The sequence below is a fragment of the Chitinophaga sp. MM2321 genome (assembly GCF_964033635.1).
Classification (GTDB): domain Bacteria; phylum Bacteroidota; class Bacteroidia; order Chitinophagales; family Chitinophagaceae; genus Chitinophaga.
The window spans coordinates 519,043-576,713 of sequence record NZ_OZ035533.1 but is presented as its reverse complement, the minus strand read 5'-3'; the positions used below and the strand labels follow the sequence as shown (position 1 = coordinate 576,713).

At 46.0% G+C, this 57,671-nt stretch carries 38 protein-coding genes (2 of these 38 only partly in view); 13 read left to right on the top strand and 25 right to left on the bottom strand.

The genetic code is table 11. The features are described from left to right. Positions 1 to 1,084, bottom strand: the beginning of a protein-coding gene (locus tag ABQ275_RS02195) for a SusC/RagA family TonB-linked outer membrane protein (RefSeq protein WP_349316632.1). The gene continues 2,264 nt to the left of window position 1, outside the view; 1,084 of the gene's 3,348 nt are visible here — the first part of the coding sequence; the start codon lies at positions 1,082 to 1,084; the stop codon falls past the left edge of the window. 186 nt (positions 1,085 to 1,270) lie between these two features. On the opposite strand from ABQ275_RS02195, the gene ABQ275_RS02190 reads away from it, so the two are divergent. Beyond that, entirely contained in the window at positions 1,271 to 1,978 is a 708-nt protein-coding gene (locus ABQ275_RS02190) for a FadR/GntR family transcriptional regulator (protein WP_349316631.1), read from the top strand. A gap of 14 nt (positions 1,979 to 1,992) precedes the next feature. Here the strand turns inward: ABQ275_RS02190 and ABQ275_RS02185 are convergent, their stop codons facing one another. Both ABQ275_RS02185 and ABQ275_RS02180 read right to left on the bottom strand, forming a co-directional pair. After that, positions 1,993 to 3,354, bottom strand: a complete 1,362-nt coding sequence (locus ABQ275_RS02185) for an FAD-dependent oxidoreductase (RefSeq protein ID WP_349316630.1) — start codon at positions 3,352 to 3,354, stop codon at positions 1,993 to 1,995. A gap of 66 nt (positions 3,355 to 3,420) precedes the next feature. Then, entirely contained in the window at positions 3,421 to 6,318 is a 2,898-nt protein-coding gene (locus ABQ275_RS02180; RefSeq protein WP_349316629.1) for a triple tyrosine motif-containing protein, read from the bottom strand. A gap of 254 nt (positions 6,319 to 6,572) precedes the next feature. Between ABQ275_RS02180 and ABQ275_RS02175 the strand changes: the two genes are divergently transcribed. From ABQ275_RS02175 to ABQ275_RS02155, 5 genes are read left to right on the top strand one after another with little or no spacing between them, the layout of a single operon-like run. Further along, positions 6,573 to 9,788, top strand: a complete 3,216-nt coding sequence (locus tag ABQ275_RS02175) for a TonB-dependent receptor (RefSeq protein ID WP_349316628.1) — start codon at positions 6,573 to 6,575, stop codon at positions 9,786 to 9,788. A gap of 22 nt (positions 9,789 to 9,810) precedes the next feature. Next, positions 9,811 to 11,310 carry a RagB/SusD family nutrient uptake outer membrane protein gene (locus ABQ275_RS02170; RefSeq protein ID WP_349316627.1) on the top strand — a complete coding sequence of 500 codons (1,500 nt, stop codon included), beginning with the start codon at positions 9,811 to 9,813 and terminating at the stop codon, positions 11,308 to 11,310. 27 nt (positions 11,311 to 11,337) lie between these two features. Beyond that, complete coding sequence (locus ABQ275_RS02165) at positions 11,338 to 12,429, top strand: hypothetical protein (protein ID WP_349316626.1); 1,092 nt, start codon at positions 11,338 to 11,340, stop codon at positions 12,427 to 12,429. A 16-nt stretch (positions 12,430 to 12,445) separates the two neighbouring features. Beyond that, positions 12,446 to 13,330 (top strand): hypothetical protein, encoded by an 885-nt coding sequence (locus tag ABQ275_RS02160; RefSeq protein ID WP_349316625.1) that lies wholly within the window; start codon positions 12,446 to 12,448, stop codon positions 13,328 to 13,330. Positions 13,331 to 13,334: 4 nt separating this feature from the next. Beyond that, positions 13,335 to 14,369 (top strand): family 16 glycosylhydrolase, encoded by a 1,035-nt coding sequence (locus ABQ275_RS02155; RefSeq protein ID WP_349316624.1) that lies wholly within the window; start codon positions 13,335 to 13,337, stop codon positions 14,367 to 14,369. A gap of 74 nt (positions 14,370 to 14,443) precedes the next feature. Here the strand turns inward: ABQ275_RS02155 and ABQ275_RS02150 are convergent, their stop codons facing one another. The 7 genes from ABQ275_RS02150 to ABQ275_RS02120 form a co-directional block, all read right to left on the bottom strand. Next, on the bottom strand, positions 14,444 to 16,264 hold the full coding sequence (locus ABQ275_RS02150; RefSeq protein ID WP_349316623.1) for a SusD/RagB family nutrient-binding outer membrane lipoprotein: 1,821 nt from the start codon (positions 16,262 to 16,264) through the stop codon (positions 14,444 to 14,446). Positions 16,265 to 16,285: 21 nt separating this feature from the next. Then, positions 16,286 to 19,975, bottom strand: a complete 3,690-nt coding sequence (locus tag ABQ275_RS02145; RefSeq protein WP_349316622.1) for a SusC/RagA family TonB-linked outer membrane protein — start codon at positions 19,973 to 19,975, stop codon at positions 16,286 to 16,288. 110 nt (positions 19,976 to 20,085) lie between these two features. Beyond that, positions 20,086 to 21,273 (bottom strand): FecR family protein, encoded by a 1,188-nt coding sequence (locus tag ABQ275_RS02140; protein WP_349316621.1) that lies wholly within the window; start codon positions 21,271 to 21,273, stop codon positions 20,086 to 20,088. Positions 21,274 to 21,358: 85 nt separating this feature from the next. Next, entirely contained in the window at positions 21,359 to 21,946 is a 588-nt protein-coding gene (locus tag ABQ275_RS02135; protein ID WP_349316620.1) for an RNA polymerase sigma-70 factor, read from the bottom strand. Positions 21,947 to 22,297: 351 nt separating this feature from the next. Beyond that, entirely contained in the window at positions 22,298 to 23,545 is a 1,248-nt protein-coding gene (locus ABQ275_RS02130; RefSeq protein WP_349316619.1) for a DEAD/DEAH box helicase, read from the bottom strand. 328 nt (positions 23,546 to 23,873) lie between these two features. After that, the gene (locus tag ABQ275_RS02125) at positions 23,874 to 24,275 is read right to left on the bottom strand and encodes a c-type cytochrome (RefSeq protein ID WP_349316618.1); all 402 of its coding nucleotides are present in this window, start codon (positions 24,273 to 24,275) and stop codon (positions 23,874 to 23,876) included. Positions 24,276 to 24,406: 131 nt separating this feature from the next. Further along, the gene (locus ABQ275_RS02120) at positions 24,407 to 26,776 is read right to left on the bottom strand and encodes an ABC transporter permease (RefSeq protein ID WP_349316617.1); all 2,370 of its coding nucleotides are present in this window, start codon (positions 26,774 to 26,776) and stop codon (positions 24,407 to 24,409) included. A 350-nt stretch (positions 26,777 to 27,126) separates the two neighbouring features. Here ABQ275_RS02120 and ABQ275_RS02115 point away from each other — a divergent pair, with 350 nt between their 5' ends. Beyond that, the gene (locus ABQ275_RS02115) at positions 27,127 to 31,059 is read left to right on the top strand and encodes a Pls/PosA family non-ribosomal peptide synthetase (protein WP_349316616.1); all 3,933 of its coding nucleotides are present in this window, start codon (positions 27,127 to 27,129) and stop codon (positions 31,057 to 31,059) included. An 18-nt stretch (positions 31,060 to 31,077) separates the two neighbouring features. Further along, positions 31,078 to 31,608, top strand: coding sequence for a GNAT family N-acetyltransferase (locus ABQ275_RS02110; RefSeq protein ID WP_349316615.1), 531 nt, complete (start codon positions 31,078 to 31,080; stop codon positions 31,606 to 31,608). A gap of 24 nt (positions 31,609 to 31,632) precedes the next feature. On the opposite strand, the gene ABQ275_RS02105 is transcribed toward ABQ275_RS02110, so the two are convergent. The 7 genes from ABQ275_RS02105 to ABQ275_RS02075 all read right to left on the bottom strand — a co-directional run bounded on the left by ABQ275_RS02105 (position 31,633) and on the right by ABQ275_RS02075 (position 41,250). Further along, on the bottom strand, positions 31,633 to 32,895 hold the full coding sequence (locus ABQ275_RS02105; RefSeq protein WP_349316614.1) for a DUF2264 domain-containing protein: 1,263 nt from the start codon (positions 32,893 to 32,895) through the stop codon (positions 31,633 to 31,635). Between the two features lie 27 nt (positions 32,896 to 32,922). After that, the gene (locus ABQ275_RS02100) at positions 32,923 to 34,119 is read right to left on the bottom strand and encodes a glucuronyl hydrolase (RefSeq protein ID WP_349316613.1); all 1,197 of its coding nucleotides are present in this window, start codon (positions 34,117 to 34,119) and stop codon (positions 32,923 to 32,925) included. Between the two features lie 25 nt (positions 34,120 to 34,144). Next, positions 34,145 to 35,197 (bottom strand): LacI family DNA-binding transcriptional regulator, encoded by a 1,053-nt coding sequence (locus tag ABQ275_RS02095; RefSeq protein WP_349316612.1) that lies wholly within the window; start codon positions 35,195 to 35,197, stop codon positions 34,145 to 34,147. Positions 35,198 to 35,226: 29 nt separating this feature from the next. Beyond that, entirely contained in the window at positions 35,227 to 35,988 is a 762-nt protein-coding gene (locus ABQ275_RS02090) for an SDR family NAD(P)-dependent oxidoreductase (RefSeq protein ID WP_349316611.1), read from the bottom strand. 57 nt (positions 35,989 to 36,045) lie between these two features. Continuing rightward, positions 36,046 to 38,274, bottom strand: a complete 2,229-nt coding sequence (locus tag ABQ275_RS02085) for a glycoside hydrolase family 88 protein (RefSeq protein WP_349316610.1) — start codon at positions 38,272 to 38,274, stop codon at positions 36,046 to 36,048. Positions 38,275 to 38,303: 29 nt separating this feature from the next. Further along, positions 38,304 to 39,146 carry a 5-dehydro-4-deoxy-D-glucuronate isomerase gene (gene kduI / locus ABQ275_RS02080; protein ID WP_349316609.1) on the bottom strand — a complete coding sequence of 281 codons (843 nt, stop codon included), beginning with the start codon at positions 39,144 to 39,146 and terminating at the stop codon, positions 38,304 to 38,306. Positions 39,147 to 39,285: 139 nt separating this feature from the next. Beyond that, positions 39,286 to 41,250: a heparinase II/III family protein gene (locus ABQ275_RS02075; protein ID WP_349316608.1), complete on the bottom strand. Its 1,965-nt coding sequence runs from the start codon at positions 41,248 to 41,250 to the stop codon at positions 39,286 to 39,288. Positions 41,251 to 41,530: 280 nt separating this feature from the next. On the opposite strand from ABQ275_RS02075, the gene ABQ275_RS02070 reads away from it, so the two are divergent. Next, positions 41,531 to 43,177, top strand: coding sequence for an altronate dehydratase family protein (locus ABQ275_RS02070; RefSeq protein WP_349316607.1), 1,647 nt, complete (start codon positions 41,531 to 41,533; stop codon positions 43,175 to 43,177). 152 nt (positions 43,178 to 43,329) lie between these two features. On the opposite strand, the gene ABQ275_RS02065 is transcribed toward ABQ275_RS02070, so the two are convergent. Genes ABQ275_RS02065 through ABQ275_RS02045 form a run of 5 tightly spaced genes read right to left on the bottom strand, consistent with a single transcriptional unit; the run spans position 43,330 to position 49,231 of the window. Then, positions 43,330 to 44,616 carry an MFS transporter gene (locus ABQ275_RS02065; RefSeq protein ID WP_349316606.1) on the bottom strand — a complete coding sequence of 429 codons (1,287 nt, stop codon included), beginning with the start codon at positions 44,614 to 44,616 and terminating at the stop codon, positions 43,330 to 43,332. Between the two features lie 55 nt (positions 44,617 to 44,671). Then, a complete protein-coding gene (locus ABQ275_RS02060; RefSeq protein ID WP_349316605.1) occupies positions 44,672 to 45,334 on the bottom strand; it encodes a bifunctional 4-hydroxy-2-oxoglutarate aldolase/2-dehydro-3-deoxy-phosphogluconate aldolase in 663 nt (220 codons plus the stop codon). A gap of 3 nt (positions 45,335 to 45,337) precedes the next feature. Beyond that, the gene (locus tag ABQ275_RS02055; RefSeq protein WP_349316604.1) at positions 45,338 to 46,333 is read right to left on the bottom strand and encodes a sugar kinase; all 996 of its coding nucleotides are present in this window, start codon (positions 46,331 to 46,333) and stop codon (positions 45,338 to 45,340) included. Then, positions 46,334 to 47,728, bottom strand: a complete 1,395-nt coding sequence (gene uxaC / locus ABQ275_RS02050) for a glucuronate isomerase (protein WP_349316603.1) — start codon at positions 47,726 to 47,728, stop codon at positions 46,334 to 46,336. Between the two features lie 9 nt (positions 47,729 to 47,737). Then, entirely contained in the window at positions 47,738 to 49,231 is a 1,494-nt protein-coding gene (locus ABQ275_RS02045) for a tagaturonate reductase (RefSeq protein WP_349316602.1), read from the bottom strand. A gap of 270 nt (positions 49,232 to 49,501) precedes the next feature. Here ABQ275_RS02045 and mnmA point away from each other — a divergent pair, with 270 nt between their 5' ends. Continuing rightward, the gene (gene mnmA / locus ABQ275_RS02040; protein WP_349316601.1) at positions 49,502 to 50,608 is read left to right on the top strand and encodes a tRNA 2-thiouridine(34) synthase MnmA; all 1,107 of its coding nucleotides are present in this window, start codon (positions 49,502 to 49,504) and stop codon (positions 50,606 to 50,608) included. Positions 50,609 to 50,688: 80 nt separating this feature from the next. Next, complete coding sequence (locus ABQ275_RS02035; RefSeq protein WP_349316600.1) at positions 50,689 to 51,240, top strand: GNAT family protein; 552 nt, start codon at positions 50,689 to 50,691, stop codon at positions 51,238 to 51,240. 30 nt (positions 51,241 to 51,270) lie between these two features. Here ABQ275_RS02035 and ABQ275_RS02030 read toward each other — a convergent pair whose 3' ends face one another. The 3 genes from ABQ275_RS02030 to ABQ275_RS02020 all read right to left on the bottom strand — a co-directional run bounded on the left by ABQ275_RS02030 (position 51,271) and on the right by ABQ275_RS02020 (position 56,954). Beyond that, complete coding sequence (locus ABQ275_RS02030) at positions 51,271 to 52,428, bottom strand: RsmB/NOP family class I SAM-dependent RNA methyltransferase (protein ID WP_349316599.1); 1,158 nt, start codon at positions 52,426 to 52,428, stop codon at positions 51,271 to 51,273. A gap of 96 nt (positions 52,429 to 52,524) precedes the next feature. Next, positions 52,525 to 54,096 (bottom strand): 2-oxoglutarate dehydrogenase complex dihydrolipoyllysine-residue succinyltransferase, encoded by a 1,572-nt coding sequence (gene odhB / locus ABQ275_RS02025; protein ID WP_349316598.1) that lies wholly within the window; start codon positions 54,094 to 54,096, stop codon positions 52,525 to 52,527. A 98-nt stretch (positions 54,097 to 54,194) separates the two neighbouring features. Continuing rightward, positions 54,195 to 56,954: a 2-oxoglutarate dehydrogenase E1 component gene (locus tag ABQ275_RS02020; RefSeq protein ID WP_349316597.1), complete on the bottom strand. Its 2,760-nt coding sequence runs from the start codon at positions 56,952 to 56,954 to the stop codon at positions 54,195 to 54,197. A gap of 252 nt (positions 56,955 to 57,206) precedes the next feature. Here ABQ275_RS02020 and rpsT point away from each other — a divergent pair, with 252 nt between their 5' ends. Together rpsT and ABQ275_RS02010 are read left to right on the top strand one after the other, a co-directional pair. Continuing rightward, on the top strand, positions 57,207 to 57,461 hold the full coding sequence (gene rpsT, locus ABQ275_RS02015) for a 30S ribosomal protein S20 (protein WP_349316596.1): 255 nt from the start codon (positions 57,207 to 57,209) through the stop codon (positions 57,459 to 57,461). Between the two features lie 87 nt (positions 57,462 to 57,548). Next, positions 57,549 to 57,671: the 5' portion of a M14 family metallopeptidase gene (locus tag ABQ275_RS02010; RefSeq protein ID WP_349316595.1), read on the top strand. 1,608 nt of this gene lie beyond the right edge of the window; the window shows 123 of its 1,731 coding nt (coding positions 1-123); it begins with the start codon at positions 57,549 to 57,551; its stop codon lies beyond the right edge, outside the window.

The window sequence follows — 57,671 nt, the reverse complement described above, 5'->3', positions numbered from 1 at the left end:
CCATGGCGCTGATATAATGGTTCTGTGTATGTGTGTTTCTGAAGATGATATCGTTTACCTCTCCCCCATGATCTTTGAAAACGATGATACCACTGGGGTTGGAGGCAGGATCAGGGCCGTAAGGATCACTAACGGTATCCCATCCCATTGTTAACAGGTTAGTCATAGCCGGTCCGTAAGGGCGGATATCAAAAGAGGCCTGATCAGAAGCGATGTTTAAGCCAAAGCCCCTTGTGTTGTTGGCGGTGGTACGGCTGATACCGGAATTTAAGTTGCCCAGGCGGTTATAATAAATGTAATCTCTTGCGCCCATGTATGCATAATCGGCCCGGCTTTTATTATATCCGCTGACAAACCTGTAATTTATTTCACCCTTACCTGCTTTTCCCTGTTTGGTAGTAATGAGGATAACGCCGTTGTTGGCCCTTGCACCATATATAGCAGTAGAAGCCGCATCTTTCAAAAGTTCAATGGAAGCAATGTCTCCTGTTGCAATATCATTAAAGGGTCTGATGATCCCATCTACTACCACCAGCGGTGCGCCGGGGCTATTGATAGAAGCGCCGCCTCTCAACAGGATCACCGGGGCGGCTCCTGGCTGGCCGGTACTGTTTACCACCTGTAAACCGGATACTGTTCCCTGTAGTGCGCTCCCTACGTTAGCCCGGGGAGCGTTGGCTAATACCTGGTTGTCGAGTTTGGCGATGGCACTGGTAATATTTCTCCTGTTTTGTGTTCCATATCCTACCACTACTACTTCGCCCATTTTCTGTACGTCTGCTTCCAGTTTGATATTGATTTCCGGTTTATCCGTTACAGGTATTTCCTGCGAGAGGTAGCCGGTATAGCGGACCACCAATGTCTCACCGGGATTCACCTGTAGGGAATAGCTACCATCAGGCAATACCTGTGTACCCCTGTTGGTACCTTTTACACCGATGCTGGCTCCTGGTAGAGGTGCCTGATCTTCCTGGGCGACAACACGGCCGGAGATCTTTCTTGTCTGTGCCATCACAGTGGCTACATGACATAAGCCTATAAGAAGTAGAAGGCCTATTTTCTGGTTGATAAATAATTGCTTCATAACGGATGTTTATGCTTTTCTAACGTATTATGTATTACATAATGCATAGTAAATGTAAGGAAGAATTAGATATTTCCAAAAATATTTTTATCTTTTTCTTTTGTAAAATCCTGTTTACATTTGACCGCAGCGGATGGCATGCCAGCTAAATCCATTTTTTAAAGAATTAATTAAGTACGACATAACATGAGTGCCCTGGAAATAAAACAAAGTTTGCAAACGATTGATACAAGTTCACTGGTAGATAAAGTAGAACGCAAACTCATTGAACTACTGATCAGCAAAGACTTTAAAGTAGGCGACCCCATTCCAAAAGAAGTGGAATTATCAGATATTCTGGGTGTGAGCAGAACGGTGGTAAGAGAAGCTCTCAGCAGGCTTAAAACGGTGGGGCTGATAGAAACAAAAAAGAAACGCGGTGCGGTACTGACCAACCCAAACCTCACGTCCCTGCTGGAAAAGAGCATGTATCCCGAGATCATGGACAAAACCACCCTGCGGGATATATTTGAACTCAGACTGGCGCTGGAAATAGGAATGGCCGACTTTATCATGGAGCGGGTCACCAAAAAAGATATCGCCGAACTGAAATCAATCGTTGCCAATGAACCAACAATAGCTGATCAACACCTCTTCCAGATAGAACAGGAGATCAGGTTTCATGGCAAACTATATGAAATAAGCGGCAACGGAATGCTGAAAAGATTTCAGCAGATGCTACTCCCCGTCTTTGATTACGTGCACCACAGCGGCCTGTTGAAGAAAATGCCGAAGTCGAGGAAGTTCGTATCACACAAAGGCATTGTGGATATTATTGAAAACGGTTCCGCAGAGATGCTGCGCAATGCTATGCGCAATCACCTGGAAAACCATTTTGCCCGGATATTTGAGTGAGCTGTTTGTCATCACTACTTAATAGCACCAAATAAATCATTGAATGCTTCTGTCATGGAAGGGTGCGTATAAATCGCATCACGTAAGGTAGTATATGGTACATCCGCCTGCATAGCCAACTGCACAAGATTGATCATTTCAACGGAAGCTGCGCAGAAAAGTGTACACCCCAGTATCCTGCCGGTATCCGCTGCTACCACGGCTTTCAGCAGTCCTTCTGTTTCCTGCAATATCCTTGCCCTCGGAATAGCCGCAGCGGGAAGTCGCGCTACTTTAACCGCCAGCCCTTTTTCACGGGCTTCCTTTTCACGCAATCCTACATGCGACAATGGCGGCGTAATAAATGTGGTAGATGACACATATTTTCTGTCAGCCACCGAACGTTGACTACTACCAGATAGCTGATCCTTTATAATGCGAAAATCATCCAGTGAAATGTAAGTGAACTGCGGCCCTCCGTTGATATCACCCACCGCCCATATATGCGACACATTGGTACGGAGAAAAGCATCTGTTTTAATAAATCCGCGTGCATCTGTTTCAATACCCGCAGCAGCAAGATTCAATCCGTCTGTTGCAGGTACCCTGCCCGTAGCCAGCAGTATGGCGTTGGCATCCAGCTTCACGGTATTTCCCGCTGCATTCCGGCAGATCACTGTTGATATGCCCACATCTCCCGTAGTAATAATTTCTTCGGTCATCATGCCGGATAAAATCCTGATCCCCTTATTCTCCAATACAGTTATCACTGCCTCCCGGATATCATCATCTTCACCCGGCAGAAAAACAGGACCATTGTTCAATACCGTAACAGCCGATCCGAATTGTGCATACATAGACGCATACTCCAACCCGATAAAACCTGCACCAATTATAACCAGCTTCTCCGGCAACTCCTTCCGATCCTGTAAAGAAGTGCTGGTATAAACAATTCTCGATCTCTCCAATCCCTTTATGGATGGCACATTTGGCGTAGTACCTGTATTAATAAATATCTTCGCTGGCGTAAACAATATTTCTTCTTTGGTATCATGCAGTACCACCTTTACTTCCTGCGCCGATACAAACGATGCTTTCCCCGTATATACGTGCGCGTTAGGCGTATCATTCACCATGGAAAAATTCTTCTTACGCAAAAAGGCGGTCAGCTCATCCTTTGTAGCAATAGCATTTGTATACGGTACTTTCCGCTCTGCACTCACCACCAGCGATTTGGTAGGAATACAGGCTATATTAATACAGGTACCGCCGTACATTTTTTCCGATTGCTCCACCAGGGCCACCTTCATTCCCTGCCTGCCCATATAGGCAGCTAATGTTTTGCCTCCCTTACCGAAGCCAATAACGAGTGCATCTACTTTCTGTGATTGGGCCATTGGAGTTGAATTTTTTGAAGATTATAATGATAGTAATTTAAGCTTTTTTATTATGGTATCTGGCGCTTACACCTCATTCAAAAAATCAGTAATAGATTGTTCTGTAGGGAGCTCCAGCTTCTTCCGGAGCCGGTAACGCCGGATTTCCACCCCACGCGGGGATATAGCCATCAACTGCGCTATTTCCTTAGTGGATAATTTCAATTGCAGGTAAGCGCACACTTTTAAATCGCTATTGGAGAGCGCAGGAAATTTACCCTTTAATTTCTTCAGGAAATTATTATTTATCTCATCAAAATGCGAAGCAAATTGTTCCCAGTTGGCATTATTCTTTTCTACATCATTCAAGAGTAGCAAGGCATTTTTTATCTCCGGATTATTACCATTCTTTTTATACACATTCGCTAAAATATCCTTCACTTTCACCAGGGCGTCACCTCTTTCCACCAGGTGCATGGATGCATCAGCGAGGGCATTATTTTTGAAATGGATTTCCGTCGCCAGCTTTTCGTTTTGCAGCTTAATAATTTCCTTCTCATTTTTTTCCAGCTCCAGCTGATGAATATATTTCAGTCGGTTTTGTTCATCATCAAACTTTAACTGCTGCCGCCGCAGATTTCTTTCCTGCCAACGGTGCAGCAAATACAGCACCGCCAAGAACAGCAGGCCGTAAGCAATATATGCCCATATGGTTTTATACCATGCCGGTTTTACAACAAAGCTATACGTAATGGTGTCCGACTCATGCCCCAGGTTATCATGCGCTTTCACTTTGAAAGTATAGGACCCATCCGGTAAATTGGTATAATCCTTTTCAGATTTAGACGACCAGGCAGACCACCTGTTCTCGAAGCCTTCCAGCTGATAGCTGTATTCAATATTATTCTGCAACCCATAAGAAGGGGAACTGTATTCAAAATGGAAAGAATTGTACTGCTTGGGCAGTCCCGCAATTTCCGTATCATCCTGCCGGTACACTGCGCCGGATTTCTGATGAAAGTAGCCGCCGAAAATAATACTGTCCGATTTCCCAAATGCCTTTACCTGTCCCAGCAACACCTTCACCACTGGTTTATTGCCGGTATACTTTTCGAAGTTAAGATGTATAACCCCTTTCTCCGACCCGATAAAAATATTCTCTTTGTTAAAAGGATAAATATTTTCAAAACCCAACAGGATCTTGCCGTTTAATTCAGGAATATAGGTAATGGAAAATGGTTTATCACCCGCAGGCGTATTGAAATTGACCACGCCTACTTTTTTGCCGCTGCAAAACCAGATGTTACCGTCTGCATCTTCATTCAGGTAGCGGATTTCCATATCGCCGAAGACCGGCGTCAGAAAGGCGGATGGCACAAAGCGGCTGATGGCGGCATCAAATTCATACACACCTTTTCCGGTACAAAAAACCACCCTGTTCTTTATTTTAAACACATAATTACTCAACGCGGAAGGTAGCCCCGCGCTGTCTGTAAATAATTGCGAGGTCAATCTTTTATTATCGGGAGATAACTGTAACCGATATACGCCGCGATATGGATGCGATGCCCAGATATTATTATTGTTATCAATTTCCAGGAAACGGATAGACTCTTGTATCCCCTCGATCTCTCCTTTATCAATAAATTTATCCTGGTTAAATTCCAGCATCTTCAAACCATTGTAAGTACCCACTAAAATATTTTTAGCAGGAAAGACCGATGAAATGGGCTTAAACAACCACGCCCCCGTACCATACGACAACGGCACACCTGTATTATTCTCTATCACTGCGCTGCCTACATGCTGTCCCATTAAGATCCGCCGGTTCACTTCATCAAACCGCCACACTTCTCCTTTACTGTTCCTGATACGCGTAAAATTGCCCTTTGAAAAACTGAGATCGCCTGTTGTACCGGAAAGCGGTACGTAGTAAGCGCCTTCAGAGGTGGCAATATATAACTGGTTGTTATTAATCCTGGTGGAGTAACCCGACAACTCATTCGTTTTATTCGGGCTGATATATTTAATTGCAGCATTGTAGGCGATAAAGCTGATACCATTATTCAGCCCCGCCCACAAATTCTTATCCTTATCTAAAAAAACGCTCAGTACATTATTATTCAACAATCCTTCCGTCCGGGAGATCTGCTGCACAATACGTCCGTGGAAATCCATTACCAGGCATCCTTCTGTAGTGGTACCGATCACAAATTCACCCTCGTTCATCCGGGCAGATACAATCACACCACTATTGCTCAAAGCATTATTCTTATCCAGTTGCATTTTTTTGAGGGTGTCATTATGCAAAAGGTACATGCCATCGTACTGGGTGTTGATCAACAGACTATCTCCATCCAGCCCGATGATCCCCGAGATCAGTGCCTCAATGGGTTTTGCGGTAATATTGACGGGAACCCATTCATGATTTTTAAATTGCAGCAGGCCATTGTTCTTGTCCTGGGCAAAAAGTTTATCACCCACTTTTTTCATGTACATCCAATCGTCCGGGTACACTTTGATACTGTTATTCTTATACTCCAGGATACGGTCTGACGCCTGGAAGAATACCGATTCTTTAAAGATTTCGATCCGCCAGATATCCGCCAACTTATTCTGTGACCTGGGAATCAGGTTCTTTAAGGAAGTGTAAGTGAGGTTACCATTGATACCCGGCGCAAAAAAACCGATTTCGTCCTGCCCACCTGCATAGATCCTGTCATCCTCATCTGTGGCGAGCGCCCGCACAATTGTTTTATTAGGCAGCGGGTATACTTTCCAATGGCTGCCATCATAGGTAAGCATACCTTCATTGTTGGCAAAGTACATAATACCCCGGCTATCCTGCTTTATATCCCAGGTTTGGGTACCTGCCAGGAAGTCACTTTTGCTGTAATTTATTATTTGAGGCAGTCCGATTGTATTCTGTCCCGACACCTCCAAAGCGCAGGAGAAAAACAAGATAACTAGCCAACAGATTCTCATGGGATAACAGCTGTTTTTGGTGGTGATGTAGTAATGATGTAGTTAATATTTATTAGTAATCAATTGATTAGATAATTATGATGCAGTAGAGATGTAGTCTTCTTTCTTGCCTCGTGTAATAGATACCGTAATTTTAGACCGCAACCAATTTCAGCATAATTTATTAAATATTACTGACACATCAACCATTACCGGCCAGAAAAATAAGGCCAGGACGTTCCCGAATGAAATATTCTCAAAATTAAAAATCACGTATGAAAAAAGTCGTTTCCAGCATACTTGTGCTGCTACTGTTATTATTCACTACTGTGTCTTGGGCGCAAAACAAATCGGTTACCGGCAGGGTGACTGATGAAAAGGGAGACCCTATTCCCGGCGCTTCCGTTTTTGCCAGGGTTACCAGAACTGCCGTGGCAGCCAATGTAAATGGTGAGTTCCGTATCGCCATTGGTCCCGGAGAAAAAATGCTGGTGATCACCGCCATTGGTTATACACAACAGGATGTACTGATTACAGATGGTCCGCTTACCGTTGCTTTGCAACCCTCCTCCAAAGAGTTGGGCGAAATAGTGGTGGTTGGATATGGTACCCAAAAGATCACTAAAGTATCCGGCGCTATCTCCATGGTGAAAGGAGCAGATATTACCAACCTACACCCGGCAAGACCGGAAGAAGCCCTTCAGGGAAGAGCTTCCGGCGTCAGCATTATTCAAAGCGGCTCTCCCGGTGCTAAACCAACGGTATTGATCAGGGGTATTCCTTCCTTTAAAGGAACAGACCCGCTGGTGGTGATAGATGGGGTGCAGCAATCACTGGATGACCTGAATGCTCTTAATGCCGCCGATATTGAATCCATGAATGTGTTGAAAGATGCTGCTACCACTGCCATCTTTGGTGTAAAGGGCGGTAATGGTGTTATTGTAGTAACGACCAAGAGCGGCAGAAAAGGCATGAAAAATGAAATATCCGTCAATGCTAACTATGGCATCCAGGAAGTGCTGAAAACGATTGGTGTATTGAATGCTTCAGAATACGCCGGCATGATCAATGAAGGAAGCGTTGCTGCCGGTGGTAATATCATCTTCCCCGATCTCTCAAAAATGGGTGTTGGCACCGACTGGCAGAAAGAAATATTTCACCAGGCGCCCGTACAGAATTATAACATCAGCTCCAGAGGCGGCAGCGATAAAGTAACCTATTTCCTTTCAGCTGGCTACATGGGACAGGATGGGATCGTAGGCGGTGGCAGTAAATCCAACTTCAACAGGATTAACGGTACGGCCAATCTCTCTGTTGATCTGTCTCCCAAATTGAAATTCATCCTCAACACCAGCTATGCTAATCTCAGGAGTAAAGGAATACAGGAAAACTCCTTTAACTCTATCATAGGAAGTGCGCTGAACTTTGATCCTACGGTATCCGTATTAAATATGGTTCCTAATACGACCGGAAAATATGGTTTCAGTAATCTTCTCTTATCAGAAATATTTAACCCGCTGACCAAACTGGATAATACCTATAATACTTCCAATGGTAATAAACTGTATGGTAAAGCAGAGTTGCAATATGAAGTGATAAAAGACCTGAAACTAACCGGCCGGTTTGGTTATACCAATTGGGATCAGACGGGTAGAAGCTTTACCCCGCTGGTGTTCTACGGCCCCCTGAATGTGGAAAACACCATGAATGCAGATGGTTCTACGGTCGTGATTAAAAATGGACTGGGCGGTATTTCTTCCAGCGCACATAACAGCGTGAATCAATATAAGAACAGTGCATTCAGTTTTGCCGCTGAAACATTTGCCAACTACAACTTCAACATACACCAGGATCATAATTTTGAAACGGTGGCCGGTTTTTCTATGTCAAAATCTACCAGTAACGGTATTAATGGCACCGCACAGGATGTGCCTTACAACTCCTGGACCTTTGCCGATCTGACAGCAGCTACCGGTACCAACAGCGCGGCGGTAACGTATTTCCGCGATACCGTTATTAATGGTGTGGCTACACAGGTACGTGATCCACGCGGCGATGTAGCGGCTAATCTCAATGCCAGGGGGATGGGAAGTTATCATTCTGCGCGGAGAAACCTCTCTTACTTTGGCAGAATAAACTACGATTACAGGGAGAAATACCTGGCATCCTTTACCGCCCGGCGCGATGGTTCCTATGCATTCGGACCTGATAATAAATTTGCCACCTTCCTCTCCGGCTCCGCAGGCTGGATAGCTTCCAATGAAGCTTTCTTCCGGTCCGATCTCATTAGTTACCTGAAGATCAGAGGTAGCTATGGTACAGTAGGAAATGAAAACGTAGATCCGCAATTCGTTAGTATTGTTACCGGCGGTCCCAATTACGGGGATGCTAACAATAACGGCTATACGTTTGGTAATACCTTTATACCTGGTTCTACAGTGGGCTCTTACGCCAATCCGGGACTAGCCTGGGAAAGGCAGCAGCAATCCAATATAGGATTTGACATCTCCTTCTTCAACAATAAACTCTCCCTGACAGCAGATTATTACGAGAAGAAGGTAAACGGGATCCTGTTTGTTCCTTCTGTATCCCTGTACCTCGGCGCGGCACAGGTGCCGAGTACTAATATCGGTTCCACAAAAAGCAGTGGTGCAGACATGACATTAAGTTATGCAGATAAAATTGGCAGCGACTTTACGTTCAATACCGCTGTTACTTTTACTTCTTCCAAAAACCTGGTTACAGGTACCAATACAGACAATACCGCTACTATTGCCGGTGGCAGTTATTTCAATGGTCAGGCGCAAACCGTTACCAGGTTTGAGAAAGGCGGCATACCCGGTTACTTCTACGGATTTAAAACCGATGGCTTATTCCAGTCCACCGCAGATATTGCCAAAGCACCCCTGCAAAGCGGCGCGCAACCCGGCGATATAAAATTTGTAGATATAAATGGTGATGGTGTTATCAACGATCAGGATAAAACAAAAATCGGTAATCCTTTCCCGAAATTTACCATGGGCTGGAATTTATCATTAGGCTACAAAAATTTCGATCTCAATATATTCACCTATGCCTCTGTAGGCAACGATGTATACCGGGCGTATGAAAGGAACATGAACTATACCAATAAGTTCAGGGATATACTGGACAGATGGACCGGACCAAACAGCACCAACGACGCCAGGCATCCGAGATATTCTTTTACCGATGGTAACAGTAATATCAGGGTATCCGACAGGTATGTGGAAGATGGTTCCTTTATCAAAATCAAAAATATACAGTTAGGCTATACAATTCCCACTACTATTTTCCAACGGGCAGGATTCAAACAGGTACGCATATACGTACAGGCCAAGAACGCCTATACGTTTACCAGATATTCCGGTTACGATCCTGAAATAGCAGGCGGCATCATGGATACAGGTGTTGACCGCGGCGCATATCCACAGGCCAGAACATGGTCATGCGGTATTGATTTCAAATTGTAGTGCTTACCTAAAAATGACGAAAATGAAAAATATCATACAGCTATCAGGCTTCCTTCTTTTCCTTGTAATGATCACCTCCTGTAAGAAGTGGGTAGATTACGATCCTCATGATGATTATAAAGTAACGGATCTGGACTATTTAAAATCAGATGCCGATTACAAAAGCATGGCGGTGAGCGTCTACTCCCCCATCCAGTGGCTGAATCAGGCAGTACCCATCGGCGACATCGCCTCAGATAACGCGGTGGCTGGTGGCGAAAATGCGTCTGATGTATTGGGGCTTCAACAGATTGATGATTACACCCTCACCCCCAACAATGATTATCTCACAGAAATATGGACCTCTGCTTACGAAGGTATCAACAGGGCCAATTATTTAGATCAGTATAAAGCAACAAACCCCGGTGGTGCTACTGTAGATTTTCCTGGTAAAGATGCGCTCTACGGAGAAGTATATTTCCTGAGAGCTTATTATTATTTTACCCTGGTAAGATTTTTTGGAGATGTACCGCTTTTTGTAGAGAAACGACTTTCCATTGCTGATTCCAGATCGCTGCAAAGATCTCCCAAAGCAGATGTATATAATCAGATAGAAACAGATTTAAACAACGCCATCGCAGTATTACCACCCACCAATCCACAGGCAGGCCGTATTACAAAATACGCCGCACAGGCCCTGCTAGGGAAGGTATTACTGTATGAAAATAAATTTGATGCCGCAGCAGCCATGTTGGAAAATGTAGCAACCGGCCCATTCTCACTGGTGCAAAACTTCGGTGACATCTTTTTACAGGGCGGCGAAAACGGGTCCGAATCTGTTTTTGAAATCCAATATTCCAACCTGTCACCTTACTACAACTGGGGCGGTGCTACCCGCGGACAAGGCAACTACGCTGTACAACAATGCGGTATCCGTGGTTTAAATGGCAGCAGTCCTTATGCACCCGGATGGAGTACCAACCTGCCTACACAGGACCTGGCAAAAGCATATGCTACCGGCGATCAGCGGAAAGCTGTTACCGTACTGGATATTGAAGCATACAAAGCAGCCAATCCCGGATTCAATATCTCTTACCAGGTTGCACCTTATAAAAATACTGGTCTTTATAATCAGAAATATCTGCCCCGCAAAGGTGAAACTTCAGGTCAGACAGAACTGAACTACCTGAATAACTTCAGAACCATCCGCTTTGCAGATGTACTGTTGATGGCCGCTGAAGCCTATAACAGGTCCACTGCACCGAATGACGGTAAAGCACAAACGTATTTAAATAAAGTACGCCGCCGTGCTTTCAATGACCAGTTGCATGATGTAACGCTCACCGGTGCTGCCTTAAAACAGGCTATATGGGATGAGCGCCGGCTGGAACTGGCCATGGAAGGAGATCGCTTTTTTGACCTTGTAAGAACAGGCAGGGCAGCCACCGTGATTACAGGTTTCAAAGCCGGAAAAAACGAGTTGTTCCCACTTCCGCAAAGGGAAATTGAGGTTTCACAATTACCGCAGAATCCAGGTTATTAACAGCCAGTCAACCGAAAAAAAAATAGCATGAAAAGACTTTCTCATATAGCACCCTTACTACTGATGCTTGTAGTTATCGCGGGTTGCACACGAAAAGCAGATGATGACATCTCCTTTTTGAAAACAGCCACGGCACCCACCGATGAAGCGGTGAACTTTAAAATCACCAACGATAACTCAGGATTGGTAACTATTACACCCCATAGTGCCGGCGCCAGTGCCTACGATATTTATTTCGGAGATGCTACCACCGAACCCGCACACATTATGCCCGGACAAAGCGCCACACATATCTATAAAGAAGGCGTATATCCGGTAAAGGTAGTAGCTACAGGTATCAGCGGTTTACAAACGGATACCACCAAACAGTTAAGCCTTTTATTCAGGGCGCCGGAAGCAGTAACAATCAACGCTACCACCGAGCAGCATGTGATCACGGTATCTGCCACCGCGCAATATGCTACCGGCGGATTCAAAGTATATTTTGGAGAAGACGCGGATGAAGTTCCGGTTACTATTGCAGCAGGTGCTTCCGCTATGCATACATATGCAACAGCCGGCGCTTACACCGTGAAAGTAGAAGCACTGAGCGGTGGCGCAGCCACTACCACCGCTACCCAGGCTATTACCATTTATGATCCGCTGGCCTTACCCATGACGTTTGAACTACCCACCGTGAATTATGCCTGGGGTGATTTTGGCGGAAGTGCTACCAGCGTTATCCCCAACCCCGCACGTACCGGTATTAACACCAGTGCTACTGTTGGTAAAATAGTAAAGAATGCGCCGGAAACATGGGCCGGTAATTATATTGTACTCAGTGCACCATTAGATTTTACAGTCAACAAAAAATTCAAGGTGAAAGTATATGCGTACAGGGTAGGCATGAGGGTATTGCTGCAACTGGAAAGAAGCGGCGACAACACTTTCCAGGAAAACCTGGAAGCCGTTACCACGGTAGCTAATACCTGGGAAGAGCTCACGTTTGATTTTTCAGGTAAGATAACAGACAACAGCAAACAACTGCAAAATGTGCTGTTCTTCCTGGACAATGGCACACAGGGCGATGGCACTAACAATTACACCCTGTTATTTGATGACATCGTATTAACTAACTAATTCAGAAAGCTACTATATGACAACACAAATAAAATTCTTTACCCGGCTTTTTGTTGCCACACTGCTTTTATTAAGCAGCTGTCAGAAAGATGATTATAAATTCGGGGAGCTGACAACGCCGTCAAAGCCGGTACTAACGGTAACGGTTGTAGGTCAGGATGCCACGCATCCAATGGGCGACGGCTCCGGAGCAGTACTGCTGGCCGTTGCATCAGATCACGCTTTCAATTACAAAGTAGATTTTGGGGATGGGCTGCCCGCGGTAATAGCTACTTCCAGCGAGTTTCAATATATCTATAAACACACGGGCAACAAAGCATTTACCATTACGGTCATTGCTTCCGGCAAAGCAGGAAATTCCAGCAGCAATGCTGCTGACGTAGAAGTGTACCGGGCATTTGAACCCAATCCTGAACTGGTAACGATGCTCACCAACAACAGCAGCAAAAAATGGAGAGTAGATAAAGATGCCGCTGGTAATTTAGGCGTATCGGATGTAGCCGTATTCACGCCTGCCTGGTGGGCTGCCGGCCCCAATGAAAAAGCAGGTTTAGGTATTTATGATGATGAATATACCTTTACAGCCAGCGGTAATGTATTCACACATAAAACAAACAATGACTTGTTTGGGAAAAAAGAATATCTCACAGATTTTGACCCTACCCTCACCGGTACCGATGATTATACATTAACCGGTCCGAAGGCGAGTGATTATACAGAGACATTTGGTTATGACGGCAGTCCTACGGAAGAATACATTACATTCTCCAATAAAGGCCATGTAGGTATGTACCTGGGCGTGCATAAATACCAGGTATTGGAAAGAACCGATACCCATATGACCTTACGTTGTGTGCAGGCTCCGGGAGCATGGTATGTAAAATTAATAGCAATCCAATAAGTATATGAAATATATGACAGGAATCATGATGGCACTACTTATTAGTATTGCCGGTTGCGGAAAAAACGATAGTAAACCGGTCGTGCCGGTTGCCCCCACCCACCTGGTAGTGAAAGCGGTGGTAAATACGGATAGCAGCGGCGTAGTAGCCTTTACTGCGGTGGCTGAAAATGCCGTTACGTATGATTACGATTTTGGAAATGGTACCTATCAAACGGTAGCAAACGGCATCGTTAATTATCAGTATACGGTTCCTGGTAAGAATACTTACACCGTAACCGTTACGGCCAAAAGTGCAGATAATCTTACTACTAAAGAATCTATCCAGGTGGAAGTAAGTATCGCTACCTCTCTTTACTGGTCGGATGAATTCAATACAGACGGCGCGCCTGATCCCGCCAAATGGGGGTATGATATTGGCAACGGTAGCAATGGCTGGGGCAATGCTGAATCGCAGTATTATACCAACCGGACGGAGAATGTAGTCATCGCTAACGGGGTATTAAAGATCAAAGCGATCAAAGAAAACTTTAGTGGCAGCGCCTACACTTCTGCAAGGATACTCACCAAAGACAAATTTGCCTTTAAGTATGGTAAAATAGAAGTCAGTGCAAAACTACCGGAAGGTCTTGGTACCTGGCCTGCTATCTGGATGCTGGGCAGTAATGTCAGCACTGTGGACTGGCCTGCCTGCGGAGAAATAGATATTATGGAACATAAAGGAAGTGAACCCAACAAGATCTACGGCACCTTGCACTATCCCGGTCATTCCGGTGGAAATGCCGTTGGTGGCACAGTACAGGTGTCTAATGAAACAACGGCTTTTCATAAATATGCAATGGACTGGTCACCATCGTTGATCAGGTTTTATGTAGATGATCAATTGTACTACTCGTTTACCAATACAAGTAGCCTACCTTTTAATCACGACTTTTTCATCATCCTGAACTTTGCCATGGGCGGCGCATTTGGAGGAGCTATAGATCCTGCATTTACAAATGCCACCATGGAAGTGGATTATGTAAGAGTATACAGGTAGCATTAAAAAAGAAAAGGGGCAAACGATGCGGTTTGCCCCTTTTTCAATTCAACATGTATGACTACTCGCGACTGCTATTTCATATCCCACCAGATACGGCCTTTTGTATCCAGTCTGTTTGTTCCAAAATCAGGATCTTTTGTTTGCATGGTTTGTACCGCCTGATCCAGGTTGGCATTAATTTCTGTAGATGTTACCTGCAACACAGCCCTGCGCGGGATCAACAGGTTCTGTGAACCCGTATACAATGCTTCCAGGTAAGCGATACCGGAACCATCACCGATCTTGTTTCCACCAGCCGGATTATAACTCTCGAACTGCGGATAGCCGGTGCGTTTCCACATTGCCCATGCTTCTTCAGGTTCTGTCAGGAAATTCACCCAAGCCTGTGAATAGATGCTGGTCAGGTCTTTATAAGGATAACGTGTCAGGAAATCACCCAGATCAGTGGCAGCAGCACCAGGTGTATTCTGTGAAATACCTTTTTGTTTATAATCTTCAAAAGAAGCCGTAACACCGTCATTATACCACTGTGCAGCAGATTTACCAAGACTGTTACCACCTTTCGCCGTTATCTCTGCCAACATAAAACAGGTTTCTGCATAGTTCAGTAAAGATGTTCTCATCTTAATAGTGCTGCCATCCACCACCGTTTCATCATCATGCAAAGAAGTGTTGTCTGATTTAAATCCACCATTCTTCACAAATAATCTTGACTGGATCAGTGAAATAAAGCTGAGCGTTTTGGTAGCAGTACCGGTTCCTTCTGTAATGGTAAACTGATGCGCCTTTGATTGGCCCTGCCAACCATATGCACTGCCGGCAGAAGCGGAAAATACATGTTTACCCCAGTAGCGGGAGGTATTCACTGCAGGGTCATTCAGGGCGACAAGACTCGCAGGCGTGCCTTTGGTTTTCACGTCTACATATGGTTTGTAGTTAGTACCCCAGTCGTTCTGACGTACCATCAGCGGCAGGCGCGGATCATTGGTAGACTTCAGGAACTCTACAAACGGCAGTGCGGCCACATATACATTCTGTATGGCATCAATGTCATCCACATTATTGTTCCAGTCTTTCACATTGCTGTAACCAAAGGACTCCTCATTACTGGAAATCACCTGTCCGCCGTAGTTGCTGGCAACATCATTCAATACAGCCTGCAAATTGGCAGCATTCCTTTTTTCGTAACGCTGTGCAATTTTTATACGCAGGGTATTCGCAAATCTCATCCACTTATCTGTATTACCCGCATAAAAGAAATCCTGTTTGGAGATATTGATCTGACCCGTAGTTTTGGCTTTCAACACATTTACTGCAGCTTTCAGCTGCTTGTCAAATTCCTGGTACATATCCCAGTTGAAATCGTAACCGGGAACCGGGTATTGCTGTACTTTAAATGCCTGGGAATAAGGCATGGCGCCATAAACGTCCGCTATTTTCCAGGCATCATATGCAAGCATGATATTACAGATAGCACGCAGGTCGCTATAAGCGGTCTTTAATGACTCGCTTCCCAGGCCGTCTATTTTGTCGATGATCCGTTGATAATCCCTGCCGGTGGAGTTATAGAAATCGTTATAAGTGGCCCCTCCGCTACCCGGATCAGGAAAGGTTGTTTTTGTAGGATCGCAATAGGGAGCTTCCATTGTATTTTTATCTGTATTATCTCCCACGATATACTGCATGTAACGTAAAGTAGTACTGTACTTGTTCGTCAGCTGACTTCTCCCTGGCAGCGTATAGTTCAATGTGGCGCTGGTAAACAAAAATTCAGGACGTGTATCATTTAATTGCTCAGGGTTTGTATTGATCTCCTGCATATCCTTTTTGCAGGATTGCGCACAAGCCGCTACCATCAACAACCCTAACGCTATTTTATTTATCTTCTTCATTTTTCGTATGGCTTAAACTGGTTAGAGACTGATGTTTAATGTTATGGCATAATTGCGGGAGAATGGCACGGCGCCTGTAATAACCGGGTTAAACGGATTATTACTCTGCAATGATTCCGGATTCTGTCCGCCTGTCAGGCCATTATACAGGTAAGCAATGTTCCGGGCAGTAAAACGCAGACTGGCATTTTTCAGGTGCGCCCTGCTGATCACATTTTTCGGAATCTGATAACCCAGCGATATTTCACGCAGCATCAGCCAGGAAACTTTTGTTACTGAACCATTGTCCAGGTAAGTACCCCAACCATAGGAGTTAAGATAATAGGAACCCGCTTTCCATGATTCTACCAGCCCTTTATCATAAGCCTCTTTGAAAGTCATACCGCCAATATCTTCCTGTGTTTTAGGGCTTTTTTCGCCTGCTGCAAATATGGCATCAGGTACAGCGCCATCGTATACTTTTTGTCCGGTATAGGAATCAATACGTTCTACGCCGCCATGTTCCTGATCACGGTATTGCAATGTATTCAGCAGGTTACCGCGTTGCATACCATAGTTATAGGCTTCTGAATAAGCCAGGCCACCAAAGCGGCCATCAATCTGTGCATACAGGGTAAATTGTTTCCAGCGCAGGTTGGTATTAAAACCTCCCAGGAAATCCGGTTCCACACGCCCTATGTCTTCCCTCGGATGACTGGCATCAAAGGTTTTTTCCACCCATGAATATTCCTGGAAATCATGTTTTGTTTCGGGATCCATAGAAGTATTGCGGCTGGCTACCTGGATAATAGGCAAACCTGTTTTGGGATCATGTTCCCGGTAGCTGTTGGCTGTGAGTACGCCAAATGCACCACCTTCGTAGGCAAATACGCTGGCGCCATCATAGTTACCCATCAACTCATAATTGGTAATGCCAGGGTAGAAGGAAATAATTTTACCCCTGTTCCGGGAGAAGTTTACCGATAGATCCAGGCGCAGATCTTTTTTACGTATAGGCGTTACATTTACCAGTACTTCCAGTCCCTGGTTCTGAATATTACCGGCATTGATCCTTCTTCTCTTATAACCTGTTTCCAGCACACCGGGGATGGTCAGGATCTGGTTGAAAGTATTTGTTTTATACCAGGCCACATCAAAGTTTACCAGGTCATCCAGAATAGAGATGTTAGTACCTAACTCCAGGGAACGTTGTAATTCCGGTTTCAGGTTCATGTTGGGTAATACATCTGCGTTCTGCATGGTAGCAGTCACAACAGAGTTGCCATTCTGATCCAGTACGGTACCCTGTGTATAGCTGCCAAAGCTGGTAGCATAAGCGCCTGTACCGGTACCTACCCAGGCCAGGGAAGCCCTCAGCTTACCAAAAGAAAGCCATTCAGGCATGGTTGTTCTCCACATATCGGAAAATGCCCAGGATACATTCACAGAAGGATAGAAAACGGCGAAATTATTTGCACCGGGTACACCATCAGGATAAGTGAGGGATGACAGCCAATCCTGGCGACCGGTGAGTTCCAGGTTCAGGTAATCTTTATAGCTCAGGTTTACGATACCACCCACTGCCATTACTTTATCGTTGGGTGTTTTGAAGTTGTACTTCCGGTTATCCCTGATATCTTCCAGTGAATTGGATAATGTAAATACATTGGGAACAATCAGTCCGCCCTTTGTAGCGGCGCTGTATTCTTCCTGTCTGCCATTACCATAATATTCATTTACTACCCGCACATCCAGGTCCAGGTCTTTGGTCAGTTTACGGGCAGCATGCGCCATAAACAGGAAGTTATAACCGGAGCTGTATTGTCCGCCCAGGCCGTATGATCCACCTGCCCCATAAGCGCCTTTACCTTTTTCTTTATTTTCATAAAAGATCCGGTAGTTATTCAGATTGGCTTTGGCACTCAGGTCCAGCCAGTCATTTACCTGTGCTTTCAGCAATACGGTGGCCAGCAGGGATTTTTCAGAACGTTTGTTATTCACATTATCAAAGCGGTTGAACGCCTCTCTTACCACATTATTATATTGTGCATAGCTGTATTCTTTCATGGAGCCATCGGCATTACGGTAGCTGTCTTTCCAGTCGGCCAGGTTAGTATTCCGGGGCACTGAATAATAGGTCAGGAAGCCGAGGTTTTGTCCGGAAGTCCAGTAGTAGCGGCCTTGCCCGTATGGGTTCAATGCGTCTGTAAGGGCGTAACTGGCGCCCGCTTCCACGGAAAAAACCTTGTTGATCTTACCGGTAGTCCGGAAGTCGAAGCTATTACGGTTTACCTGGTTATTTGGTAAGGTACCATCGTTGCGCAGGTTGGAATAAGAGAAACGATAAGTTACCTGTTCGCTGCCACCACTGAGTGATACGTTGTTGTTGACATATTTTCCGTTCTGAAAAAATGTTTTCCAGTTATCAGGTTGGGAGGAATAAGGTACTTGTTTGTTAGCATCATAGATCGCAGGGTGCATGCTACCGTCCATTTTAGGGCCGAAGCTGTAAGAGGTAGCCACCTGTGTACCATCCGGTTTGAAATTGCCTTCGCGGTAAGCGATGGCGCCACTGCCGTACACATTCTGCAAGGGCAAACCGTTGTCATAAATCACCTGTGTCTGGTAAGTAGAGCTGAAGCTCACGCCAATACCCTGACCAGCCTTGCCTTTCAGGGTAGTGATCACGATAGCGCCGTTAGCGCCACGGGAACCATACAACGAAGTAGCCGCTGCCCCTTTCAGTACAGTAATCGATTCATAATCATCCGGATTCAGGTTTTTCAACTGCGAACCCTGGTCAATATCATCACCGTTCACCAGGTTATTTTCCAATACCATTCCGTCTATTACAAAAATGGGCTGGTTATTTTTGCTGAGTGATTTAGCGCCGCGGATCATAATGCTGGGAGATGATTGTACACCTGCCGCACCCATTACGTTGATGTTCACCCCAGCTACTTTACCTTGCAACGCAGTAATGGGAGATACGGTATTCGCATTCCTGACCTCTTCTACATTTACTTTGGTAGCAGCATAACCAAGTTTACGGTCTCTTTTGGCGATACCCAAAGCGGTTACCACGATGTTGCCCAGTTCATTACTGGCTATCTGCATCACGATGTTCAGGGAAGTTTGCTGGCCTACTGTAACTTCCTGGGACTGAAAGCCTACAAAGCTGAATTGTAGCACATCACCGGGTTTTGTAGCCAGTGTAAACTCACCGTTTACATTTGTGGTCGTACCTTTGTTGGTACCTTTTATGCGCACGGAAACACCTGCCAGGGGCGCCTTTGAATCGTCTCTTACTATCCCTTTGAATTGTTCCTGCGGCAACGTAGCGGCAGTCAGCGTTTTATCATCAGCTACCAGTTCCCGTTGTTTTAATACCACGGTGTTGCCAATGATAGAATAGGTAAGTGGTTGATTTTTAAAACAGATCTCCAGTGTTTTTTCCAGGGATGCGTTTTTCACATTGATAGTTACCACATCTGCTTGTTTCATCCAGGACTCATCAAAGAAAAAAGAGTAGCCTGTTTGTTTCTTTATTTCACGGAACACTTTCCCTAGCCGTGCATTTTTTTCGGACAACGTAACCTTCTGCGAATAGCTCTTGGCGCTTATCTGCAGACAGGCAGCTGTAAGAAGGATGACTGTCAACTTCATAAACAGGAGTGTTTTAGGAAGCACCCGGCGGCTGAAATACCAGGCGTCACGTAGAATTTTTTCCATACTTTAGTAGTGGTTTTGGTTGAGTAATAAGCAATTCGTTCCAACAAATTGTATGATTAGTATACCAGAACTGCCGGCCGCACTGACTCTCACCTCAGGGCGGCTTTTTGTTATGGTAATACGACGATCCTGTTTTCTTCTATTCTAAAATGTATTTTACTTTCTTCCAGTATTTCCAATACCTGTGATACATTGGTATTGCGGGATATTTCACCACCAAAACGGCGGTCCGGTACGGCGCCTTCATATACGATATCCACATCGTACCAGCGTGCTATCTGTCTCATGACGGATGCCAGGTCGGCCTGATTAAAAGAGAAGTAGCCGTTTTTCCAGGCAAGTACCGCGTCTGTGTCCACATCTTTATATACAGACAGGTGATCATTACGATCGGCTCTTACCTGCTCCCCTGGCTTCAGCAGTTGCTTCGCATTACCTTTTGTAACGAGTACGCTGCCTTCCAGGAGTGTGGTGCTGACGGTATTTTCATCGCTATAGGCATTGATATTAAAATGGGTACCGAGCACCTGTACAGCTATGCCGTTGGCATGTACAACAAAGGGTATTTTCTTTCCTTTATGCTTAACGGTGGCGATTTCGAAGTAGGCTTCGCCGGTGATTTCCACACTTCTTTCGTCGCCGGTAAAAGCAGTAGGATAACGTACAGAAGAAGCGGCATTCAGCCATATCCTGCTACCATCGGCCAGTACCAGCTGATACTGTTTACTTCTTGGTGTGGTAATAGTGTTATACAGTATTTTTTCGTTGCCGGCGCCGGAAGCGTTATAGGTAATACGCCCCTGCCGGTTGATTACTTTTGTTTGTCCCTGCACCGCCAGTATACCGTTGCCGGCGCTGTCCAGTTCAATGCGTTCACCGTTGGCCAGTATGAGGATGCCTCCTACAGTACCAGGCGCTTTATCGTAACGTTTATCCGTTTGCGTTAGTACAGGTACCGACGCTGTTTTTTTAAAGAACAGGAAGTAACTGCTGATACCCAGCAATAAAGAAATGCCGGCAGCAACTGCCATACGCACAAAACGGCGGATGTTCCTTTTCACCGGAATCCGGGGAGCAGCAGCCATCATGGCTTCAAACTTTGTATCCCAGTCACGGTTGTCCTGATCACCGGCTTCTTTCGCTTCTTCCCAGCGATCTTTCAGCACGGCTGACAGTGTTTCTATATCTTCTTCCCTACCGGCTTTCTGCAACAGTAATTCCAGCTCATCTTTTGTAATCCGATTGGCCAGATACTGTGCTACCAAGTATTCCCACGGGTTTGCATCTCTGTTATCCATAATATAATTTGCTGTGAGCAAAGCAGCCTGCTATCAATAAGACGAATAAAAAATGCCGGATAACTAAAGCAATGTGAAATTTTTTTTAAATTTTTCCCAGGAGGAGAAAAAGGACGGCCAGATCAATCTCTTTAGCGAGATGATTGCGGATAAACCGTTGAGCAAGAACGATATGGTTATTGACGGTAGCCCTGGAAATATTTAGTTGACGGGCTATCTGGTCATGTGTAAGTTCCTGTTCCCGGCTAAGGCTATATACTTTTTTACATTGGGGAGATAAGAGGGAAATAGCTTTCCGAACTTTTTCTTCATACTCCCGCGCCATGATCATTGTATCCGGTTGATCGGTAGCAGCTACCTGGATCTCTTCCCATAACAACTCATGGAAACGCTGATCTCTGGCGGCTGAACGCAGGAAATCGATGGATTTATTATGTGCAATACGGAAAAGGAAAGCATCAAAATTATTGATCTGTAAAATAAGTTCCCGGCCGGTCCATATTTTCATAAATACGTCGAGGACCAATTCTTCTGCTACCTGCTCCGATTTTATGAAGCGGGAAACATAATAGAATAACCGACCACGATACTGGTCAAATAATGCTTTAAAAGCCTTTTCGCTGCCCGCAGCTACAGCCTGCAGGTTTAGCTGTTCATTGTTTAATTGTAGCACTGGCAAAGGAGTATCAGAAATATAACAAGTAACTCACTATTCAATCATAGTGCAATTCAAATCATAATAATTACGTGCGTTGATTATCTCATAAAACTATACTAACACTTATCGTACTTAACTTTCTATTGTATGCTGGCAGATTTTGGTAAAACGTTTTAGTTTTTCCGGTCAAACGTAGAATAAAAAAATTAATCTGCCAAATATTTGCATGACTGAACTCCCCCAGGTTTAATTTAAATCCTGCACCCTGTTGCATAAAAAAACCCGCGCAATGCGCAGGTTTTAAGATCCTTTTTATAAACAACAATCCCTGTAAACCAGGTTTGATCCTGGTTGGTGGGGGTTGCCTTAAAAATCTATTTTGTCTCTTTTATCTACCCGGCCTCTTCTGTTCTTGGGTTTCGGCCTTCTGGGATCTGCCTTTGGCGCATCAGGATCAGCGTTATTGGCTTCTATCAGGGCTGCCTCTTCAAACGGATGGCTTACTGCGGGAATTTTTTGTTTGGTCAGTTTATTGATGCTGTTCAGGAACGGCCTTTCTTCTGTATCACAGAAAGACATGGCAATACCGGAAGCACCGGCGCGGCCGGTACGACCTATACGATGTACGTAGGTTTCAGACACATTCGGCAGGTCATAATTAATAACATGCTCCAGTGAATCCACATCAATACCTCTTGCGGCAATATCAGTAGCTACGAGTACGCGTAAACGGCCATTCTTAAAGTTATTCAGCGTATTCTGACGGGAAGCCTGCGATTTATCGCCGTGCAACGCATCTGCGTTGATGTTGCGTTTCTTCAGGTTCTTGGCAATCCTGTCTGCACCATGTTTGGTTTGTGTAAACACGATAGTACGCTCAATGTTTTTGTCTTTCAGAATATAATCAAGCAATGACTGCTTGTCTTTCTTTTTTACAAAATATACCGACTGTTCAATCATTTCCGCGGTAGTCGCCACGGGTGTGATAGCTACCTTCTCCGGATTATACAACAGGGAATTAGCCAGTTGCGAAATATTCGGCGGCATGGTAGCAGAAAAGAACAGGGTTTGTCTTTGCTGTGGCAGCTCTCTGATCACTTTCTTAATGTCATTGATAAAGCCCATATCCAGCATACGATCCGCTTCATCCAGCACAAATATCTCCAGGTGACTTAGGTAGATATAGCCCTGATTCATCAGATCCAGCAATCTGCCGGGAGTGGCAACCAGGATATCGGTCCCGTTGCGCAGGGCAATTGTTTGCCTGTGCTGCGGTACCCCACCATAAATAACGTCGTGCTTGAGACCCGTATACTTACCATAAGATTCGAAGCTTTCATCGATCTGCACTGCCAGTTCCCTGGTAGGTGTAAGGATCAGCGTACGAATATGTTTGAAGCCTGGTTTCTCAGGTTTGCTGTTATGCAATAACTGTAAAATGGGAATTGCGAAAGCTGCTGTTTTACCGGTACCTGTTTGTGCGCATCCCAGCAGGTCTTTCCCTTCCAATACGATGGGGATTGATTTTAATTGTATGGGAGTAGGTGTAGTGTAGCCCTCGGCTTTAATCGCTTTTAAAATGGGCTCAATTAGCCCTAATTGCTCAAATAGCATATTGTTATATCTGTTCAGTAATAAAAATTAGAACGCTTCTTCATCGTTAGCGTTGTCAATTGAGGAGAGCAGTAAAGAAAAGATTTTCCGGACTGGAGAGAAGTGAATATTTCAGTGCTTTATGCTTTTATCTCAACATACGGACGTAAAGGTACGGAAATTCCAGTCAGGAAACGGTTAAATTAAGAAAACTTCGGATGGCCAGGGATGAAACGCCCTGTTAACAAGCACCTTACAAATGTTAAACTTTGCGGATGACAAAATAAAAGGCAAAAAAATGCAGGAAAGGTCGGTTTCCTGCATTTCCTGCATCCTTGATGCCATTACCTTACTTAGCAGACGCCACCTCCGGTTTTGTCTTCGGTTCCTCGTTACCATTATGACAGGTATAACAGGATACCGACATTACTTCACTTCCTTTAAAAAACTTCTTATTGATACGTTTTGTCATTCTTATCATATCACGGGCCACCCCTTTGTGCGGGTTTTCATCACTGGGGAAATCCAGCTTCTTTGGATCATCCTTCTGTGGAGCATGACAGAAATTACATTTCACCCCCAGGGCCGCATTAAATCCCTTCATCACTGTAATCAGCTCCTCATGGCTGATGTTTTTGGGTAATACCTTCAGGTTCTTTGCCTTTTCATTTTCCTGGGGCAACGCCAGGGAACATAGGGTGCCGGCAACCAACAGGGCAGACACCACTATAAAAGATTTTTTCAGTTTCATGACCATGGGTTTAAATAAGTAAGTATGTAAAGCTTCCTGAAATGAAATTTACAAAAAAATATTACAATACTTACTATAACAAAACAACTTCAGTAAAACAATTGCCCCTCCCTATTACCACACCTTTTCAATTATTCGGTCTGCAAGCTTTTCAGGGGATTAGCCAGTGCGGCCTTCAGCGACTGGTAAGCAATGGTAAATGCTGCTATCAGGAAAGAGATACCGATACCAGCCAGGAACATACCGCCGCCAATATTTATATGGTAGGCAAAATTGCCCAGCCAATAGTTCATGACGAGATAGGCTACAGGAGCTGCAATAAAGAAAGCCAGGATGATCAGCAGGATAAATTCTTTGGCAAACAAACCTACGATATCCACCAGGGAAGCCCCCAGCACTTTGCGGATTCCCACCTCCCGGGTACGTTGCACAGCGGAAAAAGCAACCAGCCCATATAACCCTAAACAGCCAATGAGAATGGCAAGGGAAGAGAAGAGCCGGAAAGCAGTGTACACTTTTGCCTCTTGCTTATACAAACTTGCGATGTGGTCATCAAGGAACTCATACTGGAATACATCATCAGGAAAAAGCGCCGTCCACATTTTTTGAATATGCGCCATCGTCTTTTGCATTTCCTGCGGCCGTAGCCTGACACTGGCGGCAAAGAAAACATTGGGATTATACAGCAACACGCAAGGTCTGCGTAGCTTATGCTTTGATTCACTTTGAAAATCCTGCACAACACCCATAATAACAGAAGACCGTCCGCCAACAATCACCCGTTTGCCGACAGCATCTTCCGGTTGACGCATCCCAAATTTGTGAATGAGTGTTTCGTTGACAACGATATTCGGTATCGTATCATTTTTACCTAGTTTGGCCACAGCGCGGCCCGCCAGCATCTTCAATCCGAACATGGAAGTATATTGTTCATCTATAAACTTCATCTCTGTTACATCATCTTTGGTTACGCCAAACTCCGGCGCCTGGAGCGTAGTAAAAGAACTATTATAGGAAGGAGCGCCGGAAGAAAAACTAACCATAGCCACACCAGGGTCATCGATGAGCTGCTGCTTCAATACCTCCTGGTTAATTTTTTGCGGCAGGTTGAAAGTAACAACAGCTTCCTTGTCAAATCCAAGATCTCCTGCTTTCAGAAAATCCATTTGTTTCGCTACTACCAGTGTACCAACAATGAGGATCTGTGAAATGGCGAACTGTATAAACACCAGGCCCTTACGTAAGGAGAGTCCGTGGTAAACGTGTCCGGTAGTACGTTTCAGCGATTCCACGGGGCGGAAGGATGATTGTACAAAAGCCGGGTATAATCCGGCCAGCAACATGATGAGTATGCCAAGTGATACTACAAGGCCCAATACTACCGGCTGCAGCAGCTGCCGGTTACTGATCTTTACATCCAGCCAGGTCGCCACCTGTGGGATAAACAGGAAGGCACTTACCACACCAAGTAACAATGCTACAAACACAAGAAACGACGTTTCACTCAGGAACTGCCAGATCAGTTGCGGGCGGTTAGCACCCAGCACTTTTCTTACGCCTACTTCTTTTGCACGCCGCATAGACTGCGCTGTTGCCAGGTTGATAAAATTAATGCAGGCCGTAACCATAATAAACAATGCAATAATAGCCAGCCCCCAGTAAATCTTCCGGGAGGTAGTAGGACTGTTTGAATTGTTCAGATAACGTTGGTCAAAATGAATATCTTTCATCGGCTGTAACAGCAGCGACGCCTCTTTTGCAATGTCCTGCCCCCAGTTCTTTTTTATAAATGCGGGAATTTTTTTCTCCAGTTGCAGCGCAGAATAATGTGGCGGAAGAACGATGTAGGCATTCCCGCCCATAATAGCATAGAATTCTGACATCGCTCCGTGCGATTGCAGATCCTGCCGGATTGTGGCAAAAGAAACCATGAACTGAATTGGTAAATGTGTATTGCCGGGCAGGTCTTTGATCAGTCCTGTTACCTTCACATCAAATTCGTTATTCAGCCGGAAGATCTGTCCCATTGCATCTTTATCTCCAAAAAATTTCCGGGCAATACTTTCTGTCAATACAGCTGTATTGGGTTCTTGCAACGCACTCTTGGGATTGCCGGCCAGCCATTCAAAATCGAAGATGCTGGTAAATTGTTCATCAACAAAACCATACCTTTTTTCAATGTAGCTGGTATTCCCCGCCTTTACAAGACCATTGGTCTGAAAGAATGCCTGTGACACGGCTTCCAGCTCCGGAAAATCTGTACGCATAGCCGGTACTACTGCCATAGAAACACTGGGATTAAAATCCAGTGCATGCAACGTAACACGATAAGTACGGTCTGCTTTTTTATGATAGCTGTCATAGCTCAGTTCATTTCTCACAACCAGAAAAATAACCAGGCAGGCGGCTACACTTAATGTAAGCCCAAAAACATTGAGGAAGGTGTAACTAAGGTTACGCCGGATACTCCTGATGGCAATCGTGAAATAGTTACTGAGCATCGTTAATGGCTGTTTTAAAATCTTGATAAACTATCTATTTCACCTGGTCCGGACACACCGCATAGTGAGTAGTTTTCCAGTATAGTGCCAGTTAAAAATCCTTCTGATAATCAACAGATAAACAATTTATAAATTAATGCAATTGTCCGTTTTTGATACAAGGGTGTACGGTTATGGACAACGTGAATAAGAAGGGAGCGGGCAAAATAGCATCCCGCCATTTCAACGTACAATAAGCCTCTTCTGGCTAACAAAAGTCATTTTTAAGCTAATTATAAGCCCCGCCTACCATACTACCCTTTAACTTTGTCAAACCAAGCAACAATGGACCTTAAAGGGTCTACAAACATATGAATAGTTATAGTATAGTTAAAGGACCCCGGAAGCCGGATTTATTGCATGAAGAAACCCTGGCTGATATATTCAGGCATACAGCAAAGATCCATGCACATCATATCGCGCTCATTTTTCAACAGCAATCATTTACTTATGCACAGCTGGATCACTGGAGTGATGCGATAGCAGCTATGTTACAATCGCTGGGAATAGGCCCCGGCAGCGTGGTAGGTGTATGGTGGCCGCGCGGACCAGAGCTGCATGCCGCTATCCTTGGCATTGTAAAAGCAGGCGCTGCTTACGTACCATTGGATCGTGAAATGCCAGCAGAACGTGTGGAAGGTGTACTCACAGAAGTAAAAGCTGCAGCCTGTTTCAGCGAAGTGCCGCTTCAGTTGTCAGCACCCGTCATAACCGTACCACCCGTACCCGATACACAACAACAATTCCTGTTACATGCAGGCCCCGCACCGGATAATGTAGCCTACGTGCTGTACACTTCCGGCAGCACAGGAAAGCCCAAAGGCATCCCTATCAGCCACCGGCAGATCTGTCACCTTGTAAGATCAGAACAAACTGTTTTAAATATAAAAGCTACCGACAAAGTATACCAGGGCTTCTCCGTATCCTTCGATATGTGGTGTGAAGAAACCTGGCTGAGTTACTTTGCCGGCGCTACCTTGTGGGTGGCGGATGCCACTACCGCCAAAGCGATAGATGAATTGGGCGATACCCTGCACAAGGAAAAGATCACCGTGCTGCATGCCGTTCCCAGTTTACTGGCAGTAATGGAAGATAACATCCCTTCACTCCGCCTGATCAATGCCGGCGGAGAAGCCTGCACACCACAGGTACTGGCCAGATGGGGTATACCTCCCCGCCTGTTCTATAACAGTTACGGACCTACGGAGACAACGGTCAGCGCCACTTTCGCTGCACTGAAACCCGGCGATACCATCACCATCGGGCATCCGCTGCCTAACTATAACATGGCGGTAGTAGATGAAAAACTCAACATCCTCCCGCTGGGAGAACGCGGGGAATTGATCATTACCGGTCCCGGTGTTGGTAACGGCTATATCGACCGCCCTGAATTAACACAGGAAAAGTTCATCATAAAACCTGCTTCACTGGAAACATTACCGGGCAATATGATCTATCGCACCGGCGATGCCGCCATTATATTACCCGATGGTAATATCGACTTCCAGGGCCGTCTCGACGACCAGATCAAATTACGCGGTTACCGTATTGAACTGGGAGAAATAGAAAGCAGGCTGCATACACTCCCTGGCATAATAGCCGCCGCTGTTGCTGTAAAGAAAGATAATAATGAACAGGATCAACTGGTAGGTTATATAGTAAAGGAAGATGACCAACCTTTTGATGAAACCACACTTCGTACAGCACTGGCAAAAGTATTACCACCATACATGGTGCCGGGTACCATCCTCTTGCTGGATGATATGCCCCGGCTGCCCAGTGGAAAAATAAACCGTAAAGCATTGCCTGTTCCGGCAGCTTTCCTACAGGCCACCACGCATGAAGTTATCGATACCAATGCGCCCCTGCCCGACAGGGTTATGGCTATCCTGGCGAAAGTATTTCCCGACTGCAGCATCGACCTGCAACAGGATTTCTTTACGGACCTCGGCGGGCACTCCTTACTGGCTGCTGCCTTTGTATCCCGGCTTCGCCGCGAAGGCAATGTACCACAGGCTTCCCTGAAAGATGTCTACATCCATCGTCCGTTACAAACACTGATAGATGTATGGAATGTACAACCGCAAACCAGTAAAAAGAAAGACCGTGTCTTCCACAAAATCCCCTGGTGGCGGCACCTCACCTGCTGGATCGCACAATCTGTTTCCCTGCTGGTGATCTTTGGTTTATTTGCCATGCAGATATTTTTCCCATACCTGGGCTACTATTACGTAGAACAAGATACCGGTAGTCTCGGTTACGCTATCATCACGGCACTGGGTATGTTCTGCCTGCTCCCGCTGTTGTTCTCTATATTAATTATTGTTACCAAATGGCTGATCATCGGTAAAATGAAAGCCGGCGACTATCCGCTATGGGGTACCTATTATTTCAGGTGGTGGCTCGTAAAAACCATGCAGCGCCTCATGCCTTCGCAGTTCCTGAATGGTACACCACTCTACCCTGCTTTCCTCCGTATGCTCGGTGTAAAAATTGCACCGGATGCACAACTCGGCGCCGTCACCATCGGGGCGGAAGACCTGGTAACCATCGGCAGCGATGTAAGTATCAGTTCACAGGCAGTGATCGATAATGCTTTTGTAGAAGACGGACTCCTGAAACTACGCACCGTATATCTTGGCGATCATGCTTATATCGGCAGCAGTGCCATTGTTGGCGGCGATACCATCATGGAACCCTGGAGTGAATTGCAGGATCTCAGCTATCTTTCTCCCAAAAATACTATCGCCTCTGGTGAAATATGGCAGGGCAGTCCGGCAACATTGAAAGTAAAAAAGGCTATCAGCGAATTGCCGCAACCACTGCCGGTCTCAGCGGCCACCCGTAGAAAATACAGTGTTATCTTTTCACTATTTCTACTCGTGTTTCCATTTACCGTGCTGTTACCTTTGTTACCAACTATTATCATACTTAACCAGCTTGATAATGCCGCACCGGATTATAATTTTAATTACATGATCATCACGCCATCACTGGCGCTGAGCTATATCATCTTATTCACCCTGGAAACAGTATTGCTCACCAGGTTGTTGCAATGGGGTATCAAACCCGGTGTGTACCCGGTTTACAGTGCTTTTTATGTACGCAAATGGTTTGCCGATCAACTCATGTCACTATCGCTGATCGTTATACATCCCATCTTTGCTACCGTCTATATCTCCGCCCTGTTCCGCGCACTCGGTGCTAAAATAGGCGCTAACACAGAAGTATCCACCGCCAGTAGTGTTACCCATCCATTGCTGGAAATAGGTGACGGCGCTTTTATCGCTGATGCCGTAACACTGGGAGAATCCGATGTGCGGGCACAACAGCTCACCCTCGAAAAAACAGTGATCCATAACAACAGCTTTGTAGGCAACAGTGCACTGATTCCGCAAGGTTATGTGCTACCGGAAAATATGCTCATCGGTGTATTATCTACGCCGCCATCGAAAGAACAACTGGCGGAAAACAAAGCGCGCGACTGGTTCGGTTCTCCTGCCATTGCACTGCCACGCAGACAGGAAAGCCGTTTCTTTCCACCGGAGCTCACCACACATCCTTCTGCCCAACGCAAGATGGCGAGAGGATTCGTGGAGTTTGTACGCATCCTCATTCCAGAAACGGTGGTGATCTGTTGCAGTATCCTCTTTATTGCTTATGCACACGATCTTGTTACAGAAAAACCATGGTGGGAAGCGTTAATACAATTTCCTTTTTACTATCTTTTCTTCCTGGGACTACCGGCTTATTTCTTCACCGTAATGATGAAATGGATCCTTACCGGCCGGTATAAACCACTGCAAAGTCCTATGTGGACATCCAAAGTATGGCGCAGTGAAGGCACCACTTCTACCTACGAGGCATTGTCGGTACCCTTCCTGCTGGACTTCCTCAAAGGCACGCCCTGGCTGCCGGTATTGCTTCGGCTGCTGGGCGTAAAAACAGGTCGCCGTGTTTGGTTGAACACCACTGATATTACCGAATTTGATATGGTGGAGATAGGAACAGATACCGCGCTCAACGAAGACAGCGGCCCACAGACACACCTGTTTGAAGACCGGGTAATGAAAATAGGAGCGATCAAAATTGGTGCCCGTAGCAGTATTGGCGCCCGTTCCATCATTTTGTATGACAGCGAAATCGGAGACGATGTAAATCTCTCCCCACTCTCGCTCGTCATGAAAGGCGAAAAATTACAATCCGGTACGGACTGGACAGGCAGCCCTGTCAGGCCGGACTAATCCATAAAAAACTCCGCGATGCTGACCATAACGCCCATCCTCATTCGTGATCATTATGCGCTCATCGCGGCAATGATGCAGGCATTACAGGATTCTGAAAATACATTCATCCACAAAATGGCTGCCTGGGAAAGTATTGCTGCTGATTATATGCAACATGTGATCAGCACACAGGAAACCAGTGATGGAACCTGTTTGCTGGCATACAGTGACGGCATACCCGCCGGTTTTATTTTCGGTTATATCGAAGAAGCTGATGAAAGCCGGATAGAAGACTATACCGGCGATACCCTCTACATATCTGATGGCTACGTGGCGCCAGCTTTTCGCAGACAAGGAATTTATCGCCGGCTCAACGAAGCACTGGAAAAAATTTATATAGATAAAGATGTGAGAAGAATAGTGAGATATACCGCCAGCAACAACCACCGGATGCAACAGTTCCTGGCATCACAACAGTATGAATCCGTACGCATCGTATACGAAAAATGGCTTACACCAGATGGTAAAGAACAGATAAAGTTATTTACGGAAGATGACCGGAAATAGAAAGCATCTTTTTAGAAAAAATGATCAATCCAACGCATGATCTTTCATCACCCTTTCCCCCTTCCATACTTTCTGCGCAGTCCATTCCTCCGCTGGTGACGCCCAGAAAGGATGATGGGCGGGCAAGCCCAGGGCGAGGAAACCGGTACTGCACAAATACAGACTGCCTGTAGAAGTGTATACATCTGCCAACTCCGGCTGATGACCACAGAAACCGATTTGTAACCAGCCGTTTTTATCAAAAGTACCCGGCGCTTCAAAAATTCGTTTATTCACCGCCGTTAGTGCACAACGAACCTGTGCAGGAGATAATTCAGGCGGGAGTTTTTCATCCAGCGCCAACTGTGCCAGCGCCTGGAAAGCCGCATTCCTGTAAGGCATAGAGCGGCCTACCACCGGGAAGGTCCCTTCCGGCGATATTTGTCTTTCCAGTATCACTCCGTACCGCTGCATGCGTTTCAGTGCCAGCTCATAAGAAGGGGCGCTGTCCTTTTCTTTTTCCGCCAGTACCTTCAGGATGTCTACCAGCATGGGCTGGATAACAAAAGAATTGTAATAATCAAAATGAAAATGCACGCCGTCGCCATACATCCCGTCGCCCTTGTACCATTCCATGATCTTTTGCACGGCAAAGTCCACCGGCTTGCGATCCCAGCCTGCATCGAATTTCAGCAACGCAGCTTCGATGATCGCGGAAAAGAGTACCCAGTTATTGGTAAACGCTTTTATGCTGCGCAGGCTTTTTAATGCGGTAACTACCTGTTCTTTTGTTTTGGCGGACAGCGGTTGCCATAACTTTGTCGGAGCACGCAACAGGCCATGTGCCAGGAAGGCGCCATCTACCAAAGGTTGTGCATCATACTTACCGGTAAAGTTCATATAATCTGGTGATGCCGGATCCACTGCCATCGCAATGGCTTTGCGGGTTTTCACCAGCATATCCATGCGTTTACTACCTTCCGCGGTATTGTCTTCACCGAGTTCCAGCCATGGCGCCAATCCTGCCAGTGTTCTGCCAAAAGCTTCCAGGTAGGTTACCTTCGTTACCGGTTTTGAATAGGCGGGCGCAACGGCTGTAGGCATGGTTGCCTTCAGTTTTCCTTCGCTTAGGCCGCTGATAACGGGGTCGCATATACGTAGAAGAAGATCAAGATTATATGCGCGGTCATCAACCAGTTTTATTACCGGTTGATGATCCGCCATATTTTTCAACAATCCTTTGTCTGTATGCAGGGTACCGGCTATGCCTGCCATGGGTACTGCTTTTAGGAAGAAACGTCTGTCCACGCCTGAGTATTTAATTATTACTATTACCTATTTAGTCCACTCCTTATAACGCATCAATGCTTCTACAAAATAATAATCTGCATAAGTTAAAGGCACATCTACTTCGGAGTCATGTGGCAGCGAGCCTACGCTGTGCATGAGGATAAAGTCGTTGTTCTCTCCTTCTTTTGCCAGGTAAGCAGGGCTGCAAAGGTTGGTCAGCATTTTTTCCGCAGCAGCCCAATAGCGTTTGCCATCGGCGTTCTTGGTATACCTGCTCAGCTCCAGCAATGCAGACGCAGTAACAGCAGCGGCAGATACATCCCGCAATGCGTTGGGAATACCGGGTGCATTAAAATCCCAGTAAGGGATCAGGTCAGCCGGCATATTGGGATTGTTCAGGATGTAATCAGCAATATGACGCGCCTGTTGCAGGTAAGCTTTATCTTTTGTGTCGCGGTACATCAGTGTGTAACCATACAGTCCCCATGCCTGTCCGCGCGACCAGGCGGAGCTGTCTGCCGCGCCCTGATGCGTTTTCTTTGCAAGCACCGCGCCGGTAGCAGGATCATAATCTATCACATGGTAAGAACTGTAATCCGGGCGGAAATGATTTTTCATCGTCGTATTGGCATGCGTCCGCGCAATCTTCTCGAACTGCTTGTCGCCGCTCACGCGGGTAGCCCATGTCAACAGTTCCAGGTTCATCATATTATCGATGATCACCGGGAATTTCCAGGTGCCATGGTCCCATGATTTGATGCAACCTACGGTCGGGTTAAAACGGGTAACCAGTGACCGGGCGCTCGTCAGCAGAATACTTTGATATGCAGTATCGCCGGTAATGCGCAGCGCATTACCAAACGGACAATACATCATAAAGCCCAGGTCATGGGTGTGCGTATTGTATTGTTCCTTTTTTACCAGCTCCATGCGTTTGATTGCCTCTGCTTTAAAAGCGGGGTCCTTCGTGTATTCGTACAGGTACCAGGTAGTACCGGGATAAAAACCGGAAGTCCACCAGTTTGATTTGGATGTTACCAGGCTGCCATTTTTGGTATTCGTGGTGCGCGGCAACACGCTATCCGGTACATGCGTCATCATCAGCTTATACTGACGTGCTGCAAACTGCAATGTTTCATCTGCTTTACGCAATAACGCCGGGTCGGCTTTGCGGGTCTGTGCATACGATTGCATTGCCATCGCAGGCAATAGGAGCATCATGAAGAACAGGTTCTTTTTCATAAATAACGTAGCTTAAAAGGTTGATCTATTTCTTTTTTCCGCTGGCTTTAGCCATACCTGCAGTAGAACCGCGGGCTATCAGTTGAATAGGTATTACTTCCTGTGAATAACGTGGTACAGCAGATTGCTTACTGCTGATCAATTCCATCAGCGCAGCTACTACTCTTTCCCCCATCATCGCCGGGTGCTGGTCTATACTGGTGACCGGCGGTGTTATGATTTCTGTACGCGGGTCATTGGAATAACCAACTACTTTCAGGTCTTCCGGTACCCGTACATTTATTTTACGGCAATATTCCAGGATGGCAATCGCTGTGGTATCATTGGAAGCGAAAATTCCATCCGGGTAAGGTTGTTGTGCAAAAATCTTTTCGCATGTCTGCCAGGCATTATCACGGGTAAGCTCATGATAAAAGATGCGCGTTTTTTTAAACGGCAGTTTATGTTCCTGCAAAGCATTCTTATAACCGGCTACGCGCTCACTATACAAAGTACAGCTCACCGGACCGGAGATATGAACAATATCTTTACACCCTTTTTCTATCAGGTGGGTGGTAGCTGTATATCCTCCCAGGTAATCATCTCCCTTGATCACCTTTACATTATAATCCTTGGGTACACGGTCAAAAAACAACAGTGGGATACCATTGTCTTTAAAAACATCAAAATGAGAAAAGTCAGTAGTATACAGCGTAGTAGATACCACCAGTCCATCTACACGGGCAGAATACAGCGTATTTACCAGGGCCACTTCCTGATCGTAGGAATCATTTGATTGACAAATGATCAGGTTGTAACCGTGCTCCTGTAATTTGTTTTGTATGATGGTACTGATAGCAGCGGGAAAGAACATAGAGATACGTGGCACGATGAGCCCGATGGTTTTGCTTTTATTATTGCGCAAACCTGCCGCCAATGCATTGGGACGATATCCCAGCTTGCGTGCCATTTTCTTCACCCTGTCTTTCGTACGTGCGCTGATGTTAGGATTATCGTTCAGTGCGCGTGATACAGTAGATACCGATAGTTTCAGTTCTTCTGCAATATCAACGATTGTCTTTTCTGTACGTTTGCTCATTTTTTAGCAATTAGCTGTAATTGTTCCTCTTATCTTCCCATCCAACCGCCATCTACGGTAAGTATCGTGCCATGTACATAATCACCTGCTTTGGAAGCGAGGAAAATTACGGGGCCTGCAAAATCTGCCGGCTCCCCCCAGCGGCCAGCCGGGATCCTGTCCAGGATGGAGTTGCTGCGTTGTTCATCCGCCCGTAAAGCGGCGGTGTTGTCGGTAGCAATATAACCAGGCGCAATAGCATTCACATTCACCCCTTTGGAGGCCCATTCATTGGCAAAAGCCTTTACCAGCGACCCTACTGCACCTTTGCTGGCAGCATACCCCGGCACATTAATACCACCCTGGAAGGTAAGCAGGGATGCCGTAAAGATAACTTTTCCACTGCCTCTTGCAATCATTCCCTTCCCGATTTCACGGGTAAGTATAAACGGTGCATTCAGATTGGTGTCCATCACCTCATCCCAATATTCATCCGGATGTTCTGCCGCCGGCTTACGCATAATGGTGCCGGCATTGTTTACCAGTATATCAATTACCGGTACATCCTGTTGTAATTTATTAATAAATGCGTAGAGCGCCGCACGGTCGGAGAAATCGCACTGATAAGCTGTAAAGCTCCTTCCCAATGCGGTTACTTCCTTTTCCACTTCACTCCCTGTCAGTTCCAGTGAGGCAGATACCCCGATAATATCAGCGCCCGCTGATGCCAGCGCCAAAGCCATCGCTTTACCGATCCCCCGCTTGCAACCGGTTACCAGCGCCGTCTTTCCTTTTAGCTGAAATAAATCCATGTTGTAATAATTTAATTATCCGTAACCTCCCTTCGGGGACAACACATCACGCATACACTATGGCATCGTAACGGTCAACGGTTCTTTAATTTTTTGTGCAAATGCTTCGAGGTAGCTAAACCATGCTGCTGCCGAAGTGATCTTACCACCTTTACTCCAGGCTGCACCTGTATAATACACATAGGGCTGTTGACTACTGGCAGTTCCGGGGCTTAGCAAATGTACACGATCTGTTTTCATTCCCCGCACTTCCTTTACAAAAACACAACCCAGTCCCATGGTACCGTCTTCCCCATGAACCGGTTCCCAGTAACCCATTACACCGGTTTTTTCATCCAGTAAAACGGTTCCGGGTTCCGCACGTTTTACAATGCCGGTAACCACCGGGATGTCAGTTCCTTTAAAGTTGTATTGCACCTGCATTTTATTCAGTTGCGAGCCTGCATCCAGTGAAATGGTTTTAGTAACGGAAACGGCTATATTACCAGCCTTCCAGGTGTCGTAGGTGAGTGAGAAAGTAGTACGCAGTGGGCCGTTATCCAGCGTTTTGGAAGTACGATAATTCCTGGGATAATAGATCGTATCCTTGCCATATGGCGCCACGTCACCGGCGCCCAGGGTAAGACCTACGCTGTAGTAATCCAGTCCCTGACCGTTGTCGTGATGATAATTATCCAGCTTATACCAGGTATCAATCACCAGGTCGTTGGTCCGCTTTGCCCATACATCAATGCCATGGGCCATTTCCTTTGGAAATTTTTCAAGCGCCTTGCCATACATACGGAATGCAATGCGGTCATTTTCCCAGGCATAATCATCTTTACGCTCCGGAACATAACGGCCGTAAGCCTTTGCTGTCACCGGTGCGGGTGTACCTTCCACTACTGCTGCTTTCACACTGGCGCCCGGTGCAACGCTTACCTGTAGCAACACTTTTTTGGGTGTTTTACCACCTTCATAGATCAGCTGGTAAGGAATTTCCTGTGCAGCCAATATATCAACTACCTTGAAATGTTGTCTGGTAGCCTTGTTCAGCCGGGCGGTAAATTGTTCATAGGGAATTTCCACTATTTCATCTGCACGATTAAGACCGGTAGCATTTGTTATAATAATATCGGGAGATGAATTTTTATGAAGATCATATTTGATCAGTTCTGATCCGGCTAACAGGAACGCACCTACGCCGTATGCAGCGGTATCGTCTGCTGTAACCTTTCCGGGTGAAGCAGCTATCACCTGTACAAAACCTAGTTTGCCGTCAGGCTGTACGCAGTCTACCAACGCCTGCCATCCTTTGTAGACAACCGGCATAAATTCTTTCTCCGGCAGGAGGCCGTTATTCACACCCCACATTAACGCATATACGAAGAAGCCCGTGCCACTTGTTTCTTTAGAAGGATAACTATCAGGGTCCAGGAGGCTCGCGCGCCAGGTGCCATCTGCGTTTTGCAGGGCGGCTATGCGGTAAGCCATTTGTTTGAATAATTCCTGGAAGCGTGCCCTGTCAGGATGATTAGCAGGCATATTGTCCATCACGCGGGCAAGGCCACCCATTACCCAGCCATTACCACGGCTCCAGAAAACATTGGCGCCATTCTTTTCCTTTCTCCCAAAATAACTGCCATCCCGGAAGTACAGGCTATCTTCTTTGCTATATAAATAGTCAGTTGTTTTCCACCATAGTTTAGCGGCTGTTGCCAGGTAGCGGGGATCTCCGGTGACAGTAGATAAATAAGCCAGTGCGGGTGGTCCCATAAACAATGCATCACACCAGGCCCATTCCCGGCGGTTGATCCTGTCCTTCCACTCCAGCGATTCCGTATGCGGTGCCGCCACAATGCTGTCTGCCAGTAGACGGAATTTATCGATCATCACCGGGTCTTTATAAACAGGATATAGTTGCGAGTAAAGCTGACCTATACAGTAGTCATCTGCAAAGAACCGGTCTGGTCCTGTATTCCAGTCGTTATCTTTTCCTACCTGCACAAGTCGTTGTACGTAATAAGGATTGGCAGTTACCTGGGTCAGTGCCTGCATGCCCGCATACATAGCGCCGTTTGTCCAGTCCGTTTGCCGGCGTGGCCAGCCTTTTGTATCAATGTACCCCCATTGCCAGCTGGCTACTTTTTCCATTTGCGCCCGCACAGCCGATGCTGTGAAGGAATCTGTGCGTATAGCTTTTACAGCCGGCTGCTTTTCGGTAGTCACCCGCTTTTCGGCATGTAAGGACACACCGGTATGCAGGAAAAAAAGGCCCAGCAAGCTTCCTGCTATAGTTTTTTTCATTTCCATGATTGCAACTGTTATCGGTTTATTTAACGTAAATCGTTGATCTTGCAATGATCCATATCGCCATAGTCGAGATTTTCGCCGGCCATTCCCCATATAAAGGTATAGTTGGCGGTACCCGCGCCTGCATGGATAGACCAGGGCGGTGAAATCACGGCCTGTTCATTCTGCATCCATATATGACGGGTTTCCTGTGGTTGTCCCATAAAGTGACATACAGATTGCCCTTCCGGCACTTCGAAATAAAAATATACTTCCATTCTTCTGTCGTGCGTATGTGCCGGCATCGTATTCCATACACTGCCGGGTTTCAGCTCCGTCATGCCCATCTGCAGCTGGCATGTTTCCAGTACACTATTTACCAACAGCTTATTAATAGCGCGGTGATTAGATGTTTCCAGCGTACCCAGTGTTACCACTTCCGCTTCGCTTTTCGACACTTTGCGCGTAGGATAGCCATGATGCGCTGGTGTGGAATTCAGGTAAAATTTGGCCGGTTGTTGTGCATGCTTACTATGAAACACGACTTCCTGCTTTCCTTTTCCGATATACAGGGCTTCTTTAAAAGACAGCTCAAACTTTTCACCGTCTACTACTACAATGCCGTCTCCCCCTACGTTGATCATGCCCAACTCCCGTCTTTCCAGGAAATAGCCTGCCTTTAACAGGTCGATGGTTTCCAGTGTCACCGGACCTTTTACAGGCATCGCCCCGCCGGTGAGATAACGGTCATAATGGGTGTGTACCCAGGATATATTATCTGCCTCAAAAATCTTCTCTATCAAAAAAGCTTGTCTCAACTGCGCGGTATCCATGTGCTTCACTTCTGCAGGGCTGCTCGCATACCTTGAATCATACTGTGTGCTCATATATTATTGTTGGGTGTTTTTATTTAAGAAAGTCCCGGATTTCTCTAATTTAATGCAAACGTTTGCAATATTCAAACATTTACCAAAAAAAAGTTCCTGTGGGTTCATTTTACGCCTTATTTTTCTTTGGATCTTTGGGCTATCTGCTCATCACAAATCCCACCTCATGCGCGCCACTCAGGGCTTCCTTGTGGGCTTTCAGGCTGATACGTGTTACCTGGTTACCCCATACCGGGGATAAACGGGCGTCGTTGACTGCCTGTTGCTCCATGATAACTTCAAACAAAGCAGGATCATAGGTCATCACCAGGTTGCAGCCGATGCCTTTTAATATAATCTTTCCCGGCGTTCTTGCATCTACGGGTAAAACAGTCATAAAATGTAACCTGAATGGCTCTTTCCAGGCTGTCAGCTGGTATTCTTCTTTCAGTTGCAGCCTTTCAGCGGCGGGGGTAAAGGTAAAAGTGCGTTTCCATGTTTTCACCTGGGCGGTAGCAGGATAGGCGGCGGCAATGTCCATACTTAAAATACGTTCCTGTTTACCTTCGCTGAAATGCACGTCATTCGCCCGGAACCTGCGCCCCTCCTGCTGCTGCACACCATTCACCGTAGGACAGTTATGCCATTGTGATTGCATGTACCATAATTTATAACGGTCGGCACTGAAGGTCTGCTTGGTATACACACCCACGCCAACATCGATCAGTGCAGGCTTTCCGTCCATATACAACACAAAATTACCTACATCATTATGGTTATGACTTTCGGCATTATGACCTCCCAAAGCTGCAAAGAACAAGCCTTTTGCAGTACCCGCCTGCGATCGCAGGGATAATACCTGCAGGTCCGGTAGCCAGTTAACAGCCGTATAAGGCGCTGCCGGCGTAGTGGCCAGCAATGCATCCCTGCTCTCCAGGTCATAAATAAAAAATGCCAGGGAAGATGTATTCAGTTGCAGCGGATCAGGGTTGGCCAACCTGTAAAGATAAGCGGCAAACCCCTTCATCAAAGGATCGTTGAAGGCTGTTGCATACAGATAAACCGTATGTGGCGGCGGAATAGTATGGGCAGAAGCATCCGCAAAATTTACAAAGCGGTTACTGTCTACATGCATTTTATAAATATAGGTGCCTATCTGATGGATCAATTCATTATCACGCCAATTCAGTTTATGCCCGGAAGCGTTATCGAGCCAGGTGATAAATTCAATCAGTTTTCCGCCGGCATGCCCCCAGTAAGAAGGGCCTTCATCGCAGCCTCCGTCATCCGGATAACCGTTTACAAAATTATCGCTGCTGCGGATTGTTTTTTCAATAACACGGTTTCGTATAGCCGTTCCATTTACACTCAGTAAAGCTGTTTGCAGCACATTGGTATTGATCCAGACATTCCAGTTGTTAACCTCGCTTCCATTGAAACCCATCCACCAGAAATCATCGCGTTGCAGATAAGGAGTGATGATGCGCTGGTTCAGCTCATAGGCAATGCGCTTGTTCACTACTGGCGAAAACTTTTCCAGCTGATCATGCAGCAGGAACTGCGCCCAGCTGATTGTTGAGGCGGTTTCTCCGGCAAACAGGTCTACAATAGGATCGGTAGGATCTGCCAGGTCTGTACCCGCTTTCTGACCGCTGATATGCGCCGGTATTACCCAGGTGCTTTCCTCCAGGATAGCCCATAATCCGTTTACGATTTGCGGCAGGTACTTTCCCCGGCCATCTGCCAGTTCTCCAACAACCAGTGCAGACAAGACCTGCCGCCGTTCAAACTGCGCATTTTCATAATTCGACCGGTTTCCGTTATCGCGGTATTCGAGGTATAATGTGGCTGGTAATATCGGCCAGGTAAAAAGCATGGCTTTATCGGCGCCGGACAGCAGCGCCTTGCGGGTTGCTGCCGGTAACTGCTTTATTTTAGCCGTAATGGCTGCGGAGCGTGTTTTCTTCCAGCTGTCTACCTCACTAAAAGCCGCTGCGCCGCCAGCCTGCTGCCAGGTTTTATACAGGTAATTACGGGGAGATCGTTGCTCCTGTGCCTTCACAGACAATGTAATGAAAAGCCCTGCAAGCAGGCATATGCTACATGCTATTCTTTTAATGTACATCTGACAATTATTTTCTGTAAGATAAAAAATACATACCATGTGTTATAGCTATATTATAAAATAATAATTGCCGCCTATCCGGCTGTTTTGACGCATAACCGGCTGCTACTGCTATCCAATAGCTATTTGTTAATTATTAATTGAAAATTAACATTTACCAATTCATTCGTAACTTGCTACCATCAAACATTCCAGCTGTTATACCAAATAGTCAAAATCTCATCATGGATTAACATTTTAGTATTACCCGCAGGAAGTGATATTTACTACTTTAGCTTTTATGAACACTTATTTACAAATTCATCCTGACGATAATGTGCTGGTTGCTCTACAGGATCTCCCGGCAGGTACCGATATATCCTTTAATGGTCATACGATTCAGCTTCAGCAAAATATTTCCGCTAAACATAAATTCCTGATTAACGATATCAATGCCGGAGCGCCTATTACCATGTACGGCGTACTGGTTGGAAAAGCCACCAAACCCCTGGCAAAAGGGGAAAGCATCACTACCGAAAATGTTGTCCACGATGCCAACTCCTTCCATGAAAAAGACGGCGCCCTGCAATGGCAGGCACCGGATATAAGCAAGTGGAAAGACCGCACCTTTATGGGTTATCACCGGGAAGACGGACAGGTAGGTACCCGCAACTACTGGCTGGTAATTCCCCTGGTATTTTGTGAGAACAGAAATGTGAACGTGATCAAAACCGCTTTTGAAAAAGGACTGGGATTTTCTCCGGCAGAAGTTTATAATGAACAGGTACAGGATCTCGTATCGCTTTATAAAAGTGGTAATATAGCAGCGATCAGGGAATATGAAGCAGACGCACTAACGAAAACGGATAAACGAAACATTGTATTCCCGAATATTGATGGTATCAAGTTCCTCACCCACGAAGGAGGCTGCGGCGGTACCCGCCAGGACTCAGACGCATTGTGTGCGCTGCTGGCAGGATACATCCATCATTCCAATGTAGCGGGCGCCACTATCCTGAGCCTGGGATGCCAGCATGCACAGGTATCCATCTTACAGGAATCACTAAAAAAACTGAATCCGCAATTCAACAAACCAGTACTGGTATACGAACAGCAGAAGAGTGCTTCCGAATTTGCGATGCTGTCATCCGCGATTAAAGATACTTTCCTCGCATTGGTGGAAGCCAACAAACTAACACGCCAGCCAAGCCCGTTATCAAAACTGGTGATCGGACTGGAGTGCGGTGGCTCCGATGGTTTCTCCGGCATTTCCGCCAACCCTGCAGTAGGACATACCTCCGACCTGCTGGTGGCGCTGGGTGGCACTTCTATCTTATCTGAGTTTCCGGAATTATGCGGTGTGGAACAGGAACTGATCAACCGTTGTGAATCTGAAGCCACTTCAGATAAATTCATCCGCATTATGCGTGCGTATGAAACACAGGCACAATCGGTAGGTTCAGGTTTCCATATGAATCCTTCTCCCGGTAATATCAAAGATGGCCTGATCACCGACGCGATTAAATCTGCCGGTGCAGCAAAAAAAGGTGGTACTTCACCGGTAACAGCTGTACTGGATTATACAGAGTATGTCACCAAACCCGGTCTGAACCTTTTATGTACACCCGGTAATGATGTGGAATCCACCTCTGCAGAAGTAGGTTCCGGCGCCAACGTGGTATTGTTTACCACCGGTCTTGGTACCCCTACAGGCAATCCTATTGCACCTGTATTGAAACTGGCTACCAATACCAGGCTCGCCACCCGCATGCCTGATATCATTGATATCAATACCGGCACTATTATCAGCGGTCAGCATAGCATTGCTGAAGTAGGTGAACAGATCCTTGAATATGTCATTCAGACTGCCAGCGGTGAAGTATATACAAAGGCAGAACAACTGCACCAGGATGATTTTATTCCCTGGAAGAGAGGCGTATCACTGTGATATAAATTATTCGTATAATGGCGCTGGTTTCAGCGGATTGTATGGATGAATAATAATGAAGAAAGATGCCTGTTCTGGTTTATCCGGAACGGGCATCTTTCTTTAATTTTATTGTTATCCGCTTACATCTTTTTAAATCATACACATCATCATTACAGTTTTACCTGTTCCATTTTTGGTGCAAACAGGTGCATCACTCCCCAGGCCAGCAAATAGGCGAAGCCGCACATGGTGAAGAGGAGGTTATACCCGATCCCGATATTACCCATGTCGGTGTAATGTTGCAACATGGTACCAATCACTATCGGGAATAAAGTACCACCAATAGATCCCGCCATACCGCCGATACCTACAACAGAACTTACCGCACGCTTGGGAAACATATCCGAAGCAGTGGTGAAGATAGTGGCAGACCAAGCCTGGTGTGCAGCAGTAGCCAAACTGATTAATGCGATAGCAATCCACAGCGTATTGGTATACTGGATCAGCATAATAGGAGCTACACATAATGCAAAGATCAACATAGATACTTTACGCGCTCTGAATACAGGCCAGCCGGTTTTAATGAGATGAGAAGACAGCCAGCCACCACCAATACTACCAAAGCTGGTAACAGAATAGATAATGATGATAGGCAATCCCAGGCTGGATTTCATGTCAACGTGGAAAATAGATTCCAGGTAAGTTGGTAACCAGAAAAGGAAAAACCACCACACCGGATCTGTCAGTAATTTACCAAAAACAAAAGCCCATGTTTGCCTGATCGCCAGGAGCCTGCTCCATTTTACGGGTCTCGGTTTTTCTTCTTCTACTTCCTGGTCAGAATGAATATGATCAAATTCTGCTTTGGATAAATTTTTCTGACGGCTGGGTATTTCATAATAAATCCACCACAGGATCAGCCATATAAAGCCGATGGCGCCTGTCCAGAGGAATGCATGCCGCCAGCCATGGTTACGGGCCAGCCAGTACACCATTAAGGGACCTACTACTGCGGCAATGTTGGAGCCACTGTTGAAAATACCTGTGGCGAGGGCCCGTTCCTTTTTAGGAAACCACTCCGCCGTAGCCTTAATGGCTGCCGGAAAGTTGCCCGCTTCACTAACGCCCAGTACGGAACGCACAATACCAAAACCGAGTGTGGAACGTACCAATGCATGTGCCATCGCAGAAAGGCTCCAGACAATAATAGAGATGCTGTAACCGAGCTTGGAACCCACCTTATCTACCAGTCCGCCGAAAAAAAGCAGCCCGATGGAATACGCAGCAGAAAACACCATGACCAGGTTACTGTAATCCGTTTCAGACCAGTTAAACTCCTGTGAAAGATCGCCTTTCAGCAAACCCAGCACCTGCCTGTCAATATAGTTAATTGTGGTAGCTACAAATAAGAGTGCACATACCCGCCAGCGATACTTACCTAAAGTTGTGGAATTCATTGCGGTTGATTTGGAATTTATAAAGTTGCTTTAAGTCATTAAAGCTGGGTTTAAGTTACGGTTTAGGTTTGAGAAATGCAAACGTTTGCACGATATTCTCTCTCAGCGTTGCCCAGTCCTTGTTTTCGATCAGGGCTTTTGAAAGCAGGTTGCTTCCCATTCCAACACACACTACACCGGCATCAAACCAGGCATCCATACTGGCGCTGGTAGGCTCTACACCACCGGTAGGCATAAATTTTAATTGTGGAAACAGCGGCTTGATAGCCTTTACATAGGCAGGTCCCAACACATTACCAGGAAATAATTTCACCAGTTTCGCGTCGTTCTTTTCTGCGATGGAAATTTCAGTTGGTGTCATACAACCGGGTATCCACAGAATATTTTCAGTTTTGCAATAAGCACCCGTAGCAGGATCTGTAACCGGGCTCACAATAAAGTCTGCCCCTAATCCTGTATAAACAGCTGCATCTGCCGCATTTTTTATAGTACCGATACCCAGGTAAAGATCCGGCATCTTCACTAATTTCTTATCGCGCAGGATACTAAAGTTCTTACGGGCATTTTCGCCCCTGCTGGTAAATTCAAATACCCGCAAACCTGCGTCATAACAGGCTTGTAGTACTTCGCAGCAAACGTCCGCATCATCATGATAAAAAACGGGGATAATCCCGCTTTGCTCAAATGCCGCTACAATAATTTCAGGTTGTGGTGCCATTCTTTATATAAGTTTTAAAATATCATCAGCGGAGGTCGTATTAAAATCTCCCTTCACAAAAAATTTGGAATAAGCGGCGGCAGCGGCATAGGAAATAATCTGCTGATCATCTTTTCCCTGCAACTGTGTATGTATCAATCCGGCCATAAAGCAATCACCACTCCCTACCCTGTCTACCACCTCATTTGTTTCGTACTCGCGCGAAACACTCACCTGTCCATCATGATAGTAAAAAGCATAGTATTGATTATGCGTGGCTGCCTGGCTAAACCGGAAAGTAAAAGCTACCCGTTTGCAACGTGTATACTTTTCCGTTATTTCTGCGGCAACTTTCGCTGCCTGTTCCAGGTAAACCTCCTTGGTAGCAGTTTCCAGCGCCGGGTCCAATGTAGTGCCCAGCATCGTATGTGCGGCCCAAAGGTTACCCATCACAATATCACAATAAGCCACCAACTCCGGCATCACTTCCACAGGCTGCTTTCCATACTGCCATAATTTGCTGCGGTAATTCAGGTCTGTAGAGATGATCATCCCTTTGCGCGTGGCTGCCTCCAGTACTTCCTTACACACCAGCGCCGCATCCGGATTCAGGCCCGGGGTAAGCGCACTCCAGTGCAACCAGGTGGCATCTCCCAGCAACGCATCCCAGTTTACCGTACCAGGTGCTATCTGGCTGAAGGAAGAATACTTCCGGTCATATACCACTTCCGCATGTTTGAGATCACTCCCCTGCGCAAGATAATATATGCCTATACGTTCCCCACCCCACAACATCCTGTCCAGTTGAATACCGCGGACACTTAACTGCTGCAATACATCTTTCGACAACCCATTTTCAGGCACCTTGCTGATATAAGCCACTTCCGTGCCCCACTGTGCCAGCGCGGCCGCCACATTGGCTTCTGCGCCTCCCACATAAATAGCTGCTGTGTTTTGCGCCAGCTCAGGCGACAGGCGCAATAATATTTCTCCGAATGTGATAACTTTTACCGGCTTCATTTAAAATCCAAAATAAGCTTTAGCATTGTAGTAACAAATATCCTGTACCATCTTCCCCAACCATGGAATATCATTGGGTAATTCTCCCTTCTCTACATCATTACCGATGAGGTTACACAAAATACGACGAAAATATTCATGCCGGGAATAAGACAGAAAACTTCTGGAATCAGTCAGCATACCTACAAAACGACTCAGTAAACCCATATTGCTCAGCGCATTCATCTGCTTTTCCATACCATCTTTCTGATCCATGAACCACCATCCTGAACCAAACTGAATTTTTCCCGGCACCGTGCCATCCTGGAAATTACCTGCCATGGTGGCAAACACTTCGTTATAGGCAGGATTGAGATTATACACAATCGTTTTGGCCAGTTTATCTTTCTTGTCAAGTGTATTAAAAAAGGCGCTCATCGCTTCTGCCATGCGCCAGTCGCCGATAGAATCCACACCAGCATCTGCCCCTAATAACTGCAACAAACGGGAATTATTATTTCTGATAGCCCCTGTGTGAAACTGTTGCGCCCAGCCTCTTTCATGGTTCCATTCACAAATTGCCAGCAACACAGCAGTGGCAAATTGTTCATACTCATGCGCGCTTACCGGCTGACTGTTCCTTGCTTTCTGAAAAATATTTTCCAGCTCCTGCTGGGTATATTGTTTAAAATAAAAAGTATTGATACCATGATCACTCAGGCGGCCACCCATTTCATGAAAGTAGGTATGCCGGCTGTGAAGCGCCTCCAGTAAGTCGTTGAAAGTAGAAATGCTGTTATTGCTAACCTCCGCCAGTTTGTTGACGAATGCATTAAATACGGCAGGATTATCTATGGCCATGGCTTTATCCGGACGGAACGTAGGCAATACCCGTGTACCGAAAGGCTTGTTTGCAATCGCCTGGTGATGCTCCAGTGAATCAGTGGGATCGTCCGTTGTACACAACGTATCCACCTTAAAATGTTGCAGCAGTTTTTGTGTGGAGAAGTGTGGCAGTTGTGCATTACAGTCGTTGTAAATCCCTTCTGCATGTTGCTCATTCAGCAGCGCCGTGATGCCAAAAGGATTACGCAGTTCCATGTGCGACCAATGATACAGCGGGTTGCGCATAGTATATGGCGTGGTAGCTGCCCAATGACGGAATTTGGTAAAATCATCCACGTCGCCGGTGATGAATTGTTCCGGTACACCATTGGCACGCATGGCGCGCCATTTATAATGGTCTCCTTTCAGCCATATCTCCGTAAGGTTCTTAAACGTTTTATCCTGCGCTATTTCATCTGGTGGCAGGTGATTGTGATAATCAATAACCGGCATGGATCGGGCATAGTCAAAGTATAATCGTTTAGCCGTTTCCGTTTGCAGTAAAAAATCTTCAGTCAAAAATCCCTTCATATGCTATGATTATTTTTTTTGTTTCATCAGATCCATAAACTGTTTTACACCCTCCTGCTGCAATGCCTCCAAATGACTGGATACTATCGCCGTAAAACCTGGAATAGTGGCCAGATCACTTTCCCACAGGCGTTCATCCGCGCAAACATGTTCTACCAGTTGCTGGATGGAAGTATGATTATTCCAATGCTCCGCAAAGATGCCTGCATTGTCATCTGTGATCACATACTCTTCTGTACCACGGCTGCCATAATATTTTCCACCTTCTATACGTGTTGGTTTCAGGAACAGCAGCATCGCTGCAAATCCCAGGCACATATGTTCCGGCAATTTTTTATACTTATCAAAGTAACGTACCAGCGTGCGTACATTACGGGCATTCATTTTAGCACTTTCCTGGAAAGTAATGCTGATGAGTTTGTGCGCAATAAAAGGATTGGCAAAACGGTCCAGCACATCCTTTGCAAAGGCAGGCGCCAGCGGGCAGGATTCCTCGATGGTAGGCAGGATCTCCTGGAGAATCACTTCGCGGAAGAAGTGGTTCATATAATCATCCTCCATGCATTCGGCTACGGTATTTAATCCCGACAGGTAGGCCAGTGGTACCGACACGGTATGGCTGCCATTGAGGATACGCAGCTTCTGCTCACGGAAAGGCGTAATGCTGGGTTTTATCATCATCCGTTCATCTCCCCTGTAAAAAGAAAGTACAGAACGGATATAATCATCTCCTTCAATCGCCCATAAAAGGAAGGGTTCTACTTCAATCCATAATTTATCTGTATAACCGACCTTTTGCTCCTGCTCCGCCAGGTTGCGGGGCTTACCCGGTACAATCCGGTCTACCAGCGAATTACAAAAATGGTTTTCCGTATGGAGCCATTTTATAAATGCGGCAGGCATCTCATTATAAGCGGCCAGCTTCAGTACGATGTCTTTCAGTAATATACCGTTGTCGACTACCAGTTCCGTCGGTACAATTACAAATCCGGTATCGGGGTTACCCTGAAAATATTCATACCGCTCCCATAATACAGACAATAACTTGCCCGGGTAAGAAGCCGGTGTGCCGCCGGAAATCTTTTCTGCCACATACTGAATCCCCACTTCTGTAGTATTGGAAATGATGATTTGCAGAGAGGGCTGGTGTACCGCATCCAATACGGCTTCCCATTCTGCATTCGATTGCAATACCCGGCTAATAGAAGAATTTATCAGTAATTTGTCAACGATCTCCCCCTGCGCAACACCTTTGATGTGCGTTGTGAAAAGGTTATCTTGTTCAGTAAATTCGCTGGTACCTCCATCGGTGGATTTCACTACAACAATGCGTCCTTCGAAGAAGCTTTTCCGGTTGGCCTTGTCTACAAGGTAATCTACCAGGCCGCGTAAAAGCACGCCTGTACCGAATTGCAGAATTTTTTCCGGGAAATTGAACGACTTTTCATAAACGCCGGAACCTGTCTGATTTAATACGTATTCCTTATTTAATATCTGTGTCATTACGACTAATTTAGGCTAAATAGTGCTTGATCCGATAAATATATACTTCAGAATTAACATTTTATAGTGCTTGTACAAATGTTGACAAATAAAGGCCAAAACAGGTTAAAATGGTATCAATAGGATAAAGAATGTGTGAATTACGAAAAATAAGGGTCAAATCAGGGGTGATCCTATAGGTAGCATCGATCCCCACATTGTCAGTATCAATAATGTGTGGATGGCAGTTGGCCGGAATTTCAGTAATTTTGCATCCTTAAACTTTTTTAAATGAGCAAGCATGGTAAAGTGCTGGTAGCCATGAGTGGTGGTATAGACAGTACCGTTACAGCGTTGATGTTGCATGAACAAGGGTATGAAGTGGTGGGGATCACCATGAAAACCTGGGATTATGCCGCTGCGGGTTCCAGTAAAAAGGAAACCGGCTGCTGTAACCTTGATTCTTTTAATGATGCCCGCGCAGCCGCGGTGCACCACGGATTTCCGCATTTCGTGCTGGATATCCGGGATGAATTCGGGGATTTTGTGATCAATAACTTTGTAGAGGAATATATCGCAGGACGCACACCTAACCCTTGTGTACTCTGCAATACACATATAAAATGGCGTGCACTGATGAAACGTGCAGACGCCATGGATTGTGAATTTATTGCAACCGGCCACTATGGCCAGATCCGCCGGCATGACAATGGCCGGATGGTGATCAGCAAAGGCGTTGACGAAACAAAAGACCAGAGTTACGTGCTATGGGGCATCCAACAGGATGTGCTCGCCCGTACCATGCTGCCGCTGGGTGGATACCGCAAAACAGCGATCAGGCAGATGGCTTTTGACTTCGGGTATCCCGAACTGGCTAAAAAAGCAGAAAGCTATGAGATCTGCTTTGTACCCGACAACGATTACCGCGGATTTCTGAAGCGGAAAGTAGAAGGATTGGAAGAGCGGGTCAACGGAGGCAATTTTGTGCTGGCAGACGGCACGATCATCGGTAAACACAAAGGTTACCCTTTTTACACCATTGGTCAGCGTAAAGGACTTGATATCGCCCTTGGACGCCCGGTATTCGTGACAGAAATCATCCCGGAAACAAATACCATCGTATTGGGCAATGAAGATGAACTGCAAAAGAATGAAATGTTTGTCAGCGGCATCAACATGGGCAAATACGACACCATCCCCGAAGGAATGGAAGCCATCACCAAGATCCGTTACAAAGACCCGGGTGCACTCAGCAGCCTTCATCATGAAAACGGTAAAGTGAAAGTGGACTTCTTTGAACACGTAAAAGGTATCGCACCGGGACAGTCAGCTGTATTCTACGAAGGAGACGACGTAATAGGCGGTGGTGTGATCCAGCGCGGCGCAATAGTGCTTTGATAAAAATTTATACCTCATAAAGAAAGGCTGGGAAGTTATTCCCGGCCTTTTTTGTACATTTATTTTTCACCCTTTCTTACATGCAGCAACTACCGGAAACATTCCCCGTATTACATACACCAGCTCTCGACCTCATCGGGCTCACATCACAACATGCTATCGATCTTTTCCAGCTTTTTAACGATAAGCGGGTAACAGAATTTTATAACGTTGTCCCATTGGACTCAGCACAGGATGCCGCAAAGATCATCGATTACCTCAACCGCCGCTTTAAAGATAAACTCGGCATCCGGTGGGGCATCGCACTGAAAGGCCAGCAACGCATTATAGGTACCATCGGGTTTAATAGTTTTCCACAGGCCAACAGGGCCGTTATCGTATATGCATTAGCGTATGACCAGCAACGCCGGGGCCTCATGACCGAAGCGATACAGGAAATCATCCGGTATGGCTTCCAGGAACTGCACATAAACCGGATAGAGGCCGAAGTAATGCCCGGTAACACCGCTTCAGAAAAAGTACTGGCAAAAACCGGATTCAGACACGAAGGATTTCTCCGGGAATGGATGTTATGGGAAGATAAATATTATGATATTAATATGTGGGCAATACTGAAGAGAGATAAAACCTGAAAAACACCTGTCTTTTTTTGACGGCGTTCACTACGAAAACCTCACTGCATACATCGTATCAGCTCCTGTATGGTAGCCTTTTATCACCCCGCCTGCCTGTTTGCGCAAGGCGCTGTTTTCTTCTATATACTTCACCACTTCCTCATTCTCCTGCCTGAAAACAGAACAGGTAATATAAATCAGCACCCCTCCTTTCTTCACAAAAGGAATAACGGTGTGGGCTATACTTTTTTGTAGCTGCTGGTATTTGAGGATCTCTTCTCTTTTAAAGAAAGTCAGGCTTTCCGGTGTACGTCCCCAGGTGCCGGAGCCACTACAGGGCGCATCAAGGATGATGCCGTCAAATTGCTGCTCCCCCATGGAAGCCGCAAAACTCTCGGCAGTAAGATCCGCCACACGCGCTTCATAATGCTTTATCCCGGCGGCGGCAAAACGTTGTTGCAGGTTTTCCAGGATAGACCTGCGTACATCACTAACCAACAGCTGCACACCCGGTTGCTGATCTTTCAGCAGAATGGATTTTCCGCCACTGGCAGCGCAGCAATCCCACCAACGTTCCTGCTTTCCCGGCTGAAATAGTTCGCCTGTCTGCTGACTGGAAGCATCCTGCACTTCATACCAGCTTTTCTCTGGTACGATCTCTTCTATTTTAGTACCATTGGGTAATGCCACCGTTGCTTTATTATCAAAAACTTCATACGGTACAGTAGCTTTTTCCAGCAGCTGCAATACCTTATCCAGCCTGTTATTCCGCACACGGATAAATAACCGGGGCTGTTGCAGAAAAGTATAGGCGAAAGCGGAAGCGTCTATCTCTTCCGATAAATCATCCGTAAAAGGAAAAATAGTTTGTGGTGATAATGGAGCAGCTATCAGGGCTTTTTTTTCTTCCAATGGCAATTGGATCTGCTCATTCCATGCGGGATGCAGGGCATTCAGCCAGTCGCTGGACTGTGTTTCACAAAGGAAAGTACCGGTTAAAATGCGTTCCCGCAAAGGGAGTTCCTTACCCCAGTGACCCAGGCGGAAGTAATGATATACCAGCTGCGAAATCCAGCGCCGGTCGCGGCTTCCCATGTAAGGATGCTCCTTGAAAAAGGATTTTAGAAAATGATGTAAAGGCAGGCTTCCCTGGTAAGTGCCGATAATTTTTTCTGCTGATGCTAAATAATTCTCCCAACGCGTCATATCGTATTCTTTTTCTTTGTGTGCATCCCAATAAAAAAAATTACGAATCAGTGGTCTGATTCGTAATGCTGTATGCTAATATTTTCACGCCCTTTATCAGAGTTTCAGCAACGCCTTCAGCGGGTCTTTTCCGAACAACAGTTGCTCAGGATTTTCCAGCATCTCTTTCACTCTCACCAGGAAGCTTACTGACTCACGGCCATCAATGATCCGGTGATCGTAGCTCAATGCCAGGTACATCATCTGACGGATCACCACCTGACCATTTACGGCCATAGGACGTTCCTGTATTTTGTGCATTCCCAGGATAGCCGACTGCGGGATATTAATGATAGGTGTGCTCATTAATGAACCAAATACACCACCATTGGTGATGGTGAAAGTACCGCCGGTCATTTCAGGCAATGTCAGTTTGTTGTCGCGCGCTTTGGTAGCCAGTTCCACCACTTTCTTTTCAATACCGGCCATATCCAGGCTCTCGGCATTGCGGATAACGGGAACGACTAAACCTTTTGGTGCTGATACGGCAATAGATATATCGCAGAAGTCATGATATACCAGTTCTTCTCCATCGATGTAGGCATTTACGGTCGGGAATTCCTGTAAGGCAAAGCAGCAGGCTTTGGTGAAGAAGCTCATAAAGCCCAGGTTCACCTCATGTTGCTTCTTGAATACTTCTTTGTATTTGGCACGCAGCGCCATGATGTTGGTCATGTCTACCTCATTGAAGGTAGTCAGCATGGCCGTGGTATTTTTGGCTTCCACCAGGCGGCGGGAAACTGTTTTACGCAGGTTGCTCATTTTTTCACGGCGTTCCTGGCGGGTAAACATTTCCTGGCCGATAGCTACACCTGGATTTTGCAGGGCAGCATATACATCGTCCTTCATGATCTTGCCATGTGCACCGGAACCTTTGATACTGGTAGCATCTACCTGCTTATCAGCGATGACTGCTGCAGCTACCGGCGATGTTTTGATATCATTGGGAATACTGGTAACAGGCGCCTGTTGTGGCTGTGGAGCCGCGGGTGCCTGTTTTGCAGCAGGAGCAGCCGCCGGAGCGGTACCTGCCGGCCTGGCAGCACTGGTATCTATTTTACAGGCGATATCGCCTATGTTTAAAGTATCTCCTTCTTTTGCTACGATGATCAGTACACCGGCTTCTTCTGCATTCAGCTCAAAAGTGGCTTTCTCTGATTCCAGTTCACATACCACTTCATCACGTTCTACATAATCACCATCTTTCTTTGTCCACTTTACCAACGTTACTTCACTGATAGATTCTCCTACCGTAGGCACTTTCATTTCAATGGTTCCTTTATTGACAGCGGGGGCTGCGGGTGCAGGAGCTGCAACCGGGGCAGCTTCGGGAGCGGCGGCTACCGGTGCGGCTGCAGCAGCGGGTGCGGCGGCTTCCTGGGCCGGGGCTTCAGCAGCTGTATCAATAGTACAGGCCACTTCTCCGATCTTCAGCGTGGCGCCTTCGGCCGCAGAAATCTTCAGGGTACCTGCTTTTTCCGCATTCAGTTCGAAGGTCGCTTTCTCAGACTCCATCTCACACAACACTTCATCCTGCTGCACATAATCTCCGTCTTTTTTCAACCACTTTGCAATTGTTACCTCGCTAATAGATTCTCCTACCGTAGGGACTTTGATTTCGATAACCATATTTATTCAGTTGATGGTGATTACCAGCTTTGCGCCTTTAGTTTTCAACTATTAACAGCTAAAAGCCAGTAACAATTATTTCAGTTTATAATTTGCGATTAGATGTTAAATGCTGTATCAATAATCTGCTGCTGCTCACGGGTATGCACTTTAGCATAACCGGTAGCAGTGGACGCACTTGGATTACGACTGATAACACCGTAGTTGATCTGTTTGAGATTCATCTGCAGATATGCAGCGGCGCCCATGTTCAGCGGTTCTTCCTGTACCCAGAAAAAAGTAGCCCCTTTATATTTCTGCGCAATCGCTTCCAGTTGCTTCACCGGTAACGGATACAGTTGTTCCAGTCGCACAATAGCCACATCTTTACGATCATCTTTGCCTTGTTTATCGCTCAGGTCAAAATACATCTTACCTGTACACAACAGTACCTTTTTCACCAGGGTTACATCTTCGATGAACGGATCATCCAGCACTTCCTTAAATCCTCCCTGCGTAAATTCTTCCATGGCAGAATATGACCCCGCATGACGCAGGTTTGCTTTCGGGGAGAAATTGATCAGCGGTTTGCGGAACTGCCATGTCAACTGCCTGCGCAGCGCGTGGAAGAAGTTGGCTGCCGTTGTAATATTGGTGACCACCATATTTTCTTCGGCACATGTTTGCAGAAAACGTTCCGGGCGGGCATTGGAGTGATCCGGTCCGCCGCCTTCGTAACCGTGTGGCAGCAACATCACCAGTCCGTTCTGTGTTGTCCATTTCTGTTCTGCACTGATGATATACTGGTCAGTAACAGTTTGCGCACCGTTTACAAAGTCGCCATACTGCGCTTCCCATACTACCAGGCTGTTAGGAGTAGCCATGGCATAACCATATTCAAATCCCAATACACCATATTCACTCAGTAAAGAGTTGTAAATCCTGAATTTACCCTGGTTATCCTCGAAATGAGTAAGACGGTTGTACGTTTCGTTGGTATTTTCATCAAACAATACCGCATGACGGTGAGAGAAAGTACCACGTTTCACATCTTCTCCACTCATTCTCACATCTTTTCCTTCAATCAGGAGACTGGCATAGGCCAGTAATTCGCCGGTAGCCCAGTCTACTTTGCCCTCTTCCTGGTACAGTTTGATCTTATCCTGCAACAGTTTGCTCACTTTACGGAGCGGAACAAATTTCTCCGGCCATTGCATCAGTCCATCGAACAGGCGTTTAAAGTCTGCTTCTTTGATAGCTGTTGCCGGTGAAGATTCAAAATCCTGCGGTGTGGCCTTGCGTAATGCCTGCCACCATTCTTCGGGTTTCTGATTGGAATAAGGCAGCGGATGTTGTTTTACTTCATCCAGGCGGGCCTGTAATTCATCCCAGAAGCCTTTTTCCATTTCTTTGGCCAATGCCTGTGCATCGGATTCACCGTCGTTCAGCAGGTACTGGGTATATACTTCACGCGGGTTGGGGTGTTTATCGATTAATGCATACAGACTGGGTTGCGTAAATTTAGGCTCATCCCCTTCGTTATGGCCGTGTTTACGGTAGCAAACCATGTCTACATAAATATCTTCATTGAATTCCTGGCGATAACGGGCAGCCAGTTGTGATACTTTTACCACAGCTTCCGCATCATCACCATTCACATGGAATACAGGCGCCTGTACAATAGAAGCCACGCTGGTACAGTAGTCTGAGGAGCGTGCATCATCAAAATCAGTGGTAAAACCGATCTGGTTGTTGATAACAAAGTGAATGGTACCACCGGTGTAGTAACCTTTCAGTTTGCTCATCTGTGCCACTTCATACACAATGCCCTGTCCGGCTAACGCGGCGTCACCGTGAATAAGGATAGGCAATATTTTATCATAGTCACTGTCGTAGTTCACATCCGCCTTACTGCGTGCAAAACCTATCACCACTGGGTCTACCACTTCCAGGTGGGAAGGGTTAGGCATCAGTTGGAGATTAACGGCTTTACCGGTGGGCGTGGTTATCTGTGAGCGGAAGCCCAGGTGATATTTCACGTCACCGCTGCCCATGGTCATATCAGGAACGGCCAGTCCTTCAAATTCATTGAAGATTTGCTCGTATGTTTTACCGAGGATGTTAGCCAGTACGCTCAGGCGGCCACGGTGTGCCATACCGATCACGGATTCCTGTACGCCGTATTCAGCGGCTACGTTGATCATGGCATCCAGTGCGGGGATGGTGGATTCGCCACCTTCCAGGCCAAAACGTTTCTGACCGATGTATTTGGTGTGTAAGAATTTTTCGAAGATAACGCCCTGGTTCAGCTTTTCCAGAATGCGGCGGCGTTGTTCCAGCGACAGCGGCTTGGTCATAACGGCTTCAAATTCCTTTTCCAGCCATTTTGCCTTGATGCGGTCGTTGATATAAGTATATTGGATGCCTACAGAACCTGCATAAATTTTTTGCAGGTAGGCTACAATGTTTTCCAGTGTTGCTTTGCCGAGTCCGATGGTGGTGCTGGCAAAAAATTCAGTTTTGAGATCAGCATCGCTCAGTCCGAAGCTGGGGAGGTCCAGGTTAGCTCTTCTGTCTTTTCTTTCGCGGATAGGATTGGTTTTAGCAATCAGATGTCCCTTTTTACGATATGCCTGGATCAGGCGATATACGCCCAGTTCCTTGACAAGCTGATCGCCTGTCACCGGCAATGCACCGCTGGTTACTGCTGCGGGGGCTGCACTTACAGCTTTTCCGTTGGTGTTGGATACTGCAAAATCAAATCCTTCAAAAAATTTTACCCAGTCAGGGTCTACGGAATTGGGATCTTTGACAAAATCCTGGTATAACGATTCAATGTATGCCGGATGCGAGTTGGTGACAAATGAGAAGTCCTTCATTTACAACGAGTTTTGCTGATCTTCTGTTCAATTACTTTTCTGTTGGTGTCCCGATATACACTATACGGGAGTGCAAATATCGCACGTTTTTCGATACATAGGATGGAAAAAGTGAGAAAATAATCTAATGATGAAAGATAAGATACATCCCTTCAATTGCTTATCTTTACGGCACGACGGAAAACTAACTTTTTACTTGTTTTGTAAGATCTTAATCCTTACCTTTGCCGTCCGAAACTTGAAATTTGAAAAATGGCAAACCATAAAGCAACGAAAAAAGACGTACGTCAAAGCAGAAAGCGTAATGAGCGTAACCGTTACTACGGTAAAACTACCCGTAATGCCATCCGTGACCTGAAAGCAATAACTGAGAAAGCGGCAGCGGAAAAGGAATTATCTGATGTAGCATCTATGATTGACAAGCTGGCTAAACGTAACGTTATCCACAAAAACAAGGCTGCAAACCTGAAAAGCAAGCTGGCTAAGAAAGTAGCAATTTTAGCTTAATTCTTTTCAGTAACAATATTTACAGCTCTTCCTCCAAAAGGAAGGGCTTTTTGTTTTTCCCGTCGCTTTCATATCTTAAATAACCTTATGAGAAAGTTATTGATAGCCATCGCTTTCCTGTGCGCCACCGCTACCCAGGCACAAAACCTCTCCACCCGCTTTGAGCAAACAAACGGCCAGGAAACCGCCACCTACCCCGAAGTAATCAAA

What these genes read in the sequence shown, in the direction of transcription:
- ABQ275_RS02060 (WP_349316605.1), bottom strand. Translation starts at nt 45,334, where the DNA reads ATGGCACCACAACCTGAAATTATTGTAGCGGCATTTGAGCAAAGCGGG.
- ABQ275_RS02045 (WP_349316602.1), bottom strand. Translation starts at nt 49,231, where the DNA reads ATGACACAGATATTAAATAAGGAATACGTATTAAATCAGACAGGTTCC.
- ABQ275_RS02180 (WP_349316629.1), bottom strand. Translation starts at nt 6,318, where the DNA reads ATGAGAATCTGTTGGCTAGTTATCTTGTTTTTCTCCTGCGCTTTGGAG.
- ABQ275_RS02185 (WP_349316630.1), bottom strand. Translation starts at nt 3,354, where the DNA reads ATGGCCCAATCACAGAAAGTAGATGCACTCGTTATTGGCTTCGGTAAG.
- ABQ275_RS02065 (WP_349316606.1), bottom strand. Translation starts at nt 44,616, where the DNA reads ATGAATTCCACAACTTTAGGTAAGTATCGCTGGCGGGTATGTGCACTC.
- ABQ275_RS02035 (WP_349316600.1), top strand. Translation starts at nt 50,689, where the DNA reads ATGCAGCAACTACCGGAAACATTCCCCGTATTACATACACCAGCTCTC.
- ABQ275_RS02170 (WP_349316627.1), top strand. Translation starts at nt 9,811, where the DNA reads ATGAAAAATATCATACAGCTATCAGGCTTCCTTCTTTTCCTTGTAATG.
- ABQ275_RS02020 (WP_349316597.1), bottom strand. Translation starts at nt 56,954, where the DNA reads ATGAAGGACTTCTCATTTGTCACCAACTCGCATCCGGCATACATTGAA.
- ABQ275_RS02115 (WP_349316616.1), top strand. Translation starts at nt 27,127, where the DNA reads ATGAATAGTTATAGTATAGTTAAAGGACCCCGGAAGCCGGATTTATTG.
- ABQ275_RS02110 (WP_349316615.1), top strand. Translation starts at nt 31,078, where the DNA reads ATGCTGACCATAACGCCCATCCTCATTCGTGATCATTATGCGCTCATC.
- ABQ275_RS02120 (WP_349316617.1), bottom strand. Translation starts at nt 26,776, where the DNA reads ATGCTCAGTAACTATTTCACGATTGCCATCAGGAGTATCCGGCGTAAC.
- uxaC (WP_349316603.1), bottom strand. Translation starts at nt 47,728, where the DNA reads ATGAAGGGATTTTTGACTGAAGATTTTTTACTGCAAACGGAAACGGCT.
- ABQ275_RS02095 (WP_349316612.1), bottom strand. Translation starts at nt 35,197, where the DNA reads ATGAGCAAACGTACAGAAAAGACAATCGTTGATATTGCAGAAGAACTG.
- ABQ275_RS02160 (WP_349316625.1), top strand. Translation starts at nt 12,446, where the DNA reads ATGACAACACAAATAAAATTCTTTACCCGGCTTTTTGTTGCCACACTG.
- rpsT (WP_349316596.1), top strand. Translation starts at nt 57,207, where the DNA reads ATGGCAAACCATAAAGCAACGAAAAAAGACGTACGTCAAAGCAGAAAG.
- ABQ275_RS02070 (WP_349316607.1), top strand. Translation starts at nt 41,531, where the DNA reads ATGAACACTTATTTACAAATTCATCCTGACGATAATGTGCTGGTTGCT.
- ABQ275_RS02175 (WP_349316628.1), top strand. Translation starts at nt 6,573, where the DNA reads ATGAAAAAAGTCGTTTCCAGCATACTTGTGCTGCTACTGTTATTATTC.
- ABQ275_RS02130 (WP_349316619.1), bottom strand. Translation starts at nt 23,545, where the DNA reads ATGCTATTTGAGCAATTAGGGCTAATTGAGCCCATTTTAAAAGCGATT.
- ABQ275_RS02150 (WP_349316623.1), bottom strand. Translation starts at nt 16,264, where the DNA reads ATGAAGAAGATAAATAAAATAGCGTTAGGGTTGTTGATGGTAGCGGCT.
- kduI (WP_349316609.1), bottom strand. Translation starts at nt 39,146, where the DNA reads ATGAGCACACAGTATGATTCAAGGTATGCGAGCAGCCCTGCAGAAGTG.
- mnmA (WP_349316601.1), top strand. Translation starts at nt 49,502, where the DNA reads ATGAGCAAGCATGGTAAAGTGCTGGTAGCCATGAGTGGTGGTATAGAC.
- ABQ275_RS02140 (WP_349316621.1), bottom strand. Translation starts at nt 21,273, where the DNA reads ATGGATAACAGAGATGCAAACCCGTGGGAATACTTGGTAGCACAGTAT.
- ABQ275_RS02085 (WP_349316610.1), bottom strand. Translation starts at nt 38,274, where the DNA reads ATGAAAAAAACTATAGCAGGAAGCTTGCTGGGCCTTTTTTTCCTGCAT.
- ABQ275_RS02165 (WP_349316626.1), top strand. Translation starts at nt 11,338, where the DNA reads ATGAAAAGACTTTCTCATATAGCACCCTTACTACTGATGCTTGTAGTT.
- odhB (WP_349316598.1), bottom strand. Translation starts at nt 54,096, where the DNA reads ATGGTTATCGAAATCAAAGTCCCTACGGTAGGAGAATCTATTAGCGAG.
- ABQ275_RS02125 (WP_349316618.1), bottom strand. Translation starts at nt 24,275, where the DNA reads ATGAAACTGAAAAAATCTTTTATAGTGGTGTCTGCCCTGTTGGTTGCC.
- ABQ275_RS02055 (WP_349316604.1), bottom strand. Translation starts at nt 46,333, where the DNA reads ATGAAGCCGGTAAAAGTTATCACATTCGGAGAAATATTATTGCGCCTG.
- ABQ275_RS02100 (WP_349316613.1), bottom strand. Translation starts at nt 34,119, where the DNA reads ATGAAAAAGAACCTGTTCTTCATGATGCTCCTATTGCCTGCGATGGCA.
- ABQ275_RS02075 (WP_349316608.1), bottom strand. Translation starts at nt 41,250, where the DNA reads ATGTACATTAAAAGAATAGCATGTAGCATATGCCTGCTTGCAGGGCTT.
- ABQ275_RS02145 (WP_349316622.1), bottom strand. Translation starts at nt 19,975, where the DNA reads ATGGAAAAAATTCTACGTGACGCCTGGTATTTCAGCCGCCGGGTGCTT.
- ABQ275_RS02155 (WP_349316624.1), top strand. Translation starts at nt 13,335, where the DNA reads ATGAAATATATGACAGGAATCATGATGGCACTACTTATTAGTATTGCC.
- ABQ275_RS02030 (WP_349316599.1), bottom strand. Translation starts at nt 52,428, where the DNA reads ATGACGCGTTGGGAGAATTATTTAGCATCAGCAGAAAAAATTATCGGC.
- ABQ275_RS02090 (WP_349316611.1), bottom strand. Translation starts at nt 35,988, where the DNA reads ATGGATTTATTTCAGCTAAAAGGAAAGACGGCGCTGGTAACCGGTTGC.
- ABQ275_RS02190 (WP_349316631.1), top strand. Translation starts at nt 1,271, where the DNA reads ATGAGTGCCCTGGAAATAAAACAAAGTTTGCAAACGATTGATACAAGT.